Genomic DNA, 54,781 nt, shown 5'->3' with positions numbered 1-54,781 from the left:
CTCCACGTCAATCTTGTCGTCTTCATCGTCTCCGCCATCCTGGCGCGTGGCGCTCGTTTCCTGCTTCTTGCCTGGCTGCTGCGCCGCTATGGCGAGGAGATCAAGGAATTCATCGAGAAGCGTTTGGGATTGATCGTCGGCGCCGGCGCCGCCGCCCTGATTTTGCTCTATATCGTCGTCAAATACGCCTTCTAACCGCCCAAGGCGGGCGGTGGGTCAGGACTATGCCGGCGGACGGCGAATTCAACGGACGAAACATGACAGCCACGATGACAGCCGATACCGGACGCCAGCGGACGCGCACCGCTTTGTTTCTCGCCGTCGCCATGGCCGCCACGGTCGGCTCCGCGCTCGCCTTCCAGCACATAGGCGGCTACATCCCCTGCCATCTGTGCCTGGAGCAGCGCACGCCCTATTATATCGGCGCCCCGCTGATGCTGCTGGCGGTGATTGCCTCGATGCTTAGCGCGCCCGCATGGCTGACGCGCGGCCTGCTTGCCGTCGGCGGCCTGCTGATGCTCTATGGCCTCTATCTCGGCGTCTATCATTCGGGCGTCGAATGGGCCTGGTGGCAGGGCCCGGCCGATTGCACGGCCGGCGCCGGCCCGGTCGACACCGGCGGCAAGGGCGTGCTCGACGCGCTCGACAAATTCGTGCCGCCATCCTGCGACAAGGCAGCCCTTCGTATCCTCGGCCTGTCGCTGGCCGGCTGGAACGCCATCGCCAGCTTCATCCTCGCCGCCATCGCCTTCCGCGGCGCGCTGGCGCGCGACTAATCAAGTGCGAGGTCGCGCCATGCGGCCAGTCTCTAAATGTTGGCACCGCCCCTCATTGCCCTGCCGGGCATTTCTCCCCGTGTAGTGACGGGGAGAAAGACGCAGTCATCGATGGTTTCGCCAATCCCGAACGCTGAAAAAAGGGCGCCAGATTTGCAGCCAATTCCCTTCTCCCCGTCACAATACGGGGAGAAGGTGGCGGCAGCCGGATGAGGGGCAGCACCTGACATCGGCGATTGCCCTGGTAAGGCCGATCGGGCCAATCCCTACGGCTCCAACTCCACATCCCAGTAGAGATAATCCATCCAGCTTTCATGCAGATGGTTGGGCGGGAACAGCCGGCCATTGTTGTGCAGGTCGTGCACGGTCGGCTGGTAGGGCTTCTGCAGCGGCCACATCTTGGCGTGCGCCGGCATCATGCCGCCCTTCCTCAGATTGCAGGGTGAACAGGCGGCCACGACATTCTCCCACGTCGTCGCCCCGCCGCGATGGCGCGGGATGACGTGGTCGAAGGTCAGATCCTCGGGCGTGCCGCAATACTGGCACTGGAAGCGGTCGCGCAGGAACACGTTGAAGCGGGTGAATGCCGGGTGCCTCGACGGCTTCACATAGGCCTTCAGGCTGACGACGCTGGGCAGCTTCATCGAAAAGGTCGGCGAAGACACCGCATGCTCGTATTCGGCGACGATGTTGACCCGGTCGAGGAACACCGCCTTGATGGCGTCCTGCCAGGACCAGAGCGACAAGGGGTAATAGCTGAGCGGACGGTAATCCGCATTCAGCACCAGCGCAGGAAGCCCATCCGGAGATACGGCAACCGTCACCTTGTTGACCTCCTCATTCTAGAACCGATCGGCGCGGATACTGTAAGCCCGACATGACAGGGATGTGAAGCGGATTGTCACTCGTCAAAAGCGGCAAAAATGCAGGATTTTAACGCTTTTTTGCCGATTCAGGCGGGGGGTGCTGCGTCCCTGCCCCTGGTTTCGCGATAATAGGACCAGAAAAGCCGCGATGCGACACCTCGCCACGGGCTCCATGATTCGGCCAGGGCGATGAGCGTTTTCTCCGGCGGACGCGGTTCGATGCCCAACGCGTGGCCGACCGCGCTTTGCAGCGCGACGTCGCGAGCGGGGAAAATATCGGGGTGGCCGGCGGCAAACAGGAGATAGACTTCCGCCGTCCACGGGCCGATGCCCGGCACCGCGATCATAGCCGCGATCGCCTCTTCGGCGTCGAGCGAACAGAGGTGATGCAGGTCGAGCCCCTCAACCACAGCCTGCGCAACCGCGATCAGACCGCGCTGCTTCGGCCGCGACAGCCCGGCCTCGCGAAACATGTCCTCGCCGGCGACAAGGATCGCCTGCGGCGTTAGCGGATCGACCAGTTTCACCAGCCGGCCGAAAATCGCATCGGCGCTCGCACGGGATACTTGTTGCGAAACGATAATGGAGGCCAGGCTTCGAAAGCCGGGCTCCGACAGCCGCAGCGGCACCTCTCCGGCCATGCCGCGCACCTTTTCCAGGCGCGGATCGATTGCGCAAAGCGCATCCAGCCCGCGCGCAATATCGTCCAGTGTCGCGATGCGTTGCATGTTTTCTTGTTCCTGAACCGGCCGCACGGTAGCAATTGGCAAAACCGCTGCACAACCCGATTGCCGCTTGTGAGATGACGCTCCTGACATTCCGCTTCGCGCCGAGCCCGAATGGCGAACTGCATCTCGGCCATGCCTATTCGGCACTGCTCAACCAGCAACTGGCGCGTGCGGCCGGCGGCCGCCTGCTGCTGCGCATCGAGGACATCGACACGATCCGCTGCACGCCTGAATTCGAGGCTGGCATCTTTCGCGACCTCGAATGGTTAGGTCTCGAATGGGAACAGCCGGTGCGGCGCCAGGCCGAGCATTTCTCCGACTATCAGGCCGTGCTCGACCGGCTGGTCCGCGAAGACCTCGTCTACCCTGCCTTCATGAGCCGTGGCGAGATCAGGGCCTTCATCGCCGACAGTGAAAAACGCGGCCGCGACTGGCCGCGCGACCCGGACGGCGTGCCGCTTTATCCCGGCGCCGACAAGGCGCTGCCGATCAGCGAACGCAACCGCCGCATCGCCGAAAATGCGCCCTTCGCCTGGCGCCTCGACGTTAAGGCGGCGCTGGCGCGCGTCGGCACGGATTTGTCCTGGCGCGAATTCACCAACGAGACGCTTTCGGCGACGCAGCGCGTCGAGGCGCGTCCGCAGGACTGGGGCGACGTCATTCTGGCGCGCCGCGACATACCGACCAGCTATCACCTGGCCGTCGTCGTCGACGACGCCCTGCAAGGTGTGAGCCATGTCGTGCGTGGCCGCGACCTCTATTCCGCGACCGGCATCCAGCGCCTGCTGCAGGAATTGCTCGGCCTCGGCCAGCCGCAGTATTTCCACCACCGTCTCATACTCGGACCGGATGGGCGCAAACTGTCGAAGAGTTTTGCTGATACCGGCCTTGCCGCGCTGAGGCAGGCAGGCATGTCGCTGGACGATGTCAGGCGGCTGGTCGGGCTATGACTAAAGCCGGGCCAGCCCCGCCTTGAGCAGCGCCAACGCGCCGATAAACGCGAAGGCGCCGCCCAGTCCCCAGGCAACCGCGAGCTTCAGATCTCTCAGGACGATGCCATGTTCGTTCGCGGCCATGACCGCGGCGAAAAAGCCGAGCGTGAACAGCAGCGTGTTGCCGGTCGACCCAAAACCGTCCTCCTGCATGATGGCGTCGAGCGCTGAGCCGAAGAAGAAGCCGAACACGGCCACACTGGCCACCGTCATCAACAGCCAGCTTGTATCGAGATGCAACAGCATGCGCGCTCCCTGTCGAAGCCGAAACGCCATGTCGCCGGATCGATCGACAGAAGTCGATTGCCCTGACGCCGCCCTTTGAATTCGGCCACCTCCTACATCAGGATGAGCTTATGTACCAATTGTTTCACTTTGCTTGCCGGATTGAACCGCATTAGAGCAATTGCCGTATTTGTCTCTTCACCGAATCGGACCTCTCCACCGGAAACGGCTTCCCCGAAATGCACAGTCTCAAGCGGTTCATCCCCGCCTCGTTTGTCGTCCTGTGGGCGACAGGTTTCATAGGCGCGCGCTACGCCATGCCCTGGGCGGAGCCCTTCACCTTTCTGGCGGCCCGCTTTGTCATCGCCGCCTTGCTGCTCGCCGGCCTGATGCTCGTGCTTGGCTCGAAGCGAGCCACAAGGGTAGAAGCGCTTCACGCCACGGTCTCTGGCATCCTCATGCATGGCATCTATCTCGGCGCGGTGTTCTGGGCGATCCACAGGGGCATGCCCGCCGGGCTTTCGGCGCTGATCGTCGGCCTGCAACCGCTGATCACGGCCGTGCTTGCCGGCCGGTTCCTCGGCGAGGCCATCCTGCCGCGCCACTGGGCCGGCCTTGCCGTCGGCCTTGTGGGGGTGATCATCGTGCTGTGGCCGAAGCTCGGCGCTCTCGGCGGCGGCGTTACGCCCGAAACCCTGTCGGCGTCGCTGGTCTCGGTGCTGGGCATGAGCGCCGGGACCATCTGGCAGAAGCGCTATGCCTCGGGTGGCGACCTGGTGGCGGCGACGATGTGGCAATATATCGGCGGCGGCTCGCTGATGATCCTGGCTTCGCTGGCCCTTGAGACCCACACGGTGATCATCAACGGCGAACTGATCTTCGCCATGGCCTGGCTGGTCCTGGTGCTGTCGATCGGCGCCATCTTCTTGCTGATGGTGATGATCCGCGACGGCGAGATGTCGAAGGTCGCGTCGCTGTTCTACCTGGTGCCGGTCGTCACCGCTGTCATCGCCTGGGCGCTGTTCGGCGAACGGCTCAGCCTCGTGCAGATCGTCGGCATGGCAATCGCGACGCTCGGCGTCGGGCTGGCCACGGCTCGGCCAGCCAAAACCTAGCTGCCGACACGTGCGCGCGCTTCGAGAAAGCGGCTGATCGCGGCGTTGAGTTCGCCGCCGAGGATGAAGATTGCCGACAGCATATAGAGGAAAACCACGGCGATCATGATCGAGGCAAGCCCCGCATAGGTCGTCACATAGGACGAGAAGTGATCGAGATAGGTCGCGAACATGGTCGAGCCGACAAGCCACGCGGCCAGCGTGAAGATGATGCCCGGCACCAGCGAAACGAAACGGCGCTTGCCTGCCGGCAGCCAGTAATGCACGGCAAACAAGCCGCCGATAATGACGGTTGAGGCGATGACGTAACGCCACAGCGTGATCGTGCCAATATAGGGCTTGATCCATTCGATATGCGCTTCGGCGAGCCGCGCGAGCAGCGGCGCGAACACCAGGAGCACGCTGATCGCCAGGAAGCCGGCCGTGGCGATCAGCACGAAGATGATGCTCTGCACCCGGCGGTAGATGATACCGCGCGTCTCGGCGACGCGGTAGGCGCGGTTGAGCGAGGTGCGCAGCGCCTCGATGCCGTTGGAGGCGAAATAGGCCGCCAGAAGCACGCCGTAGGTCAAAAGATCGGTGCGCCGCACGGTCAGCACGTTGAGCACCTCGCGCGCGATAGGCTTGGCGATCTGTTCGGGCCAGGTGTCGAAGACCAGGTGCACGGCAGTATCGGCGAACGCCTGCGCACCGAGGAAGCTCGCCAGCGTGGTGGCGAAGATCAGGAACGGGAACAGCGCCATGAGCGAAGTGATCGCCAGATGGCTGGCCATGGCCCAGCCGTCATCGGTGTTGAAATGGCCAAGCGCGTCATAGAGCACGCGGCGCAGCACGACGATATTCCGCATCAAGAGCCGCGTTCCCTTCGATTGTCTCGACGCCGCGAATATGGGAAGGGATTGTGGCAAATGGCAACCCTTGCTCAAACCACGATGCCGCCTGCCAAAGAGTTGCGCACCATCATCGTCACCGGCGCCTCGTCCGGGATAGGCGCCCACTGCGCCCGTGCGCTGAAGGCGGATGGCTGGCGCGTGTTTGCAACGGCGCGCAAGCCGGATGACATAGCCGCACTTGAAGCCGACGGCATCGAGGCCTTTTATCTCGACTACCGTGAGCCGGATTCCATCGCAGCACTTGCGGCATCGGTGCTGGAGCGGACAGGCGGACGCCTCGACGCCCTGTTCAACAACGGCGCCCATGCACAGCCCGGCGCCGTGGAAGACCTGCCGGTTGCGGCATTGCGCGAGCAGTTCGAGGCCAATTTCTTCGGCTGGCACGACCTCACCCGACGCATCGTACCGGTAATGCGTCGCCAGGGACATGGCCGCCTCGTTCATTGTTCCTCGATCCTTGGGCTAGCGCCGGTGCCTTTTCGCGGCGCCTACTCAGCCTCCAAGCACGCGCTCGAAGGCCTGATGCTGTGCATGCAGCAGGAACTCAGGGGCAGCGGCATCCATGTCTCGCTGATCGAACCGGGGCCGGTGACCTCGAAAATCGCCAGCAACGGGCTGTTCTGGTTCCTGAAAAACATCGACCACGAGAATTCCGTCCACCACGTCGCCTATGCCGCGCAGCTGGCGCGGCTTCGGGCCGGCGGCAGCTCATCACGGCTGAAAAAGGGGCCGGAGGTGGTCTATGCGGCCTTGCGCCATGCACTTCTGTCGCGGCGCCCGCGCCCGCACTATGTGGTAACAGTGCCGGCCAGGATTGGCGTGATGCTCAAGCGCATCCTGCCGGCATCGATGCTCTACCGCGTTCTGGCCGGACGCGCCTGATCGCAACAGAACTGGGAACAGATCATGGCAACCGTCATCAAAGTCCTCCTCGTCCTCGTCATGGTCGCCGTGGTGATCGTGCTTGTCCGCGGCCTCATCAACATGATGCGCGGCGGCTCCGGTGTGAGCTCGAACAAGCTGATGCAGGCACGCGTGCTGCTGCAGGCGCTGGCGTTGGCACTGATCCTGCTGGTGGTGTATTTCACCCGCAAGTGACGGCCGTTCGGGAGGCGACGTGGTCAAGCTCAACAAGATCTACACCCGCACCGGCGATGACGGCACCACTGGCCTCGGCACCGGTGAACGCAGGCTGAAATCCGACCTGCGCGTCGATGCCTACGGCACCGTCGATGAAGCCAATGCCTGCATCGGTATCGCCCGCCTGCACACAGCGGCAACTTATCCCGCCATCGACGCCATGCTGTCCCGCATCCAGAACGATTTGTTCGACCTCGGCGCCGATCTCGCCGTGCCCGACGACGGCAAGCCGCTGGGCTACGAGCCGCTGCGCATCATCGCCTCGCAGACCGACCGCGTCGAAAAGGATATCGACCTTCTCAACAAGGATCTGCAGCCGCTCAAATCCTTCGTGCTCAATGGCGGCACGCCGGCGGCGGCAGCACTTCATCTTGCCCGCACCGTGGCGCGACGGGCCGAGCGGATCATGGTGGCGCTGGCGCAGGACCCGGCCGAACATGTCAATCGCGAGGGGCTGAAATACATAAACCGCGTCTCGGACTTTCTGTTCGTCGCCGCTCGTGCGGTCAATGACAACGGAAATGCCGACGTGTTATGGGTGCCCGGCAAGAACCGCTGAATTTTCGAAGGCGGGAAAGGGCTTGGGGCATGTTCATCCCGCTTTACGACTCCAACAGGTTGCGCCACATCCGGCTGCAATATGTGACGATCGGCCTGATCGCGGTCAACGCGCTTGTGTTTCTCATCACCACGATCGGCGGCGAAAATTTCAACAACGCAGCCGTGCTCGGCTTCGGCTTCATTCCTTCGGTTGTCCACGACACGGCAGAACTCTCGCCCCAATTCGTCGTCATTCCCGAGAGCCTGAGTTACCTTACCTATGCCTTCCTGCATGCCGATATCTTTCATCTCGGCGGCAACATGCTGTTCCTGTGGGTGTTCGGCGATAATGTCGAGGACGCACTCGGCCACATCCGCTACCTCATCTTCTACCTGCTTTGCGCCATCGCCGGCGCCTTCTTCCAGGGGCTCGTCGCCTGGAGTTCGGAGGTTCCGCTGATCGGTGCCTCCGGCGCCATTGCCGGCGTCGTCGCCGCCTATCTGGTCCTCTACCCCCGGGTGAAAGTGTGGGTGCTGGTCTTTGCCCGGATTCCGCTGCGTATCCCGGCCTTCATCCCGCTGATCCTGTGGATCGGCTTCCAGGTGGTGATGTTTGCCGCCGGCGGCGAAAACCAGATATCCTGGGCCTGCCATATTGGCGGCATCATTGCCGGTGGCGTGCTGGTGCTCATTATGCGCAGCCGCGGCGTGCCGCTGCTCGCCGGTGGCGACGGCGAGCCGCAACCCGCCGATCAGCCAGCCGCTTCTACTGGGCCGGCGCCAGCCGGTCCCGCTCCCGTGCAACCTGAGACGCGTTGGGGCCGGGGTGGCGCTTCCGGTCACAAGTGAACCGATTTGGGTGGTTTGGCCGCTGCCGTGGCATATTGACGTGTTGCGTCGCCACAACTACGGAGAGCGCCACCGCTAGGCGGCAGAAGACCAGAATTCGTCCGGCCAGGATTCCGTTTGGCCGGAATTCAGTCAGGAATGTCGGCTTTCGGCAACTCTGCGGAGGCGCACGCTGCTATAGCGCGCCCGGATATCTCAGGAGAGGTGACAGACAATGAAGATCCTTGTGCCCGTGAAGCGGGTTGTGGATGCGAACGTCAAGGTTCGCGTCAAGGCCGATGGTTCGGCGGTGGAACTCGCCAACGTCAAGATGGCGATGAACCCGTTCGACGAGATCGCGGTGGAAGAGGCGCTCCGGCTGAAGGAAGCCGGCAAGGCCGAAGAGATCATCGTCGTTTCGGTCGGCCCGCAGCAGGCGCAGGAAACGCTCCGCACCGCGCTCGCCATGGGCGCCGACCGCGCCATCCTGGTCAAGACCGACGAGCAGACCGAGCCGCTCGGCGTCGCCAAGGTGCTGAAGGGCGTCGTTGACGCCGAACAGCCCGGTCTCGTGATCCTCGGCAAGCAGGCGATCGATGATGACTCGAACCAGACCGGCCAGATGCTGGCCGCCCTGCTCGGCTGGGCACAGGGCACTTTCGCCTCCAAGGTCGTGATCGACGGCGACAAGGCCAAGGTGACGCGCGAAGTCGACAGCGGCCTGCAGACGGTGGAACTGAAGATGCCGGCGATCATCACCGCCGATCTTCGCCTCAACCAGCCGCGCTATGCCTCGCTGCCCAACATCATGAAGGCCAAGAAGAAGCCGCTCGACGAAAAGAGCCCGGCCGATTACGGCGCCGACGTCAAGCCGCGCCTGAAGGTGCTCAAGACCGAGGAGCCCAGCGGCCGCAAGGCGGGCGTGAAGGTCAACAGTGTCGCCGAACTGGTCGACAAGCTCAAGAACGAAGCCGGCGTGCTCTGAGACTGGAAGGAACAGATAAAATGACCATTCTCCTCATCGCAGAACACGACAACGCCAGCCTTTCCGACCAGACCGCGAAGGCGCTCTCGGCGGCGCTGCAGATCGGTTCGGACGTGCATGTGCTGGTCGCCGGCAAAGGCGCCAAGGGCGCGGCCGACGCCGCTGCCAAGCTCGAGGGCGTGAGCAAGGTGCTGCTGGCCGAGGCCGACGAACTGGCCGAGCGCCTCGCCGAACCGCTCGCCGCACTCGTTGTCTCGCTGGCCGGCGCCTACGACACCATAATCGCGCCGGCGACCTCGTCGGGCAAGAATGTCGCGCCGCGCGTGGCGGCCCTGCTCGATGTCGCGCAAGTCTCCGAGATCATCGAAGTGGTTTCACCAGACACGTTCAAACGGCCGATCTATGCCGGCAACGCCATCCAGACGGTGCAGTCGAGCGACGCCAAGAAGGTCATCACTGTGCGCACCGCCTCCTTCCAGGCTGCCCCGGAGGGCGGCTCGGCAGCTGTCGAGACGGTCAAGGCCGCGGCCAATCCCGGCCTCTCCACTTTCGTCGAGAACAAACTCTCGGAAACCGACCGTCCGGAGCTGACCTCGGCCAAGATCATCATTTCGGGCGGCCGCGCGCTCGGTTCCTCGGAAAAGTTCCAGGAAGTCATCCTGCCGGTCGCCGACAAGCTCGGTGCAGCCGTCGGCGCCTCGCGCGCTGCCGTCGACGCCGGCTACGCCCCGAATGACTGGCAGGTCGGCCAGACCGGCAAGGTCGTGGCGCCTGACCTCTATATTGCCGTCGGCATTTCCGGCGCCATCCAGCACCTTGCCGGCATGAAGGATTCGAAGGTCATCGTCGCCATCAACAAGGACGAAGAGGCGCCGATCTTCCAGGTTGCCGATTATGGCCTGGTCGGCGACCTGTTCGTCATCCTGCCGGAACTGCAAAAGGCGCTTTGACGCTTTCTGCCAAAGCGTATTAAATTGTGAAAGGGTGGGGTAGACGAAGCTGCCCCACCCTTTTAGTTTGCACTGCACAAAAAGCAGGCCGCAAAGGCCTTTTCGACGGGATCGCTGCAAATGGCCAAGATCGAGACGATCGGCATCATCGGCGCCGGCCAGATGGGCGGCGGCATCGCGCATGTATCAGCACTTTCGGGTTTCAAGGTGCTGATCTACGACGTCTCGCCCGACCGTATCGAGAAGGGCATTGCCACGGTCAGCGGCAACATGGCCCGCCAGGTCGGCTCCGGCAAGCTTGAGGAAAAGCTGCGTAACGAAGCGATGGCGCGCATTTCCGCAGCCCCCACCATGGCTGATCTCGCCGGTGCCGATCTGGTTATCGAGGCGGCGACCGAGGACGAGACGGTCAAGCGCAAGATTTACGCGCAGCTCTGTCCCCAGCTCAACCCGGAAGCCATTCTGGCGACCAACACCTCGTCGATTTCGATCACCCGGCTTGCCGCGCAGACCGACCGTCCTGAGCGTTTCATCGGCATACATTTCATGAACCCCGTGCCGCTGATGAAGCTGGTCGAACTGGTGCGCGGCATCGCTACCGAGGATCAGACCTTCGAGGCGGCCAAGGCCTATGTGAAACAGCTCGACAAGACCATCACCGTCTCTGAAGATTTTCCGGCCTTCATCGTCAACCGCATTCTGTTGCCGATGATCAACGAGGCGATCTACACGCTCTATGAGGGGGTCGGCTCGGTCGATGCCATCGACACCGCCATGCGGCTCGGCGCCAACCATCCGATGGGACCGCTGCAGCTCGCCGATTTCATCGGCCTCGACACCTGCCTGTCGATTATGCAGGTGCTGCATGACGGCCTGTCGGATTCGAAATATCGCCCCTGCCCGCTGCTGGTGAAATATGTCGAGGCCGGCTGGCTCGGCCGCAAGACCGGGCGCGGCTTCTACGACTATCGCGGCGAGCATCCGGTTCCGACGCGCTAACCACCAGAACGAAAGTTCCGTGCTCCCTCAGGACGCCGCTGCAAGCGGCGGCTCTGCTTGGCCTCTTGACCCGGTATCGTCAGGCGCCACGGAAACACAGCCGCGGCCGGCGGCCTTGGCCGCATAGCAGGCAGCATCGGCCCGGGCGATGATCTCGTCGACTTCACCGCTGTTGCTGTGGATTGGCGCCAGCCCGATGCTGGCATCGATCGCATGCGGCCGGCCGTCCCAGCTGAACTGCAGGCCGCGGATGGCGTCGATGACAGAGCGTGCGGCAATCCTGGCGCCGGCGCTCGGCCCGGCTTTCAGGATGACCGCGAATTCGTCGCCGCCGAGGCGGGCCACGATATCCTCCGGCCCAAGCGCACCGCGAATGGCCTCGGCAACCCGCTTCAACAAGGCGTCGCCGGCGGCGTGCCCGCCAGTGTCGTTGACCAGCTTGAAATGGTCCAGATCGATGAACATGAAATGATGTTCGCCCGCCGACCTGGCTGTGCCGGCCTTGCGGCTCCGGTCGACCAGTTCCTCCATGGTGCGGATAAAGCTCGAACGGTTGGCAAGGCCGGTCAGCGCATCATGCGCGGCGGCATAGGCGAGCTGGCGCTGCAAGGCGCGCGCATCGGTGAAGTCCTGGAAGACGATGACAAGACCGCAGAACTCCTGGCGGTCGTTCATGATCGGCGACACCACCTGGCGGATGCTGCAGCGTGTGTCGTCGCGACGGATGAGGACGGCGCGACTGTTCTGGTCGGCAGGGCTGGCGCTGCCGAGCGCCGGCCGCGTCATGCCGATCCTTTGCCCGGTTTCTTCGTCCACCGCCCAGTAGACATGGCCAAGCGTCTTGCCGAGCGCCTCCGCGCCAACAACGCCGGTGAGCTTTTCGGCGACCGGGTTCATGAAGGTGATGCGGTTGGCGGCATCGGTGCAGATGACGGCGTCGCCGATCGACTGCAGCGTCACCCTCAGCCGCTCCTTCTCGTCGGCCAGCATTGCCGCCGATACGATGAGGCTTTCCTCGGTTTGCTTGCGCTGGGTGATGTCGGTCAGGCTGCCGATGGCCCTGACCAGCCGTCCGTCCTTGTCGCGTTCGAGCGTCTTGCCGCGGTCGAGGATCCAGACCCAGTGGCCATCCTTGTGGCGCATCCGGAACTCGGCTTCGAAGAACGGTGTCCTGCCCTCCAGATGGGCACGATCGGCTTCGGCGACGTTTTCGCGATCGTCGGGGTGGATCATCGCCAGCCAGCGGTCGGGGTCGCCGTCCAGTTCGCCATCGGCATAGCCCAGCATCTTCACCCAGGTGGCGGAGTAGGTGGTGCCGCCCTTCCGCATATCAAGATCCCAGACGCCTTGTCCGGCGCTGGCCAGGGCAAAATTCCAGCGCGTTTCGGCTTCGGCTATGCGCGCCTCGGATTGCTTGCGCGCATCGATATCCTCGATCTGGGAGACCAGGTAGAGCGGGCTCCCGCTCTTCTCGTCGCGAATGACGGAACCGGCAAGATGGGCCCATACCGGCGTGCCGTCCTTCCTGAGGTAGCGCTTTTCGAAGTGGAAGGCGTTGACGGTGCCCGCCCGCATGCCGTCCATCGTCTCACGGCCGATCTGCACATCGTCGGGATGGGTGATCTGGAAGAAGGTCAGCGCCTCGATCTCCTGCTTGCTATAGCCGAGCATGGCGGCGAAGGCCGGGTTGGTTTCATGGATGCGGCCGTCGAGGCCGACAATGGCGATGCCGATCGCCGAATCCTCCATGGCGCGGCGGAAACGCTGCTCGCTTTCGGCGATCTGCCGGCGGTCGTCCAGTATCCGGTAAATGAACAGGGCGGCGAGAATCAGCGCAACGGCGGCGACCGGCACCGATATCTGCAGGCAGAGTTTCAGCACTTCGGCGCTGACATCGAGCCGCGACAGCAGGAGCGCGACCACGGCAGCGCAAAGCCCTCCGGCCGCAAGCACCAAAGCCACGTGACTGTCAGCCCGCAGGCTTTTTCGCTCTCGTCGCATCACTGTGCATGCCACCCCATGCGCAACACATTTCTGCAAAAAACACTGGATGATCGATTTTAAGGAAAGGTTGCGCCGGAGCCACCGGCAACACGGTGAACCCGCAAACAATTCCCGGCATGATTAAGGATCGGTGATTATTGGGCGATCTTGGACGGCCCGGTCACCAGCGCACGAAGAACCGTCCCCCGAGCGCGCCCAGACCGGCGAGGACGGCGATGGCGAGCGTGTACCAGGTGGCGACGAAAAGCGGCGAATCGTCGAAGCAGTGCGCGGCGTAGAAGGTCGCCGCCAGGCCGCCGGCGAGCAGTCCCGCGACCGCCCCGGCCAACACCGGCCGCGTCGGCGCTCCATAGCGCAGCATCCACAGGAAGACGGCAAGTGGGCCGATTCCGATCAGCGGGATGAAGCCCATGCAGATCATCATGTTGGAGCCGACCATGCGCGTGCTCCACATCGGCTCCGGCACCATGAACAGTTCGAGAGCCACCGCCACGGCCACCAGCAGCGGCGCCGCCAGCATCCAGGCCGCGGCTCTTGCCGTCGAAGCGCCCGGCGTCGACAACGCCCGGACCAGGCCAAAGGCGGTGACGGCGAGCACGATGGTGAACACGAACTTCGCCAGGAACCGCATCGTGTGCATGGCGGTCATGATGTCGGGACGCGGGCCGATGGTGAGAAAGAAGACCAGAGCCGCGATCACCGCCGCGGCTGCCGCCGCCATCAACCAGGCCGAGCGCAGCGGCATCGCCTTGCTGCTTGTGTCGGCGTCGAGTGCCTTGATGAGATCCTCCGTCCTCATGTCACTGCCGCCCGAAGCGCCCCTGCCCAAATCGCTTGGCGATCGCGGCAAGCCCGCGATGCAGCGACACCCGCACCGCCGTCTCGCTGACGCCGAGCCTGGCCGCCGTCTCGCCGATGGAGCGGCCGTCGACCGAGATCGAAGAAACGACGGAACGCTGCGCAGCCGGCAGTCCGTCCAGCGCCCGGTTGATGTCGCGTTCGCTGACGGTCTCGGTTTCCGGCTCGGCAAAGGTCTCGGCGATCTCGTCGATCTCGATTTCGATGCGCCGTCCGCGCCGCCGGAAAGCATCGATCAGCTTGAAGCGGGCTATCGCATAGATCCATGGCAACACCGGCGCGTCCTGGCGCCAGGTATGCCGTTTCACATGAATGGCCAGCAAGGTTTCCTGCACGACATCCTCGGGATCGACCCCGCCCTGTACGATCTTGCGCCTCGCAAAGCCGCGAACCAGCGCGGCGATCCGGTGCAAAAAGTCGGCGTAGGCCCTTTCATCTCCCGCGATCGCGGCCCGCATCAGCCGGGAAAGCTCGGCCTCATCCTTGCCGCTCACAAGAGTTCACTCCCCGATCTTCGCGCCTCGGCACCGATTTGTTACGTGTCCGGCGAAATGATGTCCAAGCCAAAGTGCCGCAAAATCACGAAAGTTTGCGGGAGCGGCGACCGATTGAAGCAGCCGAGCAATGTTGACTACTGCTGTCAGGTATCGATAGGTGCAGCCTGCGAAACCAGAACCACCGAGATTGAGGATGACGCCATGAGATACACGCTCTCCACCCTAGCGGGAGCCACAGCGCTGGCCGTGAGCATGATCGCCGGGCCGGCGATGGCCGCGGATGCCGGCATCATCGTCTACAACGCCCAGCATGAGAGCCTGGCCAAGGAATGGGTCGAAGGTTTCACCAAGGAAACCGGCATCAAGGTCACGCTGCGCAATGGCGGCGACAGCGATTTCTCCAACCAGATCGTCGCCGAGGGCGCTTCTTCGCCGGCCGACGTGTTCCTGACCGAAAACTCGCCGGCGATGACCCTGGTCGAAGCGGCGGGCCTTTTCGCGCCGGTCGACGCCGACACGCTGGCGCAAGTCCCGGCCGAATTCCAGCCGAGCAGCGGCAAATGGGTGGGTGTCGCGGCGCGCAGCACCGTCTTTGCCTACAACAAGACCAAGCTCACGGCCGAAAAGCTGCCCAAATCGATGCTCGATCTCGCCGATCCCGCCTGGAAAGGCCGCTGGGCAGCCTCGCCTTCCGGCGCCGATTTTCAGGCCATCGTCAGCGCGCTGCTCGAGCTCAAGGGCGAAGCCGCAACCGCCGACTGGCTGAAGGCCATGAAGGAGAATTTCACCGCCTACAAGGGCAACGGCACGGTGATGAAGGCGGTCAATGCCGGCGAGATCGAAGGCGGAATCATCTACCACTATTACTATTTCGGCGATCAGGCAAAGACCGGCGAAAACAGCAAGAACGTCGAACTGCATTATTTCAAGAACCAGGATCCCGGCGCTTTCGTCTCGATCTCCGGCGGCGGCGTGCTCGCCTCGAGCAAGCACCCGAAGGAAGCCCAGGCGTTCCTCAAATGGGTGACCGGGAAAGGCGGCCAGGACGTGCTGAAGACCGGCACGTCCTTCGAATACGCTATCGGCAAGGACGCGCAGTCCAATCCCAAGCTGGTGCCGCTGGCCGACCTGCAGGCGCCGAAGGTCGATCCGGCGACACTGAACTCCAAAAAGGTGACGGACCTGATGACGGCAGCCGGCTTGCTTTAGGCTGGGTTCGTCCTAAAAGGGCAACGATTGCGCTCCTGCCGGACTTTCCGCAGGAGCGCTCTGTTTTCGAGATGGCATTGTCCATGACGACACATTGCGTTTCCGGCCGCGCCTGCGGCGCCCCCGCCCCGGCGGCAGTGGCGCGGGTGAGGTGATGCAGTCTGTCGTCGATCTCGCACGTTCAGGCCAGGCAGCCAAGCGGTCCCGCAGGCAGGCCATGTCCTGGATCGCGCTTGCTGCCATAATCGTCTCGCTGCTGTCGCTGCTGCCGCTGGCCTTCATCATCTGGACCGGCGTGCAGACGGGCTGGGACACCGTCTCGGCTCTGATCTTTCGGCCGCGCGTCGGTGAACTCCTGGTCAACACCGTGCTTCTGGTGGCGCTCACCGTACCGATCGCCACCGTGCTGTCGGTGGCGCTGGCATGGCTGACCGAGCGCAGCGACCTGCCCGGCGCCCGCCTGTGGGCTTGGCTGTCGGTGGCGCCGCTCGCCATCCCCGCCTTCGTGCATTCCTACGCCTGGATCACCATGGTGCCGACCTTGCACGGCCTGTGGGCCGGCGTGCTGGTCTCGGTTCTCGCCTATTTCCCGTTCCTCTATCTGCCGCTGGCGGCGGCTCTGCGCCGGCTCGATCCTGCTTTGGAGGACGCAGCCGCAGCACTCGGCCTTGGACCATGGCGGGTGTTTTGGCGTGTCGTGCTGCCGCAGCTGAGACTGGCCATTTGCGGCGGCGCGCTGCTGGTCGGCCTGCATCTGCTGGCCGAATACGGCCTCTACGTCTTCATCCGCTTCGACACTTTCACCACGGCGATCGTCGACCAGTTCCAGTCGACCTTCAACGGTCCCGCCGCCAACATGCTGGCCGGCGTCCTGGTGACTTGCTGCTTCGTGCTGCTCGCGCTGGAGGTGCTGGTGCGCGGCGAGGAACGCTATGCCCGCGTAGGCTCGGGTGCCGCGCGCCGCCAGCAGCGCACCAGGCTCGGTCGCGCCACCCTGCCCTGCCTGGCTCTGCCTGCCGTCACCACGCTTCTCGCCATCGGCGTGCCCTTCGTCACCATCGGCCGCTGGCTGGTCGCCGGCGGCGTCGATGTCTGGCGCTTCGACGAGATCGGCCTGGCGCTTGGCCAAACGGTATTCCTGGCGCTCGCCGGCGCCGTGCTCGCCACTATCGCCGCCACACCTATGGCCTGGATCTCGATCCGCGCGCCGGGGCCGCTGCAGCGGCTGCTCGAAGGCTGCAACTACATTGTCGGTTCGCTGCCCGGCGTGGTCATCGCGCTGGCCTTGGTCACCATTACCGTGCGCATCGCCATGCCGCTCTACCAGACGCTGTTCACAATCCTGGTCGCCTATGCCCTGATGTTCCTGCCGCGCGCCTTGATCAGCCTCAGAGCCTCGATCGCACAGGCGCCGGTCGAGCTCGAACGCGCCGCCGCCAGCCTTGGCCGGCCGCCGCTGAAGGCGCTTTGGTCGACAACGATTCGCCTGTCGGCGCCGGGGGCTGCGGCCGGCATGGCGCTGGTCGCGCTCGGCATCATGAACGAGCTGACCGCCACCCAGATGCTGGCGCCCAACGGCACGCGCACGCTGGCCATGGCGTTCTGGTCCTATAGCGGCGAGATCGACTATGCCTCCGCCGCCCCTTACGCCTTCATCATGGTGGCGATGTCGCTGCCGCTGACCTGGCTGCTCTATGTCCAGTCGAAACGGATGGCCGGGCGATGAGCTTTCTCGAAATCAGTGGCCTCACCAAGCACTACGGCCCGGTCGCAGCCCTTGCCGGCATCGAGCTCAGCGCCGCAAGCGGCAGTCGCACCGCGATCGTCGGCCCGTCCGGCTGCGGCAAGACGACGTTGCTGCGGCTGATCGCCGGCTTCGAGGCGCCCGACCAGGGCCGCGTCGTGCTCGACGGCGAGGTGCTGGCCAATGGCGGCCATGCGGTGCCGGCGCACCGCCGCGGCATCGGCCTGGTGGCGCAGGACGGCGCCCTGTTCCCGCATCTCAGCATCGGCGACAATATCGGCTTTGGCATGGCCCGCGGCGAGGACCAGCGCGCCGAGCGCATCGCCGAGCTCGCCTATACCGTCGGGCTGGACAAGGCGATCCTCAAGCGCCGCCCGCACCAGCTCTCCGGCGGCCAGCAGCAGCGCGTGGCGCTGGCCCGCGCCATGGCGATGAAGCCCAGGCTGATGCTTCTCGACGAACCGTTCTCGGCGCTCGACACCGGTCTGCGCGCCTCGATGCGCAAGGCGGTCGCCGAACTACTCGAAGCCGCCGGCATCACCACCATCCTGGTCACCCACGACCAGGCCGAGGCGCTGTCCTTCGCCAGCCAGGTGGCGGTCATGCGCGACGGAAAGTTCTCTCAGATCGGCACACCGCGAGAACTCTATCTGCAGCCGAAAGACCGTATGGTTGCCGAGTTTCTTGGCGACGCCATCATCTTGCCGGCAAAGATTTCAGGCGGCTTCGCCACCTCCTCGCTTGGTCGCATAGCCGTCGACTCGAAGGAGCGGCTCGACATCGCCCGCATCATGCTGCGACCGGAGCAGGTGCAGGTAAAGCGCACGTCGCGCGAAGGCATGTCGGGTCCTGCGGGCACGATATTCGCCGAGGTGACGGACTCGGAATTCGCAGGCTCGATGTGCACCATTGCCGTGCGGCTGTTGAACAACCCCGATCCGCCGGACGCCGCGGCGATCGGCAGCACACCGCTGACCTTACGCAAGCCGGGAATCGACGCACCTGCCGTCGGCGAGATCGTGCGTCTGACAGTTTCCGGCAAGGCGCATGTCTTCGCCTGAACTGCCGATGCGTCGGATTGGCGCGAGCGGCTGCGTCAATCGACTCGTTTCCCAGCATTGTCGAACCAATGCAGCTTCTCGGCCCTGGCCACGACGCGCAGTTGATCGCCGGGTTTGGCCGTGGCGCGGCCGGCCACACGCACGACGATGCGGTTGCCGCCGGCGGCACAGTGAAGAAAGCTTTCGGCTCCCACAGGTTCGACCGCCTCGACCGCCGCAGGCAGAATAAGCGCGCCGGATGATGCCTCGGCACTGAAGGTGACGTCGGCATCCTCAGGGCGGAAGCCAAGCGTGGCGGCGTTCGTAGGCGCGAAGTCAACCGTCTTGCCGTCGGTCAGCGCCGGACCAGCCGGTCCTTGCGAAAGAGGCAGAAGGTTCATCGGCGGCGCTCCGATGAAGGAGGCGACGAAGGTCGATGCCGGCTTCTCGTAGATGTCGAGCGGCGCGCCCGTCTGCTCGACCAACCCGCCATTCATGACGACGAGAATATCGGCCAGCGTCATCGCCTCAAGCTGGTCGTGGGTGACGTAGACCGAGGTGACACCGAGCGAGCGCTGCAAATTCTTGATTTCGACCCGCATCTGGCCGCGCAGTTTGGCGTCGAGGTTGGAAAGCGGTTCGTCGAACAGGAAGACTTTTGGATTGCGCACGATTGCGCGACCCATGGCCACGCGCTGGCGCTGGCCGCCGGAAAGCTCGCGTGGGCGCCGGTCGAGCAGCGCCGTGAGTTCCAGGACCTTGGCGGTCGCGCGAACCCTGCTGTCGATCTCGTCCTTGGGAGTACCCCGGTTGCGCAACCCGTAGGCCATGTTGTCGTAGACCTTCATATGCGGATAGAGCGCATAGCTCTGGAACACCATGGCGATGTCGCGCTCGGTCGGACCGATCGTGTTGACGATCTTGCCGTCGATGGCGACGGTGCCGGAAGAAATGGTCTCAAGCCCGGCGATCATCCGCAGCAGCGTGGACTTGCCGCAGCCGGACGGCCCAACCAGCACGCAAAGCTCCTTGTCGGGAATGGCGATGGAGACACCCCTCACCGCCTCGACGCCGCTGGGATAGACCTTCTTCACATCCTTCAGATCGACGGTCGCCATCGGCTTCTCACTTTTCGGAATCGACAAGTCCGCGCACGAACCAGCGTTGCATCAGCACCACGATCAGGATCGGCGGCAGTATGGCCAGCATCGCGGTGACCATGACCAGATGCCATTGGGTATCGGCATCGGCGAAGGAGACCATCTTTCTAAGTGCGATGACGATGGTGTTCATGTCGTTGCTGTTGGTGACGAGCAGCGGCCACAGGTACTGCGTCCAGCCATAGATGAAGAGGATGACGAACAGTGCTGCGATGTTGGTGCGCGACAGCGGCAGCAGGATGTCGAAAAAGAAGAGCCATGGTCCGGCGCCGTCGACACGCGCCGCTTCCACCAACTCACCTGGAATGGTCATGAAGAACTGGCGAAACAGAAGCGTGGCGGTGGCCGAGGCGATCAGCGGAATGATCAGGCCGGCATAGGTGTCGATCATGCCGAGATCGACCATCACCTTGTAGGTCGGCAGGATGCGCACCTCGACGGGAAGCATCAGCGTGATGAAGATCAGCCAGAAGAAGACCATCCGAAGCGGAAAACGGAAGAACACGATCGCATAGGCCGAAAGGATCGAGATGAAAATCTTCCCCACCGCGATGCCGAGCGCCATGATCGTGGTGTTGAGCAGCAATCGGCCGACACTGACGCCGCCGATGCGGCCGACACCGCCGAACAGCGCCTCGCTGTAATTGTTCCAGACCTGGTCGCCGGGCAAAAGAGGCAATGGCGGCTTGAGGATGGTCTGCAGCGTCTGCGTGGAGGCAACGAAGGTGTAGTAGATCGGGAAAGCGACGATCAGGATGCCCAGGATGAGCACGGCGTGGGCGATGAGGGCGCGAAGCGGGGACTGACCAATCATCGCTCGCGCTCAACCGTAGTGGACTTTGCGTTCCACATAGCGGAACTGGATGGCCGTGAGTGAGATGACGATGACCATCAGGATGACCGACTGCGCGGCCGAATCGCCGAGGATCAAATTGACGAAACCATCATTGTAGACCTTGTAGACCAGCGTCTCGGTGGCCTTGCCTGGCCCGCCGCCGGTGACGGCATGAACGATACCGAAAGTGTCGAACAGCGCATAGACAGTGTTGACGACCAGCAGGAAGAAGGTCGTCGGTGCGAGCAGCGGGAAGACGATGGTCCAGAAGCGCTTCGTCTCCCCGGCGCCGTCCATGGCCGCCGCCTCTATCAACGTCTTCGGCACCGCCTGCAGCCCGGCGACGAAGAACAGGAAATTGTAGCTGATCTGCTTCCAGGCAGCCGCAGATACCAGCAGGATCATGGCTTGGTTTCCGTTAAGCAAGGGATCCCAGGCGATGCCGAGACCTCTCAAGGCGTAGGCCAGCGAACCGATCGAGGGGTTGAACAGAAACAGCCACAACATGCCGGCAATCGCCGGCGCCACCGCATACGGCCAGATCAGCAGCGTGCGATAAAGGCCTTTGCCGCGCACCACCTTCTCGGCCATGACGGCAAGCAACAGGGCCACACCCATGGCGACCATCGCGGTCGCCAGAGAGAACACCAGCGTAACTTTGATCGAGTTGAGGTAGGCCGGGTCGGCCAGCACCTTGCGAAAATTGGCGAGCCCGACGAACTTGCTCTTCAGCCCGAACGGGTCTTCCCTAAGCATCGACTGGTAGAGCGCCTGCCCGGTCGGCCAGTAGAAAAAGATCAGCGTAATGGCGAGTTGCGGCGCCACCAGCAGGTAAGGCAGGGTCTTGTTGGGAAAGACGACGCGTGGAGACAGGGTGATTCCCTCGCTATTCAGGAAATCGTCCACGCGGGTCCGCGTGGACGAGGTTCAACTGACAATCGCTTCAGTTTCCGATCGCTTCCTGAATCGCCTTGTTGCCGCGTGCGACCGCGTTGTCGAGCGCCTGCTGCGCAGTCTGCTGGCCGGCCAGCATCTTCTCGAACTCCTCATTCTCGATGTCGCGCACCTGCGGCAGGTTGACGAGGCGCACGCCCTTCGAGTTCTCGGTCGGCGCCTTGCCCAGCATCTGCAGGATCGGCGTCTCACGGCCCGGGTTCTTGTCATAGAAGCCGGACTTCTTGGTCGCCTCATAGGCAGCGAGCGTCACCGGCAGATAACCCGACTTCTGATGCAGATACTCCTGCACTTCGGTCTTGGACAGGTAGGAGAAGAACGCCGCGACGCCCTTGTATTCCTCGTCCGATTTGTTGCCGAACACCCACAGGCTGGCGCCGCCCGGCGTGGTGTTCTGGGGCGCGCCCTTGGCGTCACTATCATAGGGAAGCTGGCCGATGCCGTAGTTCATGCCCGACTTGACGATGTCACCGAGCCCCCCCGACGATTCGGTGAAGATGCCGCATTCTCCGGCAAGGAAGATCTGCTTGGCTTCGGAGGTACGGCCGCCATATTTGAAGGTGCCGTCCTTGGCCAGGTCGGCGAGCGCCTGGAAATGATCGACGAAGATCGGCGCATTGATCTTGAGCTCGACGTCGGTTCCGGCAAGTCCGTTCTGGTTGGTGCCATAGGAAACGTCATTCCAGGCAGCGAAGGCCTCAAGGTGGATCCAGGTCAACCAGGTCGAGGTATAGCCGCAGGAAGCGGCGCCGCTCGCCTTGATCTTCTTGGCGGCTTCCCACACCTCGTTCCAGGTCTTTGGCGGGTTGTTCACATCAAGCCCGGCCTTCTGGAAGATATCCTTGTTGTAGTAGAGGATGGGCGACGAGGAATTATAGGGGAAGGACAGCATGGTCCCGTCCGGCTTCGAATAGTAGCCGACGATGCCGGGCAAATACTGGCTCTTGTCGAAGGTCACGCCGGCGCTGGTCAGCACATCGGCCACCGGCTTGATCGCACCTTCGGCGGCCATCATGACGCCGGTACCCACGTCGAACACCTGGATGATGTCGGGCGCTTGCCCCGCACGAAAGGCAGCGATGCCGGCATTCAGCGTTTCGGGATAGGTGCCCTTGAAAACAGGGAGAATTTCATAGTCGCTCTGGCTGGCATTGAAATCCTTGGCGATCTTGTCGACCACCTCGGCATTGGCGCCGGTCATTGCATGCCACCAACTGATCTGGGTGGCGGCGAAGGCGGAGGTGGTGGAAAGCAGGGTCAAGGTGGCGGCAACACCGGCCGCAAAGCCGAACAACTTCATGTTTCATCTCCCGTTTGTCATTGGCGAAAGGGGCGCTCCCGCGAACGCAATATGTGTCGCTGATGACAATCGGACAACGGATTTGTTGCTGTTTCGTGAATTTCATACCCGGCTAACTTCGCGCCCCCTCGCCTTGCAACGAGGACAGAGAGAAATGCCAAGCCGGCTCAGCGATAGAATGGGGCATGGTGGGCCTGCAAGGATCGCCGACCGCCCAGCGATGCGTGAAGGGCCCGCGTGACAGCGCCACGCACCTGCACCGTGCGGCCGCCAAACCGGCGCTCGGCCAGATCGAGATCGGCCGAGCGGCATCGCGCCAGGCGCTGCTGTAACCGTGCGTCTGGAATGAGACAGGATCGCCGCAACGTACAACCCGAAAAACCCGCTGTAGTTGTAGTTCGCATAACCGATTCTTCGTCAAGCGTGGCATACTAATCAAGTGGACGGCTTGATTGCTGTGGGAGAGCAGGTGGGGCGAGATGCTGACGGTCTATAATTGTATCGTGCATGAGCACGATCTGAGACTGGTCGCACTGGCAGCGCTCATTTGCGGTATTTCTTCCTTCTCGGCGGTCAACCTGCTTCGCCATGTCGACCGCTCGAGCGAGCGCAACCGCTATACCTGGCTGATGATAGCAGCCACTTCTACCGGCTTCGGTATCTGGGCGACGCATTTCATCGCAATGCTTGCCTTTTCTCCCGGAATCCCCAACGCCTACAATACGGAAATGTCTGCGCTTTCGCTCGCCGGTTCCGTCGCCCTGACCGCTGCGGGCATGTGGATCGCCACCTTGCGCCGGGGCATCGACTACCCTCTGGTCGGCGGCGCGGTCCTCGGCGCTGGTATCGCCGCCATGCACTATATCGGCATGGCCGCCTTCGAGGTCGAAGGGCGCATCGTCTGGAACCCGCTGCTGGTCGGCGTCTCGGTGCTGACAGGCGTCACCCTCGCCGCGCTGGCGCTGCTGGTCGTGTTGCGACGGCCGTCCATGCAGGCCACAATCGCCGCCGCCATCCTGTTGACGCTGGCGATCTGCAGCCTGCACTTCATCGCCATGGGCGCGGTGTCGATCTTCCCGGACTCCTCCATCGAGATATCGCAGTTCACGGTCGAACCGGTGTCGCAGGCCTTCGCCGCCGCTGCAGTCAGCATGGCTATCCTGGTGCTTTCAGCCGCAGCATTGTGGATCGACCTTCGCTTCCGGCGTCACAAGCTCGAGGCCGAGCGCATGCACGGCCTCGCCAACGCCGCCGTCGAGGGGCTGATCGTCTGCGACGGCGCCCGCATCGTCAGCGCCAATGACAGCATCGCGGCACTCACCGGCATTGCGCCGGAAGTGCTGAACGCGATGCTGCTTGGCGACCTCTTCGGCGAACGCACCGCGGCCGGCATGTCCGACTGCAGCGGACAGGCACAGGAAGCCGAACTCAGAGCCCATGACGGCGCCACCATCCCCGTCGAACTTATCGCCAGAAGCATCGACTATTGCGGCAAGCGGCACAGCGTGGTCGCCGTGCGCGACATCCGCGAACGCAGGAAGGCCGAGCAGGAGATCCTGCGCCTCGCCCATTTCGACCCGCTGACCGGGCTCCCCAACCGCCGCAGTTTCTCCGGCCGGCTCGAGGCCGAAATTGCCGCAATGGACCGCGGCGGCAAGGGTGGGCATCTTGCGCTGCTGCTGCTCGACCTCGACCGCTTCAAGGAAGTGAACGACCTGTTCGGGCATGGCGCCGGCGATGCCATGCTGCAGAAGGTGGCGCTATGCGCCTCCGCCGTGCTCCGCCACGGACAGATGCTGGCGCGGCTCGGCGGCGACGAGTTCGCCATCATCGCTCCGAACCTTCCCGATCCGCAGGCGGCCGGCCGCATCGCCGAGGCGGTGCTGGCGGCCATGCGCGAGGAAAACCGGCTGTCGGTCGGTGGCGGGCTGGTGTCGGCCAGCATCGGCATTGCACTTTATCCGCTCGACGCCGATGAGCCGACACTCCTGGTCAGCCACGCCGACACCGCGCTCTACCGCGCCAAGGCCGAGGGCAAGGACACTTACCGTTACTTCGAGGCCTCGATGGGCGCCGAGGCGCGAGACCGGCGCGTGATGGAGCACGAACTGCGCCAGGCCATGGCGCGCGATGAGTTTCGCCTCGTCTACCAGCCACAAAAGGAGATCAGCAGCGGGCGGATGGTCGGGTTCGAAGCGCTGATCCGCTGGCGCCATCCGCAGCGCGGCGACGTGTCGCCGGCGACCTTCATCCCGGTGGCCGAAGACAGCGGCGTCATCATCCAGATCGGCGAATGGGTGCTGGCGACGGCCTGCGCCGAGGCAGCGCGCTGGAAGAACCCTCTCACCGTCGCGGTCAATGTCTCGGCGGTGCAGCTCCACAATCCGAATTTCAGCCGCAAGGTGCATGAAGTCCTGCTCGGCTCCGGCCTGACGCCCGGCAGGCTCGAACTCGAGATCACCGAAACGGCGCTGGTCAAGGACATGCCGCGCGCGCTGGCGACCTTGCGCCAGGTGAAGGCGCTTGGCGTGCGTGTGGCGATGGACGATTTCGGCACCGGCTACTCCTCGCTGTCCAATCTCCGCGCCTTCCCCTTCGACAAGATCAAGATCGACGGCTCATTCATCAAATCAGTCGACAGCAACGGCCAGGTGGCAGCCATCGTGCGCGCCGTTCTGGGGCTTGGCCGCGGTCTCGGCCTGCCGGTTCTGGCCGAGGGCGTCGAGACGCTGGGCGAGCTGAAATTCCTCGACGCCGAGGCCTGCGAGATCGGCCAGGGCTACTATCTAGGCCGGCCCAGCCCGATCGAGGCGTTCAGCGAACTGACCGGCGTCGCGGCACCGGCGGCACAAGACGACGCCGGCGTCAAACAACGCGGCGGCAGCATCTTGATGCTGCCGCCGGCGGCGGCCCTGCGCTCAGCCTAGAGCAATTAGTGTGAAACGGTTTTCCGTCCGAAATTGCGTCGAAACAAAAAAGTTAGCGCGGGTAGCCGTTTCGACGAAACGGTGAACCGCTCTAAGGGGCGAGTGCGGCCTCGACCAGGCGCTTGGCATCCGGTCCTGACCATTCGGCCGGTCCGTTCATATGCGCGATCAGGCAGCCTTCGCCATCGATCAGCATGGTGACGGGGAGGCCTAGTGCCAAGCCACGCGTCTTGACGTCGTTGAACAGCGCCAGCGTCGAATCGCGGTAGTAGCCGAGCGACCCGATGCCGATATCGGCGAGGAACTTCTTGGGCTTCACATCGTCGCCGGCATCGACATTGACCGCGACCACTTCGAAGGCATCGCTGCCCTTTTCCTTCTGCAAGGCGTCGAGCGCCGGCATTTCGGCGCGGCAGGGCGCGCACCACGTTGCCCACAGATTGAGCAGCACGGTCTTGCCGGCATGATCGGCGAGCGTCATCGGCTTGCCGTCGGGACCGTTGAAGGCGAGACTTTCCAGCGATTGCGGCGGATCGGCGGGCAGCAATGCCGCAACCTGGCCGGTGGCTGCGGCGGCAACTTTTTTGGCGCGGTCGCTCTTGGCGGCGCAGGCGACGTCGTCCTTGCTGTTGCCCGCGCCGGCCGCAGGTGCGCTGCCGGTGGCTGCGTTGTTGCCAGACCCGCTCTCGCTGACATATACCGCGACCGCGCCGGCCAGCACGCCCGCCAGCAAAGCGGCGAGGATCAGGCGCGGGGCCGGGAAGTATCTGTTACCGTCTGCCATTTTTCTAAGACTGCTCCGGAGCACGGGTCATAGCGATGAGCGACAAGAAGGCCAGCAACCAGATGTGGGGCGGACGTTTTGCCTCGGGTCCGGCCGCGATCATGGAAGCGATCAACGCGTCGATTTCGTTCGACCGCAAACTCTATGCGCAAGACATAAGAGGTTCGATCGCCCACAGCGAGATGCTGGCTGAAACGGGCATTATTTCGGCGGCCGATCAAGAAAAGATCGCTCACGGGCTGAACACGATCCTGAAAGAGATCGAGGCCGGCACGTTCGAGTTCTCGACCCGGCTGGAAGACATTCACATGAACATCGAGGCCCGCCTCGCCGATCTGATCGGCCCGGCCGCCGGCCGCCTGCACACGGCGCGGTCACGCAACGACCAGGTGGCGGTGGATCTCCGGCTCTGGGTCAAGGACGAATGTTTCCGCGTTGCCGAGGCGCTGAAGGGGCTGATCTCAGCCTTGCTCGAGCGCGCCGAGGAGCATGCGGCAACCGTGATGCCGGGCTTCACCCACATGCAGGCGGCGCAGCCGGTGACCTTCGGCCACCACTGCATGGCCTATGTCGAGATGTTTTCGCGCGACCTGTCGCGCATCCGCGACGCCATCGAGCGGATGGATGAAAGCCCGCTCGGCGCGGCAGCCCTTGCCGGCACCAGTTTTCCGATCGATCGCCACAAGACCGCCAAGGCGCTCGGCTTCCGCGAGCCGATGCGCAATTCGCTGGACAGCGTCTCCGACCGCGATTTCGCGCTGGAGTTTTTGAGCCTGGCGGCGATCTCCGCCACGCATCTGTCGCGGCTCGCCGAAGAAATCATCATCTGGTCGACGCCGCAATTCGGCTTTGTCAGACTGTCGGACAGTTTCTCCACCGGCTCCTCAATCATGCCGCAGAAGAAGAACCCGGACGCCGCCGAACTGGTGCGCGGCAAGACCGGCCGCGTCACCGGCCATCTGGTCGGGCTGCTGACGGTGATGAAGGGCATGCCGCTGACCTACGGCAAGGACATGCAGGAAGACAAAGAATCGGTCTTCGATGCCGCCGAGACGCTCGATCTGATGCTGGCGGCGATGACCGGCATGGTGCGCGACATGACGGTCAATGCCGCAGCCATGAAGAAGGCGGCCGGCTCAGGCCACGCGACCGCGACCGATCTCGCCGACTGGCTGGTGCGCACGCTGGGCCTGCCCTTCCGTGAGGCGCACCATGTCACCGGCCGCGCGGTGGCGTTGGCCGAAGAGAAGAAGGTGAGCCTGGAAAAGCTGTCGCTGGAGGATTTGCAGTCGATCAATCCCGGCATCACGGCAGACATTTTCTCGGTGCTGGCGGTGCAGAATTCGATCAAGAGCCGCACCAGCTTCGGCGGCACCGCGCCATCGGAGGTCAGGAAGCAGATCCGCAGCTGGAAAAAGCGCATCGCCAAGGCATGATGCCGGGGTGCAATGCGCCTAAAACTCGGTTAAAAGCGCAGCACATAAAGTTTCGGACGGATGGATCGATGACCGCAAGCAGGATTTTGGTGACGCTGACGCTGCTGACGGCGATGGCTGCCGTGACCGCTTGCGGCCGTAAGGCTGGTCTCGACACGCCCTATGAAGCGGCCGTCCAGGCCCGCAAGGACGCCGAGCGCGCCAAACAGCCGGTGCCGCCGGAGCCGGAAAAACCGGTCGTGGACAAGAAGTTCATCCTCGACCCGCTGATCTAGAGCCGATGAGACCGGCTTGGTCTTTCTGACCAGGTCTCGTGCTAACTAGGTCTCGTGCTCCAACTTCCGGAAACACTCTCGTGAACCATTTCGATTACCGCGACGGCGTGCTCCATGCCGAGGACGTGGCGATACCAGACATCGCCGCAAGCGTCGGCACGCCGTTCTATTGTTATTCGACGGCAACCTTGACGAGGCACTACCGGGTGTTCGCCGGGGCCTTTGCCGGGCTCGACACGCTGGTCTGTTACGCCTTGAAGGCGAATTCCAACCAGGCGGTGCTGCGAACGCTGGCAAAGCTCGGCGCCGGCGCCGACACCGTCTCGGAAGGCGAAATGCGCCGCGCGCTCGCCGCCGGAATCCCGGCCAACAAGATCGTGTTTTCCGGTGTCGGCAAGACCGCGCGCGAGATGGATTTCGCGCTCGAGGCCGGCATTCTCTGCTTCAATGTCGAATCCGAGCCGGAGCTTGAATTGCTGTCGGCCCGCGCGACCGCGCTCGGCAAGGTGGCGCCGGTGTCGCTGCGCATCAACCCGGATGTCGACGCCAGGACGCACAGGAAGATCTCCACCGGCAAGGCCGAGAACAAGTTCGGCATTCCATGGCAAAGGGCGCGCCAGGTCTATGCCCGCGCGGCCGGTTTGCCGGGCACCAAGCCCATCGGCATCGATACCCATATCGGCAGCCAGATCATCGAGTTGCAGCCCTTTGACGATGCTTTCGCGCTTCTGGCGGAACTGGTCCGCGCGCTGCGCGCCGATGGCCACGCCGTCGAGCATGTCGATCTCGGTGGCGGCCTCGGCATCCCCTACCGCACCGACAACAGCCCGCCGCCTCTGCCCGATGCCTATGCCGATATCGTCAGGAAGCATCTGACAAAGCTTGGGGTGAAGGTGATGTTCGAGCCGGGCCGGCTGATCGTCGGCAATGCCGGCATCCTGGTCTCGGAAGTGATATTCGTGAAGGAAGGCGACGCCAAGAACTTCCTCGTCGTCGACGCCGCCATGAACGATCTGATCCGGCCGACGCTCTACGATGCCTTCCACGACATCAAGCCGGTGGTGCAGCCGCCGGCCGACACGCCGCGCATGGCGGTCGACGTCGTCGGCCCGGTCTGCGAGACCGGCGACTATCTCGGCCTCGACCGTGACCTGCCCCGGCTCAAGTCTGGCGACCTCATTGCCGTCACCACCGCCGGCGCCTATGGCGCGGTGCAATCCGGCACCTACAACACCCGCCTACTTGTGCCTGAGGTTCTGGTCGACGGCGACCGTTTCCACGTCGTGCGCCGGCGCCAGACCTATGACGAGCTGATCGGCCTGGATTCGGTGCCCGACTGGCTGAAATAGAAGCCGCAGCGCCGGCTGCGCTACAGCCGGTTCTGGATGAGCAACCTTGCGTCGGCGATGCTGTCCTCGTCGCGGCGGTAGAACGTCCATTGCTTGATGCGCTTGGGCCGCAGCAGGCCGGCCTGGGTAAGCACGCGCATATGTTCGGAGAGCGTCGCCTGCGTAATGCCGAGCTTCTCCGCGATCAGCAGCGCGCAAACGCCGTCCTCGACCAGATCGCCGTCTGCCTGGGCCGGGAAATGCGCCTGCGGATCCTTCAGCCAGTCGAGGATCTGCAGCCTGCGTTCATTGGCGATCGCCTTGAAGACATCAACCTCTTGCATTTAGCCATTTTGCCAAGTTACTAATTGCTGTCAATCCCAAGGAGATGGTCATGACGAACGGCAACACCGTCACGCGCGAACGCATTGCCGCGATGGAACCGCGCATCCGCCGCTATATGAGGCACACGCCGGTGCTGCGCGTCGACATGGCCGATTTCGACCGGCCGCCGCTGGCGGTCGACCTCAAGCTCGAATGCCTGCAGCATTCCGGTTCGTTCAAGGCGCGCGGCGCCTTCACCAATCTGCTCGAACGGCCGGTGCCTGCGGCCGGCGTGGTTGCGGCTTCGGGCGGCAATCATGGCGCCGCAGTCGCCTATGCCGCCATGCGGCTTGGCCACAAGGCGACGATCTTCGTTCCCGAAGTCAGCCCGGCGGCCAAGCTGCAGCGCATCCGCGGCTACGGCGCCGAACTGATCGTCGGCGGCGCCCGCTATGCCGAGGCGCTGGCCGCCAGCGAGGCTTTTGCCGAAAAGACCGGCGCGCTGCAGATCCATGCCTTCAACCAGGAGGAAACATTGGTCGGCCAAGGCACGCTCGGCCTCGAAATCGAAACCGATCTGCCCGACATCGACACGCTGCTGGTCGCTGTCGGCGGCGGCGGCCTGATCGGCGGCATCGCCGCCTGGTTTGCCGGCCGCATCAGGATCATCGCCATCGAGCCCGAAGGCGCGCCGACGCTGCATCGCGCCTTCGAGGCCGGCCACCCCGTCGATGCGCCCGCCGAAGGCGTTGCCGCCGATTCGCTGGCGCCCAAACGCGTCGGCGAGATGATGTTCCCGATCGCCGAGGCTTTTGTCGAGCGCTCCATTCTGGTCACCGACGACGCCATCATCGCCGCGCAAAAGGCGCTGTGGGAGCGGGTGCGGATCATCGCCGAGCCGGGCGGCGCAGCGGCCTTCGCAGCGCTGCTGTCCGGCCGCTACACGCCGGCGCCGGGCGAGCGGATCGCCGTCCTTGTCTGCGGCTCGAATACCGATCCGGCGAAATTCTAAACCTTGCTTCGACTGAAGTGGGACGCAAACCCGCCAAGCTTTTCAAGTTTTCCGGAACCGCCTCGCCTTTGCCGTGTTTGCTGGTAAACTTCTGCTTGTTGAGTCCGGGCTATCCCGCCCGGGCAGGAAGGGCCGATGACGGAACGCCCCATTTCCAGTGGCGATCGCAGCCTGGCCGGGCGGCTTGCCCTGAGCCGGCTGGCGACACGGGTCTCGATGACGGTCGAGCGCGGCTGGCCGCTGCTTCTGCCGCTGCTCATCATCGCGAGCCTGTTTCTCAGCCTCTCCTGGCTCGGCCTTTTCCCTCGGCTGCCTGACATTGCGCGCATTATCCTGGTCACTGCGTTCGGTATTGCCACGCTGGCGGCGCTCTATCCGCTGCGTTTCTTCAAGCTTCCATCCGCCGCTGAAATCGACCGCCGTATCGAGGCCGCCAACCAGCTGCAGCACAGCCCGGTGCTGGTGCAGACCGACCGTCCCAGCGGCAAGGAAAGCATCTTTTCCCAGGCGTTGTGGCGCGAACACCAAAAGCGCATGGCCGACAAGCTCGGCAGCCTTGGCGCCGACCTGCCGCGTACCCGCGTGCCGGAGCGCGATCCGTGGGCATTGCGTGCCGTGGCGGCGCTGCTGTTGGTCACCGCTTTTGCCTTCTCCTTCGGACCGTCCGGCGGCAGGATGTCCGATGGTTTCAGTGCCCATGCGGCGCGCGACATCGTACCGCCGCGCATCGATGCCTGGGTGACCCCGCCGGCCTATACCGGCAAGCCGCCCATCTTCTTGACCGCGCCAGTCATCGATGGCAACGCCAAGCAGGCGGTTGCCACCTTCACCGTGCCGCAAGGCAGCGACGTCTCGCTGCGCGTGACCGGCGGCTCCGGCGAGGAAACGCTAAGCTTTGCCGACAAGGGCGGCAATGCTCGCGCCATCGACCCGTCGGGACCACAGGTGGCGGCCGTCAAGGCAGCGGCGGTCAACCCCGCGACCCCCAAGCTGCGCCAGTTCACCGGCAAGCTGACCGCCGACGGCACGCTGACGCTGAAGTCGGGCGAAGCCGATCTCGGTCGCTGGGCCTTCGCGGTGATCCCCGACAAGCCGCCGACGATCCGCTTCGTCGGCGAGCCCAAGCGCGCCGTCAACGGCGCTTTCGAGCTCAACTACCAGATCGACGACGACTATGGCGCGGCCACCGCCAAGGCGGTTTTCGCGCTGGCCGATCCGGCGGCGCCCGATGCGCATCCGCTCTACGGTCCGCCTGAATTGCCGCTGGCGCCGCCGCGCCGCGGCGGCAAGGCGAACGCCGCCAGGACCACCAAGGACCTCACCGAACACGTCTGGGCCGGCGCCAGCATCAAGCTGTCGCTTGTCGCCACCGACGATGCCGGACACACCGCGACCAGCGAAACCAAGACTATTGTGATGCCGGAGCGGCCCTTCGCCAACCCGCTGGCGCGGGCGGTGGTCGAGCAGCGCCGCCTGCTGGCGCTCGACGCCAATGCCAAGCCGCGTGTGCTCGACCTGATGGACGCCATCACCCTGCGGCCCGAGGACACGTTCGACAACATGTCGCATTACCTCGCCATTATGAGCGCCCGCAGCCGGCTGAAGATGTCGGACAGCGACGATCAGTTGCGCAACGAGGTTGCCTATCTCTGGGAAATCGCGCTCGGCATCGAGGAAGGCAATCTCTCGTCCGCCGAAAAGCGGCTCCGCCAGGCCCAGCAGGCGCTGCAGGACGCCATCAAGCGCGGCGCCAGCGACGAAGAGATCGAAAAGGCGATGAAGGAACTGCGCGAGGCGATGAACGAATTCCTGCAGGAATTCGCCGAGCGCGCCAAGCAGAACCCGAACGCGCCGCAGATGCAGCAGAATGGCCGCGAGCTGCGTCAGAGTGATATCGACCGCATGATGGACCAGATCGAGAATCTGGCGAAGTCGGGCGACCGCGACAAGGCGCAGGAGCTGCTGTCGCAGCTGGAAAACATGCTGAACAACCTGCAGGCCGGCCGTCAGCAGCAGGGCGGCGAGCAGGACAGCGAGATGCGCCAGCAGATGGACAAGCTGGGCGAGATCATGCGCCGCCAGCAGGAGATGATGAACGACACCTACCGCATGGACCAGATGCAGCGCGGAGATAATCAGCAGCCCGGCGAAGGCAATGGCGACGACCCGGACCAGCCGGGCGTCGGCAAGGATCGCGATCCTCTCGCCCGGCCGAAGTCGATGACACCGCAGGAATTCGCCGATGCGATGAAGCAGCTGCAGGAAGGCCAGGGCCAGTTGCAGAGCGAACTCGACAAGCTGAAGAAGGGCCTGGAAGGCATGGGCATGCAGCCCAATGAGGGGTTTGGCGACGCTGGCAAATCCATGGGCAATGCCGAAAAGTCGCTTGGCGAAGGCGAAGGCGACCAGGCAGTCGGCCACCAGGGTCGCGCGCTGGAAGCGCTGCGCAAGGGCGCCAAGGAGATGATGAAGCAGCTGCAGGCGATGCAGGGCGACCAGGGCGGCAGCCAGGAAGGCGGCCGCCAACAGGACGCCGGCCGCGATCCGCTGGGCCGACCGCGCGCCAGCCGCGGACCCGATTTCGGCGATTCGGTGAAGGTGCCCGACGAGATCGACGTGCAGCGCGCCCGCCAGATTCTCGAGGCGATTCGCAAGCGGCTCGGCAACGCGCTCAGCCCCGACATCGAGCGCAGCTACCTCGAGCGGCTGCTGGAGCTGAAGTAGCCTCCAAGGCAACATCCGTCGAACTGAATGGTATCAGCGCCATGCCGAAACTCGGTGCCGTCACGCCCATCCTGCGCATCTTCGACATCGCCAAGGCACGCGAATTCTATGTCGACTTTCTCGGCTTCAAGGTCGAGTTCGAGCACCGCTTCGACGACAATGCGCCGCTCTACATGGGTGTAATCCGCGACGGCTGTGTCCTGCATCTGAGCGAACATCATGGCGACGGCGCGCCGGGTATAGCCATGCGCATCAAGGTCGAGGACATCGCGGCATTGCACCGCGAACTGATCGGCAAGAGATACCGCTACGCCCGGCCGGGCCTCGAAACCACGTCGTGGCAGACCCGTGAAGTGTCGGTCGGCGACCCCTTCGGCAATCGCCTGCATTTCTACGAGGATGCAACAGACTAAGCCGGCCGGTTGACGAACGCCTCGCGGATCGCCTCCTGCATGCCGTCGATAGCTTCGCCTGAGGCATTTGGGCTACGGTGCATCACCACATTCGAGGAATCGATATGGCCGAACCCGTCAGCGGCGGTGAGCTCGCGGCAGCCATCGGGAATGTTGCTGTGCGAGATCGGCGCGATCGCCAGGCCGGAGGTGACGGCGAGCTTCAGGCCGCCGGTGGTGTCGCTGGTATAGGCGACACGGTAGGCCAGCCCACGCTGCTCCAGCGATTTGATGGCGAAGTCCTTGCACCAGCCGGCCCGGTTGTAGAGCGCGATCGGCACCGGCCGCTCCTCATGCATGTGATGCAGGCTCGATGTCACCCACACGGTCGGATCGTGCATCAGCACCTCGCCGCCGGAAGGATCCTGCCATTCGAACACCACGGCGAGGTCGAGTTCACCGGCCGCCAACGCCGCCAGCTGGGCGCCCGAATGTGCATAGCGCACGGTGACCTCGACCTTGGTGTGACGCTTCGAGAAGGCGCCGAGCGCGCGCGACAGGATGGCGTGACCATATTCCTCGGGAATGCCGATGCGCACAGGCCCGCCAAGCGGTGCCGCCGCCATCGATGCCGCCGTCTCGTCGAGCAGCGAGACGATGCGGCGGGCATTGACGATCAGCTCGCCGCCACGGCGCGTCAGCGCCACGCCGCGCGAGCCGCGTTCGAACAGGCTGTCGCCGACCAGCTCCTCGAGCTTCTTCATCTGCATCGACACCGCCGACTGGGTGCGCCCGGCCTGCTCCGCCGCCCGGGTGAAATTGCCCGCTTCGGCAATGGCGACGAAGGTGCGCAGGAGATCGCTGTCGAGGGCTGGCCGCATCGAATCCGTCATAAGCAAATTTGATCGCTGGTATCATTCCAATTCGTTTGCAACATGTCAAACGCCGCAGCATAGTCCGCTCACCCATTGGATATGCCGCCGCGAAACCGGCTGTGGACCAATCAAAGAGTCCTCACTCATACCCGCTGCCCGAAACGGTGGCGGGTTCTTTTTACCCCATGGCCGGGCGGCTGCGGGCAGTCAAGGCAAGGGCCGGCAGAACAACATGCGCAACCGGATCGTTCTCGGCATCATCAGCCTGTGCCTTGGCGTGCTGGTGTTCTCGCTCCAGGACCCGCTGGTCAAGGCGGTGTCGGCCGGCTATCCCGTGACCGAGGTGATGTGGATCCGCTCGATCGTCGCTTTGCCGATCCTGGTCGTTCTCGTTCGCGCCGATGTCGGCCTGCGGGCCATTGTCTCGAAGCGGTTCGGCCTGCTGACGATACGCGCCTTCGTCCAGTTCTCCTCCTATACGGTCTACTATCTGGCGATCGCTGCCTTGCCGCTCGCCGACGCGGTGGCGCTCTATTTCATGGCGCCCCTGTTCATCATGGCGATAGCCGGGCCCTATCTCGGCGAGCGGGTATCCTGGCAGGCTCTCGCCACCGTGCTGATCGGCATGCTGGGCGTGGTCGTGATGCTGCCCCCGGGCGCCGGCCTGTTCGACTGGGCGGCGCTGCTTTCGTTGGGCTCGGCTTTGCTCTACGGCTTTTCACAGCTGATGGCGCGCAAGATCGGCGACACCGAATCCTCCACCGTCATGGCCTTCTACCAGAACGGCGCCTATCTGGTCGGCGCCGCTGCGGTTGCCGGCACATTCTGGCTTGCCGGCATAACCCATGCTGTCCACCCCAGCCTCGAATTCCTGGTGCGGCCGTGGGTCTGGCCGACGACCCCGGATTTCCTCAAGATGGCGGCCTGCGGCTTCGTCGCTTCGGCCGGGATGATTCTGCTGTCGCAGGCCTACAGGCTGGCGCCCGCCAACCGCGTCGCCACATTCGAATACACCGGGATTATCTGGTCGCCGCTGTGGGGCTTCCTGTTCTTCGACGAGGTGCCGCGCTCGACCACCGCCATCGGTGCGGCGCTGATCATCGGCGCCGGTCTGCTGGCGCTCAACACCGAACGGCGCCGGAGCGCTGCGCCTGTCCTCGCCGCGTCTCAGGATGCCGCCTGAAGCGTGTCAGGCGAAGCAGGCGAGCGCCTGGTCGACCCGCGAGCGGATTTCGGCCAGCGTGAAAGGCTTTTGCACGACGTCGATAATGATGCCGTTCAATTCCTCGGCGCGCTCGCGCTGGTCGGCATAGCCGGTCATCAGCAGGATCTTCATGTCAGGGAAAAGCCTGGCTGCGGCGATCGCCATCTCGATGCCATCCATTTCCGGCATGCGGATATCGGAGACGACGAGGTCGTAACCGCCGCCTGCAGCACTGACCATCGCCAGCCCCTGCGCGCCGTCGGCGGCGATATCGATCGAGTGCCCGGCGCGTTCGAGCGCGCGGGCGGCGAGGGTGCGGACGGACTCATCGTCCTCGACGATCAGAAGCTTTGCCATGGGCCGGAATTTGGCGGGCAAAAGTTGACTTTTTCTGAAAATTTGAAGCGTCGGGGGCCTTTTCTCAGGCATCGCCTTTGACGACACCGACAAACGGCAGTTCGCGAAAAGCGTGAGCGACGTCCATGCCGTAGCCGACGACGAAGTAATCGGGACAGTCGAAGCCGACATAGTCGGCGTTCAGCTCGGTCTGGCGGCGCATGCGCTTGTCCAACAGCACCGCGATGGCGCAGCTTTTGGCGCCGCGCGACAGCATCAGGTTGCGGGTGAAGGAGAGCGTCTTGCCCGACTCCAGGATATCGTCGATCAGCAGCACGTCGCGGCCGGCGACCTCATTGTCGATGTCGCGCAGCACCCTCACGTTGCCGCTGGTGGTGCCGGCGCCATAGCTGGAAATGAAGATGAACTCGACCTCGGGCGACAGCCCGACATCGTGCATGGCGCGGATCAAATCGGCGGCGAAGATGAACGAGCCCTTCAGCACCGAAATCACCAGCAGGTCGTGATAGTCGTGCTCGGCGATCTCCTTGGCGAGTTCGAGATTGCGCCGCGCGATCGCGGACGCCGAAAAGAGGACCTCGATGTCCTTGCCGCGCACAACTGGCATCAACAACCTTTCCAGAGAAACCGACTAGCCGGCGAAGGTGACCGCCACGGCCTTGACGCCGTTTCTAGGCACATCGAGGCGGCTGGAAAAGCCGAATCTTTCGCCGGGCGCCAGAGAACGGTTGGATGTCCCCAGAGTATAGCGGGTGATGCGGCTGTCATTGCCGGTGACACGTATCTCCAGCGGCGGCAATTGTCCCGCCTTCAAACCGTCATTGACGGCCTCGCCATCCACGAACAGCACCGGGGCGGGTCCCGAGGCGTCGACACGCGAGGTGACGCCGGCAATGCTGAGTACGGCGCCCGCCGGCTGTTCGACTGTCCAGAACGGCGTCTGGCGCACCAGCGCGTGGCCACCCGAGACCCAGAAGGCGGCAAGGGCCGCACCGATGCCGGCAATCCAGAAGATCGGCCCGCCACGCGATGCCGGCCGCCCGGCTGACGCATCTGATTTGCGCAGCATCTCCATGCCTTCCATCGACGGCGTCGCGATGTCGCGCGCCGGCGTCGGCATGGCTTCTATCAGTGGGATCAGCTGCGGCAGCACCTCATAATCCGCATCGACGATGTCGGTCGCCACAGGACGCGATTCCGGTGCGACACTTGTCCCGGTCATGATTTCGCCGGAAACCGGGCGCGCGGTTCGTTGCTCAGCCATCATGGCCCCGCTGTTGCCTCTTCGTTTCTTTTGCGTAAATGGAAATGGTTAACGCTTCCCCACCGGAACCCTTGTGACGCATTCAAAAACAGCGAAAATTAACCGACGGTTAACCATGGCGGCCGATGGTCGTTGGACAGAAAGGGTTGGCACGCCGCCGCCACACACCTCAGGTCGTCGCACGTGATCCGCTTCGAAAATGTCGGCCTTCGCTATGGCATGGGTCCGGAAATCCTCCGCGACATCTCCCTGCACATTCCGGAGAGCTCCTTCCAGTTCCTGAGCGGGCCCTCGGGCGCCGGCAAGACGACGCTGCTGCGCCTTCTGTTCATGTCGCTGAAGCCGACACGCGGGCTGATCACCATCTTCGGCAAGGACCGCTCGCGCATCTCGCGCGCTGAACTGCCGCATCTCAGGCGCCGCATCGGCGTGGTGTTCCAGGATTTCCGCCTGCTCGACCACATGACCACCTATGAGAATGTCGCTCTGCCGCTGCGCGTGCGCGGCCGCGAGGAAGCGAGCTACCGCACCGACGTCACCGAACTTTTGAAATGGGTCGGCCTGGGCGAGCGCATGCATGTGCTGCCGCCGGTCCTTTCGGGCGGCGAAAAGCAGCGCGCGGCAATCGCTCGGGCCTTGATCGAACAGCCCGAAATCCTGCTTGCCGACGAGCCGACCGGCAATGTCGACCCGCCGCTGGCGCGCCGGTTGCTCAGGCTGTTCATTGAGCTCAACCGGCTCGGCACCGCGGTGGTGATCGCCACTCACGATCTCGGCCTGATGGAGCAGGTCGACGCGCGCCGCATGATCCTGGCCGGCGGAAGGCTGGATATTTATGACTGAGCTATCGGCCGAACAGCTGCATGAAGACGCCGCCGAGCCCGCAACGACGACGCAGCGCGTCCAGCGCCGCATGGCGCCGATCGTGCCGGCGCAGAATATTGCCGGCCGCGCCTTGGTGCTGGTCATCGCCATCATGACCTTCCTGTCCTGCCTGACTTTCGGCGCCGTCACGCTGGTGCGCGACACTGCCTCGGTCTGGGAAAACCAGATCTCGCGCGAGGCGACGATTCAGATCAAGCCGGTCGACGGCCTCGACATGCAGGCAGCCCTTGCCCAGGCCTCGCAGATCGTCGGCGAATTCCCCGGCGTGAAGGAAACCCGGATCATCGATCGCGACGCCACCGCGCGCCTTTTGGAGCCATGGCTGGGCTCGGGCCTGAATATCGACGAATTGCCGGTGCCGCGCCTGATCATCGTCACCATCGACGAGACCAGCCCGCCCGACTTCAGCGCCATCCGTGCGGCGCTCACGCCCAAGCTGCCGAGTGCTTCGCTCGACGATCACCGTACATGGGTCGACCGGCTGGTCGCCATGGCCCGCACCACGGTCACCATCGGCATCGCCGTGCTGGTCCTGATGCTGTCGGCGACGGTGCTGACCGTAGTGTTTGCGACGCGCGGCGCCATGGCGGGTAACGGCCATATCATCGAAGTGCTGCATTTCGTCGGCGCCGAGGCGCGCTTCATCGCGCGCGAATTCCGCTGGCATTTCCTGGTCACCGGGATGAAGGGCGCGGCCGCCGGCGGCGCAGCCGCGATCCTGGTTTTCATCGTCTTTTCCTGGTGGTCGTCGCGCAACATGGCAACGCCGCAGGCCGACCAGGCCACCGCTTTGTTCGGCAATTTCGCCATCGGATCGGCAGGCTATCTCGGCGTCGGCCTGATGGTGCTGGTGATCGGCGGACTGACGGCGGCGACCTCGCACGCCACCGTCGTCGCCTATCTCAGCGACATCGATGTCCGCCAGCCGGATGCGGGGTGACCCGTGAGGGCAGAAGCGAAAACAGTTCGGGGGCAAGGACAGGAATGGAAGGGACGATCACGGATCGAAAACCGACGTAACGCAATGTGCGCTTTTTTCCTTACCAAAAAGGCATTTCAGGATTAACCATAGGATGATGAACGCGCGGGAGTCGACCGGAACGGCTGGACAGATGCCAGTGGTGCGTTTGCGTGTGCGTACCGGGCTGGGCCGTTTGCGCACCGCCCTGCGTCTCGCCTCCCTCTGTCTACTGCTGCTGGTGGCCCTGTTTGCCGGTGGCTTCGGCTGGTTCGCCAGCAAGGTCAGCCACATGACGACCCCGACCAACCCGGCCAAGGCCGATGCGATCATCGTCTTGACCGGCGGTCAGGCCCGCCTCGACGCAGCACTCGATCTGCTTGCCTCCGGCAAGGGCGAGCGGCTGCTGATCTCAGGCGTGCATCCCTCTGCCAGCCGCCGCCAATTGCAGGCTGCTACCGGCGGCGACAAGGCGCTGTTTTCCTGCTGTGTCGACATCGACCGCGCCGCGCTCGACACGATCGGCAATGCCGAGGAAAGCGCTAAATGGGTGGAGAGCCACGCCTATGGCAGCGTCATCCTCGTCACCAACAATTACCACATGCCGCGCAGCCTGCTCGAGATGGGCCGCCTGCTGCATGGCGCCAGGCTTGAACCCTATCCGGTGGTCAACACCAATCTGGACAATGGCGACTGGCTGACCAAGCCGGAAGCGCTACGCGTGCTTCTGACCGAATACAGCAAATACCTGCTGGCGCTTGCGCGCGGCGTCGTCCCGGTCCGCCAGACCGCCGACAGCGTCGCACTGGCCGAGGTTTCGACCGCCAAGGACTAAAGCAATTCCAGGAAAAGTGTGTAGCGGTTTTCCCGGGAAAAGCACGTACGCTTTCCCTTGGGAATTGCGTCCAGACAGACGACTCTGACGGCGCTCGATTACCCCTTGGCCGTGCCGTCTTCCGCGCCACGCAGCCGCGCAATCTCCTGTTCGAGGCTTTCAATCCGCTTGTCGCGTTCGGCGAGTGCGGCCGCGACATCGGCGGCCTCGAATCGCTGCGGAATGTGTTGCGGGCAATTGGCATCCCAGGCCGAGACGGTGAACAAGATGACCTGCTCGGGGCGCGCCTTGTAGTCCTGCGGCATCAGCCTTGCCAGAAGATCGGCATCGTCCTCGACGACGCGCGCCGTGCCCCAGATCTTGACGCGCTGGCGATGCGCATAGTCGATCAGGAACAGGAATGCCTGGTTGTTGTCGGCGAGATTCCCTTGCGTGATGAACTGCCTGTTCCCGGAGAAATCGGCGAAGCCGATGGTCTTTTCGTCCAGCACCTTGAGGAAGCCGGCTGGCCCGCCGCGATGCTGGATATAGGGCTGACCCTCGCCATTTGCGGTCGACAGGAAGACGCTGGTCTGCGCCGCGATGAAGTCGGCGAGGTCGGGCGTGATATGGGCGCGCCATCCGCCGCGCTCCTCGGCGCTGGCATAGCCCTTGCGCGAACCTTTGCGGGTCTGGATCGCCTTGACGGTCGGCGTGAAGGCGACATCGCTGGTGAAAGTATGAGCATTCATGGAAGCCTCCGCGAGGCCGAAACACGGCCATTGTACGCGAAGAGGTAGATCCTTCCATGTTTTGGATGTAGATGGCATAGTTGCAAGCTATCCTTCCAATTTCCGGAAGAAAGTATGGATCGTCTCGAAGCCATGTCGCTGTTCGTCGCCGCGGTGGAAGCGGGCAGCCTTTCCGCTGCCGGCCGCCATTTCGGCATTCCACTGGCAACGGTCAGCCGCAAGGTTTCCGACCTCGAAAAGCACCTTCAGGCGCGCCTGCTGAACCGTTCGACCCGGCAGCTCACGCTGACCGATGCCGGCCAGGTCTATCTCGCCGCCTGCCGCCGCATCCTCGGCGAGGTCGGCGAAGCCGAACGCACCGCTGCCGGCGAATACAGCACGCCGACCGGCGACCTGTTCATCACCGCGCCGGTCGTCTTTGGTCGCCTGCACGTGCTGCCTGTCGTCACCGAATTCCTGGCGGCTTATCCTCAAGTCAACATTCGCCTGACGCTGGCTGACCGGATAACCCAACTGGCGGAGGAACATCTCGACCTTGCCATCCGCATCGGCGAGCTTGCGCCTTCGAGCCTCATTGCCATCCGCGTCGGCGCGATCCGTCGCGTCGTGTGCGCCAGCCCCGCCTATATCGCCGCGCATGGCATGCCGCGGACGCCGGACGATCTGGCCGCGCATGAATGCATCAGTTTCGAAGGGCCTGCAGCGCTCGCCAGTTGGAGCTTTGCCGGCGACAAGGGCGAACTGATCGTGCCGATCCGCTCACGGCTGCGCGTCAACACGGCGGAAGCTGCAATCGATGCCGCGATTGCAGGCGCCGGGATGACGCGGGTGCTCTCCTACCAGATCGCGGACGCATTACGTTCCGGCGTGCTCGTCCCGGTCTTGCGACCCTTCGAGCCGCAGCCGTGGCCGGTGAGCCTCGTCCATGCCGGCCAAGGCCTGCTGGCGGTGAAACTCAGGGCGTTCCTCGATTTCGCCGCTCCGCGGCTGAAGCAGCGGCTATTGCAGGCGACGTGGTGAGTTGAGACTGGCTTGAGTCAGTGGCGAGCCGGCCTATGTCAGGCCATTGCGGCGTTTCCTTTTTGCCCGCGCTTGGTGTAACCAACGCACACCTCCTCAACGGGCCCTTCCCCGCATGCTCTATATCCGCTCGCTGGCGTTCAACTTCGTCTTCTATGTCAATCTGACCGTCCAGATGGTCCTCTGGACCCCTTACTACTTCCTCTCGCCACGCCATCGCGCCTGGTTCGTGCCGAAATTCTGGTCGCGCACCAGCCTGTGGCTCTACGACAAGATCGCCGGCACCAGGAGCGACATCACCGGCGTCGAGAACCTGCCGGAGGGCTCTTTCATCCTGGCGCCGAAACACCAGTCGTTTTGGGACGCGATCGCCTTCTTTCCCTTCCTCCACGATCCGCTTTATATCCTGAAGCGCGAGCTGACCTGGATCCCCTTCTTCGGCTGGTACATCCTGAAGATGCGGATGATCCCGGTTCACCGCGGCAGCCGCTCCAAGGCGTTGAAGCAGGTCGTTGCATCGACAAAGCAGGAGATGGGGCGCAATCCGCGCCAGCTGATTATCTACCCCGAAGGCACGCGCCGAGCGCCAGGCGACGAGCCGGCTTACAAATACGGCATTGTCGAGCTCTATACGCAGCTTGGCGTCCCGGTGGTACCGGTCGCCCATGTCGCCGGCCTCTATTGGCCTCGCCGCAAATTCTTGCGCTTTCCCGGCACCATCAAGGCCCGCTTCCTGCCGCCGATTCCGCCCGGGCTCGGCAAGGACGAATTCATGGACCGGCTGATCGGCGATACGGAAGCCGCCTGCGACCAGCTGCTGATCGAGGCATCGCAGGCTCCTAACCCGCCGCAAATGCCGCCGACGGCGGTCAAGCGGCTGGCCGAACTCGCCGCGGCCGCCAAAGCAATTCCAGGAAAAGTGTGAGCGGTTTTTTCCGTCCTGAATCGCGCCAAAACAAAAAAGACCAAAGCTTGATCTCTTCTGCGGGCCGGCTCAAGGCCACGCCGCCAGCGCCGTTGTCAGCACCAGCGTCGCCGCGAAGGCCAGATTGATGATCCGCGACGCCAGCGGCTGGCGCAGGGTGCGGGCGAAGGCCGCGCCGGCCAGCAGCCACAGCACATGGATGGCTACGATCATCAGGGTGAGAACCGCCAGCCTGGCCGGGATGCCGAGAGCATCGGCGCCGGCTGCGGTCGCGGAGCCAGCAAGGACCGCAGCAATCGCCACATAGGCTTTCGGGTTGGCAACGGCGAGCAGGAAGCCGCCGAGGAAGGTCGGCAGAACCGCGCTGCTGTCACGCGCGGCCAGCGGCGGCGCTGTCGCTATTCTGTAGGCGAGGTAGAGAATATAGGCGGCGGAAGCGACCGCCAGCACTGGCGCTACGCCCGGCATCGAGGTGAGGATAGCCTTGATGCCTGGTGGCCACCACCAGCAGCACCGCGACCGTGCCTAAAATGATCCCCGATGTGTAGTGAAGCGAATTGCGCAGGCCGAAGGCGGCCCCTATCGCCGTGACGCTGATCGTCGCCGGGCCAGGACTGCCCATTACGACGGTTGCCGCCAGCACCAGCGCCAGCAATTGCTGCCAGGGCTGCGCCTGCGATAGAATGTCTGCGGCCATGCTGCCTCTTCTCCCAATAATGGAGAACAGTGTGGCAAGGCGGACAGCCGTCGTCTTGGACGATCGTGCCGAACCTGCGCGGCTAGGCGCTGGCCTTGTCCAGCGCCACGAGATCCTCCGCGCTGAGCTTCAGCGATGCGGCGCGCACCAGGCTGTCGACCTGATCCAGCGTCGTGGCGCTGGCGATCGGCGCGGTGATGCCGGGCTGCGCCATCACCCAGGCGAGTGCTACTTCCGCCTGCTTGGCCGAATGGCGCGCCGCCACAGTGTCGAGTGCGGCCAGAATGCGCATGCCGCGCGCATTGAGATAAGCCTTCACGCCGCCGCCGCGTTCACTTTTGCCGAGATCGGCCTCGCTACGGTATTTGCCGCTCAAAAACCCCTTGGCGAGGCTGAAATAGGTGATGACGCCGATATCCTCGGCCACGCACAGATCATGCAGCGGCCCGTCGAAGGATGAGCGGTCGTAGAGATTGTATTCCGGCTGCAGCACGCTGTAGCGCGGCAGCCCGCGCAGGCTGGCAACATCGAGCGCGGCGCGCAGCTGGCCGGCGTCAAGATTCGAGGCGCCGATATGGCGGACCTTGCCGGCAGCGAGCAGCTTCTGGTAGGCGCCGAGCGTCTCTTCGTACGGCGTGGTCGGGTCCGGCCAGTGCGACAAATAGAGGTCGATCACATCGGTCTGCAGCCGCTCAAGCGACGCCTCGACCGCCCTTTCGATATGGGCAGCGGACAGATCCTTCTTGCCTTGTCCCATATCCGAGCCGACTTTGGTGATGACGATGATCTTGTCACGGTTGCCGCGGCTTTTCATCCATTTGCCGATGATGGCCTCGGACTCGCCGCCCGCGTGGCCCGGCACCCAGCGCGAATAGGCATCGGCCGTATCGATAGCGTTGAGGCCGGCGTCGCCGAACCGGTCGAGCAGGTCGAAGGAGGTCTTCTCGTCCGCGGTCCAGCCGAAGACATTGCCGCCCAGGACCAGCGGCGCGATGGAAAGGTCGGTTTGGCCGAGACGGCGTTTTTGCAAGACGGGGCTCCGTGGACTGGCGGCGGGCGACCCGAATGCTTCGGGCCGCAGCTAAGCTAGGTCTCGCCGCGCCGAGGTCAAAGGCCTCAGCCAATTTTTCCAGCGGGCCAGCGCTTCACAAAGGCGCGAGCGCTTCGCCTGCAGGCTCGCCGTGGTCTACCGGCTCACGAGGCGATCCGCTTCGCCACCTCTTCCAGCCAGTGGTCGCTGATACCCAGCGCCGCGAGATGCTGCAGCGTGTTGAGCACATAGTCCTCGTTGTTTCCGGACTGGCCGACGGCGCCACGGATAACACCTGCCGCATGCGCGGCATCGAGCCCGCCGGCATACTGCTCATGCTGGCGGTCGACGATATAGGCGACCGCTTTCACTCTCTCTCCCGCGGCCGCCCCATTCCCGTCGAGGCTGATATCGAGCACACGCTCGAGGTAGACGCTGGTCACCAATTCGCGCTCGCGCAGATAGGTCAGCACCTCATCGCGCAGCTCGCCGGGCACGCGAAACGCCAGCCCGATGCAGGAGCCGCCACGGTCGAGGCCTAGCACCAGGCCCGGCCGCTGGCGCGTGCCGCGATGCACGAAGGAATAGACGCACAGCGACCGGCGGTAGCCGTAAAGCCGCGCGCGCCGTGTCTCGACATGGGCGAATCCCGGTCGCCAGATCAGCGAGCCGTAGCCAAAAACCCAAAAATCGCCCATATCGCCAAGCCTGATTGCACGAGAGTGACGCCGCCGCATCGGAATCGGTGCTCTTCTGTTCTTTTTGCTTGTTGCGTAAGCCACAGTCCACCCGCAACACGCCCGCGTTAATGAAAGCCGCAGCATGACGTCAAGTGACGAGCGTCCGTCGAAGTTTCGCCGCCGGCTGATGTGGCTCGCTGCCTTGGTCGTTATGCTGTTCGGCGTCTACAGCGCGGTCTGGTTCTATGTCGCCGGTCGCGTCAGCAGCGAAGCCGACAAAGCGGTGGCCTCGCTCAAGGACAAAGGCATCGAGGCCGGCTGCGCCAACCTCACCGTCAGCGGCTACCCCCTGAGTTTTGCCATCTCCTGTGACAATCTGGCTTACGAGGACGACGCCAGGAACGTTGCCGCCTCGGCAGGCAGCTTCAACTTCGTTGCAGAGCTCATCCGGCCTTTGTCGCCTGCCGCCGAGTTGCGTGGGCCGCTGCGCACCTCGGTGCCGGGGATGGCGCCGCTATGGATCGATTGGGACAATCTGCAGGCCAATGCCAAGCTCTCCTGGCCCTTGCCACGCAGCATTTCGCTGCAGGCCGAGAGCTTGTCCGGCCAGACCGATCCGGCCGACGACACCGACCCGGTTTCACTGTTCAGCGCCGGAACGGCGGCGGGCGAGTTGCGGCCGGACGGTCAGGACCTTGGCTATACCGGAAGCTTCACCGATCTTGAGATCGACGCCGACGCGATCGGCGGGCGCGTGCTGCCGCCGCTCGACGGCAGCGGCGACGCGACGCTGAAGAACGGCGTCGCGCTGATGAAGACGCAGGCCAGGAGCCTGCGCGGCCAGGCGGTCGGCATCCACAAGCTCGATCTGTCGTCGGGAACCGCGCGCATCACCGTCTCCGGCCCGGTGTCGGTCGACGCCAACGGCCAGGTCAATGCCGACCTGACGATCAAGCTGCAGGATCCCAAAGCCGTGGCGGCAATCCTCGCCACCGCAATCCCCGAGCAGAAGAGCCAGATCGAGCAAGGCTTTGCCGGTCTGGCGCTGCTCGGCAACGAACCGTCGATGCCGCTCAAGGTGGTGAAGGGCAAGGTCTCGCTCGGCTTCATTCCGCTGGGCAAGATCAAGCCGCTCGATTAGAGCAATTCCAGGAAAAGTGTGAGCAGTTTTCCGTCCGGAATTGCGTTAAAACAAAGAGACAGAGCATGATCGCAAAGAGCGGCAACGGCTTTTGGGGAGAGATCATGCTCGAGCAAGCCGACGCATGAACCGACCGGTGAAACTGCTGAGCGTTGGCGCGCTGACGCTGGATACCATCCTGCGCGTCGAAACCCTGCCCACGCATCAGGGCAAGTTCATCGCCTCGGACGGCATCCAGATCGCCTCGGGCATGGCGACAAGTGCTGCCTGCGCCGCCCGCCGTCTCGGCGCCGAGGTGTTCCTGTGGGCAAGTGCAGGTGACGATGCCGTCGGCGACCAATTGCTGGCCGGCATCGAGGCCGAGGGCGTCGATTGCGACTTTGTCCGCCGCGTCGAAGGCGCCCGCTCGGCGCTGGCCGCGATCCTGGTCGACGCTCATGGCGAGCGCATCATCGTGCCTTTCTACGACCCAAAGGCGCAGGCCGACCCCGAGGCGGTGCCTGTCGCCGATCTTTCCGGCTTCGATGCCGTGCTGGTCGATGTGCGCTGGCCGGGCGCCGCTGCTCTTGCCTTGACCGCCGCGCGCGACGCCGGTTGCCCGGCAATCCTCGACGCCGACACGGCGCCGCTGGAGGTGCTGGAGCGTCTGTTGCCGCTGGCGTCGCACATCGTCGCTTCGGAGACGGCTGCACGCATTGTCTGCGGCCACGCGCTGAATCCCGAAACCGCCTGCGCCGACCTCGCCAGCCGCACAGACGCCTTTGTCGCGGTTACCGGCGGCGCCGTGGGAAGCTGGTGGCATGACCGGTCCGCCGGATGCGTGCGCCACATCGCGGCGCCGAAGATCAAGGCGGTCGACACGCTTGCCGCCGGCGACGTGTTTCACGGTGCCTTTGCCGTCGGGCTTGCCGAAGCCATGCCTATCGAGCAGGCCTTGCGCTTTGCCAGCGCGGCGGCCGCGCTCAAATGCCAGCGCTTCGGCGGCCGGCTGGGCGCGCCGGACCGAGCCGAGACAATGGCCATGGTCGCGGCGACCTGGCCCGTCTGAAACAGATTTAACTTTTCACCGGGTGCTCGACCGCCTGCCGGCCGAAATCCGGCACGTCGATATCCTGGCCGGCCTCGATGATCGAACGGCGAACGGCCCGGGTGCGGGTGAACAGGTCGAACAGCTTGTCGCCGTCGCCCCAGCGGATCGCCCGCTGCAGCGAGGCGAGGTCCTCCGAAAAGCGCGCCAGCATTTCCAGGATGGCATCCTTGTTGTGCAGGCACACGTCGCGCCACATGGTCGGGTCGGAGGCGGCCAGACGGGTGAAGTCGCGGAAACCGGAAGCCGAATATTTGATCACTTCCGACTTGGTCACCGATTCCAGATCGTCGGCCGTGCCGACGATGTTGTAGGCAATGATGTGCGGAAGATGCGAAACGATGGCCAGCGTCATGTCATGATGCTGCGGGTCCATCGTGTCGATGTTGGAGCCGCAGCGCCGCCAGAATTCCGACAGCTTTTCCAGCGCGGCCGGATCGGTTCCCGGCAGCGGCGTGAAGATGCACCAGCGGTTTTCGAACAGCTCGGCGAAACCCGCATCCGGGCCCGATTTCTCCGTACCCGCCAGCGGGTGTCCCGGAATGAAGTGCACGCCGTCCGGCACATAGGGCTGCATTTGCGCAATGACGGAGGCCTTGGTCGAACCGACATCGGTGAGGATGGCGCCTTTTTTCAGCGCCGCTGCGATCTCTTGCGCCACCTCGCCCGACGACCCCACTGGCACCGAGACGATGATCAGGTCGGCGTCGAGGACCGCTTCCCTGGCGTCGGTGGTGTAGCTCTCGCCAAGACCGAGCTCCTTCGCCCGCGCCAGCGTGGCCGGGCTGCGCGTCGCGATGGCGACATGGCGGGCCAGGCCCTTGCGGCGGATGATGCGGGCCAGCGACGAGCCGATCAGGCCGATGCCGACCAGCGCGATCTTTTCAAACATCGGTGCTGTCATTGTTTCAGCTTTTCAGGAATGTCGTGAGGGCATCGATGACGCCGCGATTTGCTTCTTCGGTGCCGACGCTCATGCGCAGCGCATTGGGAAAGCCATAGCCGGTAACGCGCCGCAATATATAGCCGCGCTGGGTGAGGTAATCGTCCGCCGCCTCAGCCGAATGCCTCTTGTCGTCGGGAAAGTGGATGAGGACGAAATTGCCGACGCTGGGCGTCACGCGCAGCCCAAGCTTCGTCAGTTCTTCATTCAGCCAGGTAAGCCAGGTCTCGTTGTGCAACGAACTGCGCTCGACATGGGCGCGGTCGCGGATGGCGGCAATGCCGGCCTCGATCGCTGTTGCGTTAACGTTGAAAGGGCCGCGGATGCGGTTGATGGCATCGACGATGTGCAGTGGGCCATACATCCAGCCGATGCGCGCGCCGCCAAGGCCGAGCTTGGAGAAGGTGCGGGTCATGACCACATTCTGTGCGCTGCCCGCCAGCTCGATGCCGGCCTCATAGTCATTGCGCCTGACATATTCGGCATAGGCCGCGTCGAGCACCAGAAGCACGTTGCCCGGGAGAGCGGAATGCAGGCGGCGGACCTCCTGGAACGGCAGATAGGTTCCGGTCGGATTGTTGGGATTGGCGAGGAAGATGATTTTGGTCCGCGGCGTCACCGCGGCCAGGATCGCGTCGACATCGGCGCGCTCCTGGGTTTCCTTCACAGCAACCGGCTTGGCCCCCGCCGACTGAATGTAGATCTTGTAGACCATGAAGGCATGTTCGGTAAAAATCGCCTCATCGCCTGGCGCAAGATAGGTCTGCGCCAGCAGGCCAAGTATCTCGTCGGAACCGTTGGAGCAGATGATGTTTGCCGGGTTGAGGCCATGCACCTCGGCGATCGCCTCGCGCAGCCGGCGGGCGGTGCCGTCGGGATAGACATCGAGCTTGCCAGCCACTTCGCGCGCGGCCTCGATCGCCTTCGGCGACGGGCCGAGCGGGTTCTCGTTCGACGACAATTTATGTACCTTGGCGACGCCGGCCGGTGCCGTGCTCTTGCCCGGCACATAGGCGTCGATGTCCATAATGCCCGCGCGGGGCGTCGGCCGTGCCTTGTCCGCTGTCTTGTCCATGTCGCAAATCCGTCGAGAATGCCTCCGTCCGGAGGCCGCAGCGGAAATACAAGCCGTAGCCGCGAATGTCGAGAGGCGGGCAATAGCTGGCCGTTGACGCCGGGCCGCACGAGTTCTAGAAGAACGCAACAGTTCCGTGGTGATTTGGCCGGTCGGCTTGCAGCCACGTTAAACAACTCGCTAAAGGGCCGTTTGCGTGACGTAACCGGCTTTGCGATCGCATTGCCGGTTTTTTTATTGCCTGACGGCGGGCAAGGAGAGTCACATGGCCGCGCTCCGCGCTACAAAAACCAACAACGAGGCCGACAGCCCGTCGAGCCCGGTGTTGCGTTTTGGCCCTGACAAGCCGCTGAAGCTCGACGCCGGCACGCTTTTGTCGCCGTTCCAGATCGCCTACCAGACATATGGCGCCCTCAACGCTGCCCGCACCAACGCCATCCTGGTCTGCCACGCGCTTACCGGCGACCAGCATGTCGCCAGCACCAATCCGGTGACCGGCAAGCCCGGCTGGTGGGAAGTGCTGATCGGTCCCGGCAAGATCATCGACACCAACCGCTTCTTCGTCATTTGCTCCAACGTCATCGGCGGCTGCCTCGGCTCCACCGGTCCGGCCTCGACCAATCCCGCCACCGGCAAGCCCTACGGCCTCGACCTGCCAATCATCACCATCCGCGACATGGTGCGGGCGCAACTGATGCTGGTCGACCATTTCGGCATCGAAAAGCTGTTTTGCGTGCTCGGCGGCTCGATGGGCGGCATGCAGGTGCTGGAATGGGCGTCATGCTATTCCGAGCGCGTCTTCTCGGCCCTGCCGATCGCCACAGGCGCACGCCATTCCTCGCAGAACATCGCCTTCCACGAGGTCGGCCGCCAGGCTGTCATGGCTGATCCGGACTGGCATGGCGGCAAATATTTCGATCACGGCAAGCGCCCGGAAAAGGGGCTCGCCGTGGCGCGCATGGCCGCCCACATCACCTATCTGTCGGAAGCCGCCCTGCATCGGAAATTCGGCCGCAATCTGCAGGACCGCGAAGCGCTGACCTTCGGTTTCGACGCAGATTTCCAGATCGAAAGCTATCTGCGCCACCAGGGCATGACATTCGTCGACCGCTTCGACGCCAACTCCTACCTCTACATGACCCGTTCGATGGATTATTTCGACCTCGCCGCCGACCATGGCGGCCGGTTGGCAGATGCCTTTGCCGGGACCAAGACCCGCTTCTGCCTGGTGTCCTTCACCTCGGACTGGCTGTTCCCGACCGAGGAGAGCCGCTCGATCGTGCATGCGCTCAACGCCGCCGGCGCCTCCGTCTCCTTCGTCGAGATCGACACCGACCGCGGCCATGATGCCTTCCTGCTCGATGAACCCGAACTGTTTGCCGCCATCAAGGGCTTCATCGGCTCGGCGGCCCGCGCAAGGGGGCTCGCCTCATGAGCGTCAATGGCAGCCAGCGCGTCGACCTCGAAGTCGTGGCCAACCTGATACCGCCGCAGTCGCGGGTGCTCGATGTCGGCTCCGGCGACGGCCTGCTGCTCGAACTCCTGCAGGAGACCAAGCAGGTCGACGGCCGCGGGCTGGAGCTGTCACAGCGCGGCGTCAATGAATGCGTGGCGCGCGGTCTCTCGGTCATCCAGGGCGATGCCGATACCGACCTCGAATTCTATCCGGACAAGGGTTTTGACTTCGTCGTCCTGTCTCAGACGCTGCAGGCGACCCGCAACCCGAAGCTGGTGCTCGACGAGTTGCTGCGAATCGGCAACCGCGCCATCGTCTCCTTCCCCAATTTCGGCCACTGGCGGGTGCGGCTGTCGCTGTTCGTCAATGGCCGGATGCCGGTGACCGCGGACCTGCCCTATTCCTGGTACGACACGCCCAACATCCATTTCTGCACCATCCGCGACTTCGTCAATCTGGTCGAGGAACTCGGCGCTTCGGTCGAGAAAGCCACCGCGCTCGACGGCAACGGCCAGAAGATCGGCCTGTCGATGCCATGGTGGTTCTGGAATTTCTTCGGCCAGCAAGCGGTGTTCTTGCTGAAGCGGTAGTTTGCCCCTATTCCAGCACGTCCGTTCGCTTGTGCGGGTGCTGAACGCCATCGGCGATGATCACATCGGCGTGGGAGTTGTCGGTGCGCAAGGCCAGAATCTCCCGATAGGCTGATGAATCGTACCAGCCCCACGCATGCGCCCTGTCCGGAAACTCGATGACGATCAGATGCCCGGGCCATTCGTTTTCGACCCCGTCCATGTCGCCGCCGTGGACAAGGAAGCGGCCGCCGAACGGCTCCAATGTGGCGTCGATCCTCTGCAGATACCCGACAATCTGCGGGCCCATTGTGACTTGACGCATATGGGCGACGGCGTAGGCGGCCATGGCTGAACTCCCTGTGAGATCGAAGCCCGACGACCGGCTTCGTTGGCGCAATCTGCAGACATGATGGCCATCGGTCGATTACGTCTGGGGTAATCGGCCGGCTTACCGGCGTCCTGGCTCAACAGTTTGTGATGACATTGCCGCTGGTTTTTTGTAGCGTCGAATCGAATGCCATCCCGGGTAAGGCTTGGACGGCGACCATCAAAACCTCCGGCCTCCAGGCATTTCGGGGCACAATCGAAGCAACATGTCCAAGGCAACCGACCTCGCTCCGCTGATCTCGGTGATCACACCGACGCACAATCGCCGCAGCAAGGTGGTGCGCGCCGTGGAGAGCGTGCTGGCGCAGAATTTTCCCCGGTTCGAACACATTGTCGTCGATGACGGCTCGACCGACGGTACGGCAGCCGCACTTGCCGAAATCCGCGATCCACGGCTGATCTATGTTGGCTCGAAATGGCGCGGCGCCAATGCCGCCCGCAATGCCGGCATCGAGCGGGCGCAGGCGCCGGTGGTGACATTCCTCGATTCCGACGACGTCTATTTGCCGGATCGCCTGGCGCGGACGCTGGAGCAGTTCGACAACAATCCCTCGCTCGAAGTGCTGATCAGTTCCTTCGTGTCGCTGAAGGGCAATCGCCGCACCAACTGCGTCAACCGCGAGGCGCTGCTGAGCCGCGACTCGCTGGAGCGGGCCCTTGTCGCGCAGACCATCTTCATTGCCGGGTCGGCAATCACCGCCCGGCGCGAGTCGCTGCTGGCCATCGGCGGCTACGACAGTGACGTCACGCGCATGCAGGATCGCGAATTGTTGCTGCGCTTTGCCCGTCGCAGCGGCGCGCAGCTGTCCGAAGTGATCGACTGGAAAAAGTACAACTCGGAGAATTCGATCTCCGGTCGCCGGGACGGCTATGTCGAAGCCTATGCGAGCTTGATCGACAAGCACCCCTATATCGCCGACCGCTACCCCTACATTCCGCCTTACATGATCGCCCGGCAGCTCATCGCCGATGCACTCAAGGGCAGGGTTTCGCAGGCGTTCTCCGGCTATATGGCCAACCGGTCGTCGAAGGCGCTTGGCTATTCGCTGCCGCAGCTGTTGCGTGGCTATGTCGGCGGCCGGCGCTGGCGCCGCGATCTCTATGCCGAATTTCGCGACAAATACGGTGCACGGCCGGCCTGAAGTTTGCCGACAAGCCGCGCAGCGGCTTTCCCCTCCGAACTGCCTCAAACCTCATTTGTCGAGTTCCGGCAGATATGGGTCGGAATATAGCCGCCGGTCGCGTTCGCCCTGTAGGCAGTCCATGGGTGCGGCGGCATCGATCGGGACCACGGTCGCATCGGCGATGCCGCTCACCTCCAGGATCAGCTTGCGGCGTATGGCGGTGGCGAATTCCGAGGCCGCATAGATCGGCAACACGAAGGAGCCGGGCCCACCGGTAACGCAGTCGTCATAATACTGGTCGAGATGGCTGAAGGTCGGCGACGGGCTGATCAGGATCGGCAGGCCGTTGATGACGATGCCCTTGGCCACCGCCGCATCGCGTGTCGTGGCGACGGGCAGCCCGGTGTTGTTGGGACCGTCGCCGGAAATGTCGATGACGCTGCGTGGCGCATCGAACCCCGTGCCCTCGAACAGCCCGGCGCCGAAGGCAAGCGCACCGGAAATCGAGGTGCCGCGAAAGCTGCGGAACGGCCGCGCTTCTATTCTGTCGGCGAAGGCGTTGGCGCTCTCTGCGCTGTCGATCACCTGCCAGGCGATGACGCCATCCTCGCGCACGACGCCCGCCCATTCGAAATAGGCAAGCGCGATGCGCCCGGTGGTTCCCGAGCGCACGGCCTTGATGAAATCGGGATGCCTGAGGGCCTCGACATAGCCAGCGCGCTGCAGCGCGAACTCCCTCTCGTCCATCGACTGTGAGATGTCGACGGCCAGCACCAGTTCGATATCCACGGCAACGGCCGGGGCAGCCACGGGCGTGGTGCAGGCAAGGCAGGCAAGCAGGCTGAGCGCATCGAGCATGGCCGCACCACGGATGTTTCGACCCGTGAATCTTCGCCGCGATCGCGGCGAAATAAAGCCCCTTCTACTTCTTTCGCCGCACGGCCGCTTTCGGCGGCGGGTCGATGGCGCCGGTCCTGACTCGGGCGGGTTTCAGTGGCGCAGCACCCGTATCCTTCACGATGTTCAATGCGCGTGGAAAGAAATGACCATTGTGCAGTCCGCGCCCGATGTTGAGGATCGCGGTTTCCGGCAGGCGTTTCTCCAGCATGGACAGCACCCTTCGTATCGAAGGACCATCGAACGCGTCCATCGCTTCGTCGATGATCACCCATTTCGGCTGCCGCAAGGCCAGCCTAGCGAAGGCCAGCGACCGCTGTTCGTCATCGTTGAGTTCACGCTCCCAGCGTGCGGAACGGTCGAGCGAGGATGATAGCCGCTCGAGGCCGACCTCGGCCAGCACCGCCCCAAAATCAGCATCGCCAGCCGGCGCCGAGCCATTCGGATGCAGCACTTCGCGTAACGTGCCGGCAGGAAAATACGGAACACGCGGCACGAAAATCGGCGTTTCTCCGGCCGGCAAGCCGATCCGCCCGCTGCCCCAGGGCCAAAGGCCGGCAATGGCGCGGAAGAACAATGTCTTGCCGGCGCCTGGGTCGCCGGTGATCATGACGCGCTCACCGGGATGGATCTCGACATGGCTGTCTGAAAGTTTGGTGCAGCCCTCCGGCGAGGCCACTTGGAGCTTCTCGAAGGTCAGGCTGCCATTGGCGTTGTCGCCGAATTCGATCCGCTTTTCCTTGTCGTGCAGCACATCGGTTTCATCGAGCGCGATGCGGAAGTCGGCAACACGCATCA

Annotated in this window: 58 protein-coding genes, 1 pseudogene and 1 riboswitch (1 of these 60 cut by a window edge); of the genes and pseudogenes, 33 read left to right on the top strand and 26 right to left on the bottom strand. The window is 63.9% G+C overall.

Features of this window, described 5'->3' with window-relative positions; translation table 11 throughout:
- On the top strand, positions 1–195 hold the 3' portion of the coding sequence (locus NKH38_RS27330; RefSeq protein WP_023685316.1) for a YqaA family protein. The gene continues 390 nt to the left of window position 1, outside the view; 195 of the gene's 585 nt are visible here — the last part of the coding sequence; the start codon falls outside the window, past its left edge; the stop codon is at positions 193–195.
- Between the two features lie 62 nt (positions 196–257).
- Positions 258–776: a disulfide bond formation protein B gene (locus NKH38_RS27325; RefSeq protein ID WP_023731053.1), complete on the top strand. Its 519-nt coding sequence runs from the start codon at positions 258–260 to the stop codon at positions 774–776.
- Between the two features lie 266 nt (positions 777–1,042).
- Here NKH38_RS27325 and NKH38_RS27320 read toward each other — a convergent pair whose 3' ends face one another.
- Together NKH38_RS27320 and NKH38_RS27315 are read right to left on the bottom strand one after the other, a co-directional pair.
- Positions 1,043–1,600 (bottom strand): HNH endonuclease, encoded by a 558-nt coding sequence (locus NKH38_RS27320; RefSeq protein ID WP_008874122.1) that lies wholly within the window; start codon positions 1,598–1,600, stop codon positions 1,043–1,045.
- A gap of 128 nt (positions 1,601–1,728) precedes the next feature.
- Positions 1,729–2,370, bottom strand: coding sequence for a DNA-3-methyladenine glycosylase family protein (locus tag NKH38_RS27315; protein WP_352713325.1), 642 nt, complete (start codon positions 2,368–2,370; stop codon positions 1,729–1,731).
- A 74-nt stretch (positions 2,371–2,444) separates the two neighbouring features.
- Here NKH38_RS27315 and gluQRS point away from each other — a divergent pair, with 74 nt between their 5' ends.
- Entirely contained in the window at positions 2,445–3,320 is an 876-nt protein-coding gene (gene gluQRS / locus NKH38_RS27310; RefSeq protein WP_352764301.1) for a tRNA glutamyl-Q(34) synthetase GluQRS, read from the top strand.
- Here gluQRS and NKH38_RS27305 read toward each other — a convergent pair whose 3' ends face one another.
- Positions 3,321–3,608, bottom strand: coding sequence for a hypothetical protein (locus NKH38_RS27305; RefSeq protein WP_023671677.1), 288 nt, complete (start codon positions 3,606–3,608; stop codon positions 3,321–3,323).
- 218 nt (positions 3,609–3,826) lie between these two features.
- Here NKH38_RS27305 and NKH38_RS27300 point away from each other — a divergent pair, with 218 nt between their 5' ends.
- Positions 3,827–4,702 (top strand): DMT family transporter, encoded by an 876-nt coding sequence (locus tag NKH38_RS27300; RefSeq protein WP_031193215.1) that lies wholly within the window; start codon positions 3,827–3,829, stop codon positions 4,700–4,702.
- On the opposite strand, the gene NKH38_RS27295 is transcribed toward NKH38_RS27300, so the two are convergent.
- Positions 4,699–5,550, bottom strand: a complete 852-nt coding sequence (locus NKH38_RS27295; protein ID WP_352666233.1) for a YihY/virulence factor BrkB family protein — start codon at positions 5,548–5,550, stop codon at positions 4,699–4,701. The genes NKH38_RS27300 and NKH38_RS27295 overlap by 4 nt on opposite strands.
- A 60-nt stretch (positions 5,551–5,610) precedes the next feature.
- Between NKH38_RS27295 and NKH38_RS27290 the strand changes: the two genes are divergently transcribed.
- The 7 genes from NKH38_RS27290 to NKH38_RS27260 all read left to right on the top strand — a co-directional run bounded on the left by NKH38_RS27290 (position 5,611) and on the right by NKH38_RS27260 (position 11,037).
- Entirely contained in the window at positions 5,611–6,477 is an 867-nt protein-coding gene (locus NKH38_RS27290) for an SDR family oxidoreductase (protein ID WP_081732471.1), read from the top strand.
- Between the two features lie 24 nt (positions 6,478–6,501).
- The gene (locus tag NKH38_RS27285) at positions 6,502–6,693 is read left to right on the top strand and encodes a twin transmembrane helix small protein (protein WP_023671673.1); all 192 of its coding nucleotides are present in this window, start codon (positions 6,502–6,504) and stop codon (positions 6,691–6,693) included.
- Positions 6,694–6,712: 19 nt separating this feature from the next.
- Entirely contained in the window at positions 6,713–7,294 is a 582-nt protein-coding gene (locus tag NKH38_RS27280) for a cob(I)yrinic acid a,c-diamide adenosyltransferase (protein WP_023704306.1), read from the top strand.
- Between the two features lie 29 nt (positions 7,295–7,323).
- Positions 7,324–8,124: a rhomboid family intramembrane serine protease gene (locus NKH38_RS27275; protein WP_023685321.1), complete on the top strand. Its 801-nt coding sequence runs from the start codon at positions 7,324–7,326 to the stop codon at positions 8,122–8,124.
- Positions 8,125–8,338: 214 nt separating this feature from the next.
- The gene (locus tag NKH38_RS27270) at positions 8,339–9,088 is read left to right on the top strand and encodes an electron transfer flavoprotein subunit beta/FixA family protein (protein ID WP_352764307.1); all 750 of its coding nucleotides are present in this window, start codon (positions 8,339–8,341) and stop codon (positions 9,086–9,088) included.
- 20 nt (positions 9,089–9,108) lie between these two features.
- Positions 9,109–10,038 carry an electron transfer flavoprotein subunit alpha/FixB family protein gene (locus tag NKH38_RS27265; protein ID WP_023685323.1) on the top strand — a complete coding sequence of 310 codons (930 nt, stop codon included), beginning with the start codon at positions 9,109–9,111 and terminating at the stop codon, positions 10,036–10,038.
- A gap of 120 nt (positions 10,039–10,158) precedes the next feature.
- Positions 10,159–11,037 carry a 3-hydroxybutyryl-CoA dehydrogenase gene (locus NKH38_RS27260; RefSeq protein ID WP_023671668.1) on the top strand — a complete coding sequence of 293 codons (879 nt, stop codon included), beginning with the start codon at positions 10,159–10,161 and terminating at the stop codon, positions 11,035–11,037.
- A 27-nt stretch (positions 11,038–11,064) separates the two neighbouring features.
- On the opposite strand, the gene NKH38_RS27255 is transcribed toward NKH38_RS27260, so the two are convergent.
- The 3 genes from NKH38_RS27255 to NKH38_RS27245 form a co-directional block, all read right to left on the bottom strand.
- Positions 11,065–12,999 (bottom strand): PAS domain S-box protein, encoded by a 1,935-nt coding sequence (locus tag NKH38_RS27255; protein WP_050587141.1) that lies wholly within the window; start codon positions 12,997–12,999, stop codon positions 11,065–11,067.
- 202 nt (positions 13,000–13,201) lie between these two features.
- Entirely contained in the window at positions 13,202–13,840 is a 639-nt protein-coding gene (locus NKH38_RS27250; RefSeq protein ID WP_023671666.1) for an NrsF family protein, read from the bottom strand.
- Position 13,841: 1 nt separating this feature from the next.
- Positions 13,842–14,393, bottom strand: coding sequence for a sigma-70 family RNA polymerase sigma factor (locus NKH38_RS27245; RefSeq protein ID WP_023671665.1), 552 nt, complete (start codon positions 14,391–14,393; stop codon positions 13,842–13,844).
- Between the two features lie 204 nt (positions 14,394–14,597).
- On the opposite strand from NKH38_RS27245, the gene NKH38_RS27240 reads away from it, so the two are divergent.
- The 3 genes from NKH38_RS27240 to NKH38_RS27230 all read left to right on the top strand — a co-directional run bounded on the left by NKH38_RS27240 (position 14,598) and on the right by NKH38_RS27230 (position 18,410).
- The gene (locus NKH38_RS27240) at positions 14,598–15,605 is read left to right on the top strand and encodes an iron ABC transporter substrate-binding protein (protein WP_023698702.1); all 1,008 of its coding nucleotides are present in this window, start codon (positions 14,598–14,600) and stop codon (positions 15,603–15,605) included.
- 154 nt (positions 15,606–15,759) lie between these two features.
- Positions 15,760–17,331 (top strand): ABC transporter permease, encoded by a 1,572-nt coding sequence (locus NKH38_RS27235; RefSeq protein ID WP_352764314.1) that lies wholly within the window; start codon positions 15,760–15,762, stop codon positions 17,329–17,331.
- Complete coding sequence (locus NKH38_RS27230; protein ID WP_352764317.1) at positions 17,328–18,410, top strand: ABC transporter ATP-binding protein; 1,083 nt, start codon at positions 17,328–17,330, stop codon at positions 18,408–18,410. The genes NKH38_RS27235 and NKH38_RS27230 overlap by 4 nt, the downstream gene beginning before the upstream one ends.
- A gap of 35 nt (positions 18,411–18,445) precedes the next feature.
- On the opposite strand, the gene NKH38_RS27225 is transcribed toward NKH38_RS27230, so the two are convergent.
- The 4 genes from NKH38_RS27225 to ugpB form a co-directional block, all read right to left on the bottom strand.
- Entirely contained in the window at positions 18,446–19,507 is a 1,062-nt protein-coding gene (locus tag NKH38_RS27225) for a sn-glycerol-3-phosphate import ATP-binding protein UgpC (RefSeq protein ID WP_352764320.1), read from the bottom strand.
- A gap of 7 nt (positions 19,508–19,514) precedes the next feature.
- Positions 19,515–20,363 carry a sn-glycerol-3-phosphate ABC transporter permease UgpE gene (gene ugpE, locus NKH38_RS27220; protein ID WP_352764323.1) on the bottom strand — a complete coding sequence of 283 codons (849 nt, stop codon included), beginning with the start codon at positions 20,361–20,363 and terminating at the stop codon, positions 19,515–19,517.
- Positions 20,364–20,372: 9 nt separating this feature from the next.
- Positions 20,373–21,257 (bottom strand): sn-glycerol-3-phosphate ABC transporter permease UgpA, encoded by an 885-nt coding sequence (ugpA, locus tag NKH38_RS27215; protein ID WP_023685330.1) that lies wholly within the window; start codon positions 21,255–21,257, stop codon positions 20,373–20,375.
- Between the two features lie 70 nt (positions 21,258–21,327).
- The gene (ugpB, locus tag NKH38_RS27210) at positions 21,328–22,638 is read right to left on the bottom strand and encodes a sn-glycerol-3-phosphate ABC transporter substrate-binding protein UgpB (RefSeq protein ID WP_352764326.1); all 1,311 of its coding nucleotides are present in this window, start codon (positions 22,636–22,638) and stop codon (positions 21,328–21,330) included.
- A gap of 185 nt (positions 22,639–22,823) precedes the next feature.
- On the opposite strand from ugpB, the gene NKH38_RS27205 reads away from it, so the two are divergent.
- Both NKH38_RS27205 and NKH38_RS27200 read left to right on the top strand, forming a co-directional pair.
- The gene (locus NKH38_RS27205) at positions 22,824–22,970 is read left to right on the top strand and encodes a hypothetical protein (RefSeq protein WP_023685332.1); all 147 of its coding nucleotides are present in this window, start codon (positions 22,824–22,826) and stop codon (positions 22,968–22,970) included.
- A gap of 147 nt (positions 22,971–23,117) precedes the next feature.
- Positions 23,118–25,565: a bifunctional diguanylate cyclase/phosphodiesterase gene (locus NKH38_RS27200; RefSeq protein ID WP_023698706.1), complete on the top strand. Its 2,448-nt coding sequence runs from the start codon at positions 23,118–23,120 to the stop codon at positions 25,563–25,565.
- Positions 25,566–25,656: 91 nt separating this feature from the next.
- On the opposite strand, the gene tlpA is transcribed toward NKH38_RS27200, so the two are convergent.
- Positions 25,657–26,349 (bottom strand): thiol:disulfide interchange protein TlpA, encoded by a 693-nt coding sequence (tlpA, locus tag NKH38_RS27195; protein ID WP_023734604.1) that lies wholly within the window; start codon positions 26,347–26,349, stop codon positions 25,657–25,659.
- Between the two features lie 35 nt (positions 26,350–26,384).
- Between tlpA and argH the strand changes: the two genes are divergently transcribed.
- From argH to lysA, 3 genes are all read left to right on the top strand, one after another.
- Positions 26,385–27,785, top strand: coding sequence for an argininosuccinate lyase (argH, locus tag NKH38_RS27190; protein WP_352764331.1), 1,401 nt, complete (start codon positions 26,385–26,387; stop codon positions 27,783–27,785).
- Between the two features lie 68 nt (positions 27,786–27,853).
- On the top strand, positions 27,854–28,060 hold the full coding sequence (locus NKH38_RS27185) for a hypothetical protein (protein WP_023673325.1): 207 nt from the start codon (positions 27,854–27,856) through the stop codon (positions 28,058–28,060).
- Between the two features lie 80 nt (positions 28,061–28,140).
- Entirely contained in the window at positions 28,141–29,409 is a 1,269-nt protein-coding gene (gene lysA, locus NKH38_RS27180) for a diaminopimelate decarboxylase (RefSeq protein WP_352764334.1), read from the top strand.
- Between the two features lie 20 nt (positions 29,410–29,429).
- Here lysA and NKH38_RS27175 read toward each other — a convergent pair whose 3' ends face one another.
- Positions 29,430–29,732: an ArsR/SmtB family transcription factor gene (locus NKH38_RS27175; RefSeq protein ID WP_352764337.1), complete on the bottom strand. Its 303-nt coding sequence runs from the start codon at positions 29,730–29,732 to the stop codon at positions 29,430–29,432.
- Between the two features lie 50 nt (positions 29,733–29,782).
- Between NKH38_RS27175 and NKH38_RS27170 the strand changes: the two genes are divergently transcribed.
- From NKH38_RS27170 to NKH38_RS27160, 3 genes are all read left to right on the top strand, one after another.
- Positions 29,783–30,724 carry a threonine/serine dehydratase gene (locus tag NKH38_RS27170; RefSeq protein ID WP_352764340.1) on the top strand — a complete coding sequence of 314 codons (942 nt, stop codon included), beginning with the start codon at positions 29,783–29,785 and terminating at the stop codon, positions 30,722–30,724.
- Between the two features lie 135 nt (positions 30,725–30,859).
- The gene (locus NKH38_RS27165; protein WP_352764343.1) at positions 30,860–33,448 is read left to right on the top strand and encodes a TIGR02302 family protein; all 2,589 of its coding nucleotides are present in this window, start codon (positions 30,860–30,862) and stop codon (positions 33,446–33,448) included.
- Between the two features lie 41 nt (positions 33,449–33,489).
- Positions 33,490–33,861: a glyoxalase superfamily protein gene (locus NKH38_RS27160; RefSeq protein ID WP_023685340.1), complete on the top strand. Its 372-nt coding sequence runs from the start codon at positions 33,490–33,492 to the stop codon at positions 33,859–33,861.
- Here NKH38_RS27160 and NKH38_RS27155 read toward each other — a convergent pair.
- The gene (locus NKH38_RS27155; protein WP_023726969.1) at positions 33,858–34,721 is read right to left on the bottom strand and encodes a LysR family transcriptional regulator; all 864 of its coding nucleotides are present in this window, start codon (positions 34,719–34,721) and stop codon (positions 33,858–33,860) included. The genes NKH38_RS27160 and NKH38_RS27155 overlap by 4 nt on opposite strands.
- A 226-nt stretch (positions 34,722–34,947) precedes the next feature.
- On the opposite strand from NKH38_RS27155, the gene NKH38_RS27150 reads away from it, so the two are divergent.
- Complete coding sequence (locus NKH38_RS27150; protein WP_352764348.1) at positions 34,948–35,898, top strand: DMT family transporter; 951 nt, start codon at positions 34,948–34,950, stop codon at positions 35,896–35,898.
- A gap of 6 nt (positions 35,899–35,904) precedes the next feature.
- On the opposite strand, the gene NKH38_RS27145 is transcribed toward NKH38_RS27150, so the two are convergent.
- The 3 genes from NKH38_RS27145 to NKH38_RS27135 all read right to left on the bottom strand — a co-directional run bounded on the left by NKH38_RS27145 (position 35,905) and on the right by NKH38_RS27135 (position 37,543).
- A complete protein-coding gene (locus NKH38_RS27145) occupies positions 35,905–36,276 on the bottom strand; it encodes a response regulator (protein ID WP_023673316.1) in 372 nt (123 codons plus the stop codon).
- Positions 36,277–36,340: 64 nt separating this feature from the next.
- Positions 36,341–36,883: a hypoxanthine phosphoribosyltransferase gene (hpt, locus tag NKH38_RS27140; RefSeq protein WP_352904610.1), complete on the bottom strand. Its 543-nt coding sequence runs from the start codon at positions 36,881–36,883 to the stop codon at positions 36,341–36,343.
- Positions 36,884–36,907: 24 nt separating this feature from the next.
- A complete protein-coding gene (locus NKH38_RS27135; protein WP_352764354.1) occupies positions 36,908–37,543 on the bottom strand; it encodes a hypothetical protein in 636 nt (211 codons plus the stop codon).
- Between the two features lie 180 nt (positions 37,544–37,723).
- On the opposite strand from NKH38_RS27135, the gene ftsE reads away from it, so the two are divergent.
- The 3 genes from ftsE to NKH38_RS27120 all read left to right on the top strand — a co-directional run bounded on the left by ftsE (position 37,724) and on the right by NKH38_RS27120 (position 40,218).
- Complete coding sequence (ftsE, locus tag NKH38_RS27130; protein WP_023685344.1) at positions 37,724–38,383, top strand: cell division ATP-binding protein FtsE; 660 nt, start codon at positions 37,724–37,726, stop codon at positions 38,381–38,383.
- Positions 38,376–39,365 carry a cell division protein FtsX gene (locus NKH38_RS27125; protein ID WP_352764357.1) on the top strand — a complete coding sequence of 330 codons (990 nt, stop codon included), beginning with the start codon at positions 38,376–38,378 and terminating at the stop codon, positions 39,363–39,365. Before ftsE ends, NKH38_RS27125 begins: the two co-directional genes overlap by 8 nt.
- Before the next feature lie 133 nt (positions 39,366–39,498).
- Complete coding sequence (locus NKH38_RS27120) at positions 39,499–40,218, top strand: YdcF family protein (RefSeq protein ID WP_023673311.1); 720 nt, start codon at positions 39,499–39,501, stop codon at positions 40,216–40,218.
- Positions 40,219–40,316: 98 nt separating this feature from the next.
- On the opposite strand, the gene NKH38_RS27115 is transcribed toward NKH38_RS27120, so the two are convergent.
- A complete protein-coding gene (locus NKH38_RS27115; RefSeq protein WP_023711719.1) occupies positions 40,317–40,949 on the bottom strand; it encodes a pyridoxamine 5'-phosphate oxidase family protein in 633 nt (210 codons plus the stop codon).
- Positions 40,950–41,063: 114 nt separating this feature from the next.
- Here NKH38_RS27115 and NKH38_RS27110 point away from each other — a divergent pair, with 114 nt between their 5' ends.
- Complete coding sequence (locus tag NKH38_RS27110; protein ID WP_352764361.1) at positions 41,064–41,969, top strand: LysR family transcriptional regulator; 906 nt, start codon at positions 41,064–41,066, stop codon at positions 41,967–41,969.
- Positions 41,970–42,084: 115 nt separating this feature from the next.
- On the top strand, positions 42,085–42,894 hold the full coding sequence (locus NKH38_RS27105) for a lysophospholipid acyltransferase family protein (RefSeq protein WP_352764364.1): 810 nt from the start codon (positions 42,085–42,087) through the stop codon (positions 42,892–42,894).
- A gap of 69 nt (positions 42,895–42,963) precedes the next feature.
- On the opposite strand, the pseudogene NKH38_RS27100 reads toward NKH38_RS27105, so the two are convergent.
- The 3 genes and pseudogenes from NKH38_RS27100 to NKH38_RS27090 form a co-directional block, all read right to left on the bottom strand.
- Positions 42,964–43,591: pseudogene (locus NKH38_RS27100) on the bottom strand (LysE family translocator).
- An 82-nt stretch (positions 43,592–43,673) separates the two neighbouring features.
- Positions 43,674–44,621: an aldo/keto reductase gene (locus tag NKH38_RS27095; RefSeq protein WP_023711717.1), complete on the bottom strand. Its 948-nt coding sequence runs from the start codon at positions 44,619–44,621 to the stop codon at positions 43,674–43,676.
- A 164-nt stretch (positions 44,622–44,785) separates the two neighbouring features.
- Positions 44,786–45,319, bottom strand: coding sequence for a gamma-glutamylcyclotransferase (locus tag NKH38_RS27090; RefSeq protein WP_023711716.1), 534 nt, complete (start codon positions 45,317–45,319; stop codon positions 44,786–44,788).
- 124 nt (positions 45,320–45,443) lie between these two features.
- On the opposite strand from NKH38_RS27090, the gene NKH38_RS27085 reads away from it, so the two are divergent.
- Positions 45,444–46,442, top strand: coding sequence for a DUF2125 domain-containing protein (locus NKH38_RS27085; RefSeq protein WP_023735194.1), 999 nt, complete (start codon positions 45,444–45,446; stop codon positions 46,440–46,442).
- 124 nt (positions 46,443–46,566) lie between these two features.
- A complete protein-coding gene (locus NKH38_RS27080) occupies positions 46,567–47,490 on the top strand; it encodes a sugar kinase (protein WP_023743987.1) in 924 nt (307 codons plus the stop codon).
- Between the two features lie 7 nt (positions 47,491–47,497).
- On the opposite strand, the gene NKH38_RS27075 is transcribed toward NKH38_RS27080, so the two are convergent.
- Complete coding sequence (locus NKH38_RS27075; protein ID WP_352638118.1) at positions 47,498–48,433, bottom strand: prephenate/arogenate dehydrogenase family protein; 936 nt, start codon at positions 48,431–48,433, stop codon at positions 47,498–47,500.
- 4 nt (positions 48,434–48,437) lie between these two features.
- Entirely contained in the window at positions 48,438–49,547 is a 1,110-nt protein-coding gene (gene hisC / locus NKH38_RS27070) for a histidinol-phosphate transaminase (protein ID WP_352638116.1), read from the bottom strand.
- A 126-nt stretch (positions 49,548–49,673) separates the two neighbouring features.
- Positions 49,674–49,751, top strand: a riboswitch (SAM riboswitch).
- 61 nt (positions 49,752–49,812) lie between these two features.
- Between hisC and metX the strand changes: the two genes are divergently transcribed.
- The gene (gene metX / locus NKH38_RS27065) at positions 49,813–50,982 is read left to right on the top strand and encodes a homoserine O-acetyltransferase MetX (RefSeq protein WP_352764371.1); all 1,170 of its coding nucleotides are present in this window, start codon (positions 49,813–49,815) and stop codon (positions 50,980–50,982) included.
- Complete coding sequence (gene metW, locus NKH38_RS27060) at positions 50,979–51,593, top strand: methionine biosynthesis protein MetW (RefSeq protein ID WP_023673299.1); 615 nt, start codon at positions 50,979–50,981, stop codon at positions 51,591–51,593. Before metX ends, metW begins: the two co-directional genes overlap by 4 nt.
- A gap of 7 nt (positions 51,594–51,600) precedes the next feature.
- On the opposite strand, the gene NKH38_RS27055 is transcribed toward metW, so the two are convergent.
- Complete coding sequence (locus NKH38_RS27055) at positions 51,601–51,921, bottom strand: DUF1330 domain-containing protein (RefSeq protein WP_352764374.1); 321 nt, start codon at positions 51,919–51,921, stop codon at positions 51,601–51,603.
- Between the two features lie 247 nt (positions 51,922–52,168).
- On the opposite strand from NKH38_RS27055, the gene NKH38_RS27050 reads away from it, so the two are divergent.
- Positions 52,169–53,104: a glycosyltransferase family 2 protein gene (locus tag NKH38_RS27050; RefSeq protein ID WP_023673297.1), complete on the top strand. Its 936-nt coding sequence runs from the start codon at positions 52,169–52,171 to the stop codon at positions 53,102–53,104.
- Between the two features lie 51 nt (positions 53,105–53,155).
- On the opposite strand, the gene NKH38_RS27045 is transcribed toward NKH38_RS27050, so the two are convergent.
- Positions 53,156–53,944, bottom strand: a complete 789-nt coding sequence (locus NKH38_RS27045; protein WP_352764378.1) for a DUF1194 domain-containing protein — start codon at positions 53,942–53,944, stop codon at positions 53,156–53,158.
- Between the two features lie 64 nt (positions 53,945–54,008).
- A partial coding sequence (locus NKH38_RS27040) for an ATP-binding cassette domain-containing protein (protein ID WP_352904607.1) occupies positions 54,009–54,781 on the bottom strand: 773 nt, incomplete at its 5' end.

This window comes from Mesorhizobium sp. M1078, assembly GCF_040318615.1.
Classification (GTDB): Bacteria; Pseudomonadota; Alphaproteobacteria; order Rhizobiales; family Rhizobiaceae; genus Mesorhizobium.
This window is presented reverse-complemented; position numbering and strand designations above follow the sequence as displayed.

Excerpts from the sequence above, each read along its gene's own strand:
- NKH38_RS27110 (WP_352764361.1), top strand. The coding sequence starts at position 41,064 with ATGGATCGTCTCGAAGCCATGTCGCTGTTCGTCGCCGCGGTGGAAGCG.
- ugpE (WP_352764323.1), bottom strand. The coding sequence starts at position 20,363 with ATGATTGGTCAGTCCCCGCTTCGCGCCCTCATCGCCCACGCCGTGCTC.
- metX (WP_352764371.1), top strand. The coding sequence starts at position 49,813 with ATGGCCGCGCTCCGCGCTACAAAAACCAACAACGAGGCCGACAGCCCG.
- NKH38_RS27115 (WP_023711719.1), bottom strand. The coding sequence starts at position 40,949 with ATGAATGCTCATACTTTCACCAGCGATGTCGCCTTCACGCCGACCGTC.
- NKH38_RS27170 (WP_352764340.1), top strand. The coding sequence starts at position 29,783 with ATGACGAACGGCAACACCGTCACGCGCGAACGCATTGCCGCGATGGAA.
- NKH38_RS27250 (WP_023671666.1), bottom strand. The coding sequence starts at position 13,840 with ATGAGGACGGAGGATCTCATCAAGGCACTCGACGCCGACACAAGCAGC.
- NKH38_RS27270 (WP_352764307.1), top strand. The coding sequence starts at position 8,339 with ATGAAGATCCTTGTGCCCGTGAAGCGGGTTGTGGATGCGAACGTCAAG.
- NKH38_RS27240 (WP_023698702.1), top strand. The coding sequence starts at position 14,598 with ATGAGATACACGCTCTCCACCCTAGCGGGAGCCACAGCGCTGGCCGTG.
- NKH38_RS27175 (WP_352764337.1), bottom strand. The coding sequence starts at position 29,732 with ATGCAAGAGGTTGATGTCTTCAAGGCGATCGCCAATGAACGCAGGCTG.
- NKH38_RS27295 (WP_352666233.1), bottom strand. The coding sequence starts at position 5,550 with ATGCGGAATATCGTCGTGCTGCGCCGCGTGCTCTATGACGCGCTTGGC.
- NKH38_RS27300 (WP_031193215.1), top strand. The coding sequence starts at position 3,827 with ATGCACAGTCTCAAGCGGTTCATCCCCGCCTCGTTTGTCGTCCTGTGG.
- NKH38_RS27125 (WP_352764357.1), top strand. The coding sequence starts at position 38,376 with ATGACTGAGCTATCGGCCGAACAGCTGCATGAAGACGCCGCCGAGCCC.
- ugpB (WP_352764326.1), bottom strand. The coding sequence starts at position 22,638 with ATGAAGTTGTTCGGCTTTGCGGCCGGTGTTGCCGCCACCTTGACCCTG.
- NKH38_RS27155 (WP_023726969.1), bottom strand. The coding sequence starts at position 34,721 with ATGCGGCCAGCCCTCGACAGCGATCTCCTGCGCACCTTCGTCGCCATT.
- NKH38_RS27290 (WP_081732471.1), top strand. The coding sequence starts at position 5,611 with ATGGCAACCCTTGCTCAAACCACGATGCCGCCTGCCAAAGAGTTGCGC.
- NKH38_RS27160 (WP_023685340.1), top strand. The coding sequence starts at position 33,490 with ATGCCGAAACTCGGTGCCGTCACGCCCATCCTGCGCATCTTCGACATC.
- NKH38_RS27145 (WP_023673316.1), bottom strand. The coding sequence starts at position 36,276 with ATGGCAAAGCTTCTGATCGTCGAGGACGATGAGTCCGTCCGCACCCTC.
- NKH38_RS27260 (WP_023671668.1), top strand. The coding sequence starts at position 10,159 with ATGGCCAAGATCGAGACGATCGGCATCATCGGCGCCGGCCAGATGGGC.
- NKH38_RS27080 (WP_023743987.1), top strand. The coding sequence starts at position 46,567 with ATGAACCGACCGGTGAAACTGCTGAGCGTTGGCGCGCTGACGCTGGAT.
- NKH38_RS27135 (WP_352764354.1), bottom strand. The coding sequence starts at position 37,543 with ATGATGGCTGAGCAACGAACCGCGCGCCCGGTTTCCGGCGAAATCATG.
- metW (WP_023673299.1), top strand. The coding sequence starts at position 50,979 with ATGAGCGTCAATGGCAGCCAGCGCGTCGACCTCGAAGTCGTGGCCAAC.
- hpt (WP_352904610.1), bottom strand. The coding sequence starts at position 36,883 with ATGCCAGTTGTGCGCGGCAAGGACATCGAGGTCCTCTTTTCGGCGTCC.
- NKH38_RS27305 (WP_023671677.1), bottom strand. The coding sequence starts at position 3,608 with ATGCTGTTGCATCTCGATACAAGCTGGCTGTTGATGACGGTGGCCAGT.
- NKH38_RS27230 (WP_352764317.1), top strand. The coding sequence starts at position 17,328 with ATGAGCTTTCTCGAAATCAGTGGCCTCACCAAGCACTACGGCCCGGTC.
- NKH38_RS27205 (WP_023685332.1), top strand. The coding sequence starts at position 22,824 with ATGGTGGGCCTGCAAGGATCGCCGACCGCCCAGCGATGCGTGAAGGGC.
- gluQRS (WP_352764301.1), top strand. The coding sequence starts at position 2,445 with ATGACGCTCCTGACATTCCGCTTCGCGCCGAGCCCGAATGGCGAACTG.
- NKH38_RS27055 (WP_352764374.1), bottom strand. The coding sequence starts at position 51,921 with ATGGCCGCCTACGCCGTCGCCCATATGCGTCAAGTCACAATGGGCCCG.
- NKH38_RS27085 (WP_023735194.1), top strand. The coding sequence starts at position 45,444 with ATGACGTCAAGTGACGAGCGTCCGTCGAAGTTTCGCCGCCGGCTGATG.
- NKH38_RS27325 (WP_023731053.1), top strand. The coding sequence starts at position 258 with ATGACAGCCACGATGACAGCCGATACCGGACGCCAGCGGACGCGCACC.
- tlpA (WP_023734604.1), bottom strand. The coding sequence starts at position 26,349 with ATGGCAGACGGTAACAGATACTTCCCGGCCCCGCGCCTGATCCTCGCC.
- argH (WP_352764331.1), top strand. The coding sequence starts at position 26,385 with ATGAGCGACAAGAAGGCCAGCAACCAGATGTGGGGCGGACGTTTTGCC.
- NKH38_RS27185 (WP_023673325.1), top strand. The coding sequence starts at position 27,854 with ATGACCGCAAGCAGGATTTTGGTGACGCTGACGCTGCTGACGGCGATG.
- NKH38_RS27090 (WP_023711716.1), bottom strand. The coding sequence starts at position 45,319 with ATGGGCGATTTTTGGGTTTTTGGCTACGGCTCGCTGATCTGGCGACCG.
- NKH38_RS27105 (WP_352764364.1), top strand. The coding sequence starts at position 42,085 with ATGCTCTATATCCGCTCGCTGGCGTTCAACTTCGTCTTCTATGTCAAT.
- NKH38_RS27050 (WP_023673297.1), top strand. The coding sequence starts at position 52,169 with ATGTCCAAGGCAACCGACCTCGCTCCGCTGATCTCGGTGATCACACCG.
- NKH38_RS27120 (WP_023673311.1), top strand. The coding sequence starts at position 39,499 with ATGATGAACGCGCGGGAGTCGACCGGAACGGCTGGACAGATGCCAGTG.
- NKH38_RS27075 (WP_352638118.1), bottom strand. The coding sequence starts at position 48,433 with ATGACAGCACCGATGTTTGAAAAGATCGCGCTGGTCGGCATCGGCCTG.
- NKH38_RS27150 (WP_352764348.1), top strand. The coding sequence starts at position 34,948 with ATGCGCAACCGGATCGTTCTCGGCATCATCAGCCTGTGCCTTGGCGTG.
- NKH38_RS27265 (WP_023685323.1), top strand. The coding sequence starts at position 9,109 with ATGACCATTCTCCTCATCGCAGAACACGACAACGCCAGCCTTTCCGAC.
- NKH38_RS27285 (WP_023671673.1), top strand. The coding sequence starts at position 6,502 with ATGGCAACCGTCATCAAAGTCCTCCTCGTCCTCGTCATGGTCGCCGTG.
- NKH38_RS27225 (WP_352764320.1), bottom strand. The coding sequence starts at position 19,507 with ATGGCGACCGTCGATCTGAAGGATGTGAAGAAGGTCTATCCCAGCGGC.
- NKH38_RS27235 (WP_352764314.1), top strand. The coding sequence starts at position 15,760 with ATGCAGTCTGTCGTCGATCTCGCACGTTCAGGCCAGGCAGCCAAGCGG.
- NKH38_RS27315 (WP_352713325.1), bottom strand. The coding sequence starts at position 2,370 with ATGCAACGCATCGCGACACTGGACGATATTGCGCGCGGGCTGGATGCG.
- NKH38_RS27165 (WP_352764343.1), top strand. The coding sequence starts at position 30,860 with ATGACGGAACGCCCCATTTCCAGTGGCGATCGCAGCCTGGCCGGGCGG.
- NKH38_RS27200 (WP_023698706.1), top strand. The coding sequence starts at position 23,118 with ATGCTGACGGTCTATAATTGTATCGTGCATGAGCACGATCTGAGACTG.
- NKH38_RS27275 (WP_023685321.1), top strand. The coding sequence starts at position 7,324 with ATGTTCATCCCGCTTTACGACTCCAACAGGTTGCGCCACATCCGGCTG.
- NKH38_RS27045 (WP_352764378.1), bottom strand. The coding sequence starts at position 53,944 with ATGCTCGATGCGCTCAGCCTGCTTGCCTGCCTTGCCTGCACCACGCCC.
- hisC (WP_352638116.1), bottom strand. The coding sequence starts at position 49,547 with ATGGACAAGACAGCGGACAAGGCACGGCCGACGCCCCGCGCGGGCATT.